Below are 57,671 nucleotides of genomic sequence, written 5' to 3'. Positions count from 1 at the left end.
CGCCAGCTCCTCGACAAGGGGCCCAGAACTGAATCTCCACGCTAACAACGCATGCGGCTCGGCACCGGTTGGAAGCCCTCGGCAGAGTGAATCAGGTGTCGTCCAGGCCAGCTCGGGAGCGCAGCAGCCGGCGCAGGGCTGCCAGGCGTTGCGGACTGCCCGCTTCCGCGGCGTAGGTGTCCAGGTAGCAGTCCGGGTCCTGGTCGCCGCCCAGGTGCCCGCAGTTGGGCGGGCACTCCTCGGCGGCTTCGGCGAAGCCTTCGAACACGGCGATCACGTCGTCCGGGGTGACGTGGGCCAGGCCGAAGGACCTGATCCCGGGGGTGTCCACCACCCAGCCGCCCTGCGGCAGCGGCAGCGCGACCGCGGAGGTGGAGGTGTGGCGGCCTTTGCCGATCGCGCTCACCTCGCCGATCTCCCGGTCCGCTTCCGGGACCAACCGGTTGACCAAAGTGGACTTCCCGACTCCGGAGTGGCCGATGAGCGCCGACACCCGGCCGGTCAACCACTCCCGCAGTTCGTCCGGTTCGGCGTCTAACCGGGTCACCGTGACCGGGAGGTCCAGCGAGGCGTACTCGTCCAGCCACTCCCCGGGGGCGGCCAGGTCGGCCTTGGTCAGGCACAGCAGTGGCGACAGGCCGCCCGCGTAGGCGGCCACCAGGCAGCGGTCGATGAACCCGGGGCGCGGCGGCGGGTCCGCCAACGCGGTCACGATCACCAGTTGTTCGGCGTTGGCCACCACCACCCGCTCGTACGGGTCGGTGTCGTCGGCGGTGCGGCGCAGCACGCTGGTGCGTTCGGCGACCCGGACGATGCGGGCCAGCGTGTCCGGGCGGCCGGACACGTCGCCGACCAGCCCCACCCGGTCGCCGACGACGATGGGGGTGCGGCCCAGTTCCTTGGCCCGCATCGCCACCACTCGCCGCTCGGGGTCGTCGCCCAACGCGCACGTCCAGCGGCCGCGGTCGACCGCGATCACCATCGCTTCGACCGCGTTCTCGTGCTTGGGGCGGCGTTTGCTGCGTGGTCGGCTGCCCCGGCGTCCTGGACGTACTCGCACATCCGATTCGTCAAGGTCGTGCCAGCCACGCCGGGCCATCAACGCACCTCCGCCAGCATGCCGTTCCACATCGCCGGGAAGTCGGGGAGCGTTTTCGACGTGGTCGCGATGTCCTCCACCTGCACCCCGGGCACGCGCAGGCCCAGGATCGCGCCCGCGGTCGCCATCCGGTGGTCGGCGTAGGAGTGCCACACCCCGCCGGTGAGCTCGCCCGGTTCGATCAGCAGCCCGTCCTCGGTCTGGCTGACCGCGGCGCCCAACCGGTTGAGCTCCCGCTCCAGCGCGGCCAGCCGGTCCGTTTCGTGGCCCCGCAGGTGCGCGATGCCGCGCAGCTGGGAGCGGCCGTCGGCCAGCGCCGCCAGCGCCGCCACGGTGGGGGTGAGTTCGCCGACCTCGTGCAGGTCCAAGTCGACCGGCAGCAGCCGGTCGGGGCCGGTCACGGTCAGGCCCACCTCGTCCAGCCGCACCTGGGCGCCCATCTCGGTGAGGATGTCGCGGATGGCGTCCCCGGCCTGCGTGGTCTGCCGGGGCCACCCGGGGATGGTGACGGTGCCGCCGGTGACCGCGGCCGCGGCCAGGAACGGGGTGGCGTTGGACAGGTCGGGTTCGACGTCGAGGTCGAGGGGGCGGATGCTGCCGGGTTCCACCCGCCACGTGTCCGGCTGGCCGTCGTCCACCTGCACCCCGGCGTCCCGCAGCATCGCCACGGTCATCGCGATGTGCGGTTGGGAAGGCACCGGTTTCCCGCTGTGCCGCACGGTGATCCCGCGCTCGAACCACGCCCCGGACAGCAGCAGCCCGGACACGAACTGCGAGGACGCGGAGGCGTCGATGGTGACTTCCCCACCGGGCAGACCACCGGTGCCGCGGACCTCGAACGGCAGCGCGTTGCCGGTGATGTCGGCTCCCAAGCCGCGCAAGGCGTCCAGCACCGCCCCCAGGGGCCGTTCCCTGGCCCGGGGGTCGCCGTCGAAGGACACCCGCCCCTTGCCCAGGGCCGCCACCGGCGGCACGAACCGCATCACCGTGCCGGCCAGCCCGCAGTCCACCTCCGCGGGCCCGCCCAGCGGGCCGGGGATGACCTGCCACGAGCCGTCCGAGCCGGTGGTGATGGCGCAGCCCAGGGCGCGCAGGGCAGCGGCCATCAGCTCGGTGTCCCTGCTGCGCAGTGGGCGGCGCAGCACCGAAGGACCATCGGCCAGCGCGGCGAGCACCAGCGCCCGGTTGGTGATCGACTTGGAGCCGGGCACGGTGACCGTCGCACGTACCGCGCCGGATGCCACAGGAGCGGGCCAGAGCTGAGTCATACTGCAATGATCCCGCATCCGCCCAGCTAGTTTCACCATTGGGGGCGCTGGGGGCTTTGCGGGTGGTGCGGGAGCTGGTCACCATGGAGCCACGGCTGCCCGGTTCTAGGGAAGGGGCGGGTATGTGCGGCAGGTACGCCCTGGGCAAAGGGGCCCGGGAAATCGCGGCTGAATTCGCCGCGCTGGACGCCACCGGTGGTGCGGCCGCCGGTGTGGACTTCAACATCGCGCCCACCAAACCGGTGCTCAGCGTGCTCTCCGAGGGCGAGCAGGAGGCGCAGCGGCAGGTCCGGGTGATGCGCTGGGGCCTGGTTCCGCACTGGGCGTCGGACCCGAAGATCGGCAGCCGCATGATCAACGCCAAAGCCGAGACGGTCACCGAGAAACCCGCGTTCCGCAGCGCGATCAAGCGCACCCGCTGCCTGCTGCCGGCCGACGGCTGGTACGAGTGGAAGCGCGAGGGCACCCGCAAGCAGCCGTGCTACATGAGCTTGCCCGGGGGGCGTTCGCTGGCGCTGGCCGGGATCTACAGCACGTGGCGCGACCCCGACGATCCGGAGGCCCCGCCGCTGGTCACCTGCTCGGTGCTGACCACCGCAGCGGTGGGGCGGTTGGCCGACATCCACCACCGGATGCCGCTGGTGCTGCCCGAGCAGGCCTGGGACGCCTGGCTGGATCCGGGCCTGGCCGAGGTGAGCGGGCTGTTGAGCCCCGATGCGGAACTGGTCGGCGCGCTGGAGGTGCGCCCGGTGTCCACCGCGGTCAACAGCGTCCGCAACAACGGCCCGCACCTGGTGGAGCCGCTGGCCGAGCAGGCCGGCAACTAGCGCCGGGCGCAGCCGTCGGTCGAGGTGTTAGCTTCGGTTCCCGGTCGTGGGCAGGAATCCCGGAAGTGGGGGCGTGATGTGCGGGCGCTATGTCGTCGCTTCGGAGCCGGTGCAGCTCGCCGAGCGGTTCGCCGCGGTTGATCGCACCGATGGCGCGGTTCGCGTCGACTACAACGTCACCCCGACCAAGACCGTGCCGATCGTGGTGGAGCGCGGTGGGCAGCGCACCATCCGCCCGGTGCGCTGGGGGTTGATCCCCACGTGGGCCAAGCAGGCCGACAGCGGTCCGCCGTTGATCAACGCTCGCGCCGAGACGCTCACCAGCAAGCCCTCCTTCGCCGAGTCCGCGGCCCGGCGCCGCTGCTTGATGCCCGCGACCGGTTGGTACGAGTGGCGGCCTGACGACTCCCGGAGGCAGCCTTTCCTGTGCACCCGGTCGGACGGTGCCGAGTTGGCCATGGCCGCGGTGTTCTCCGCCTGGTTGCCGCCCGGGGAGCGGCAGCCGCTGGTGACGTGCGCGGTGGTGACCACCGAGGCGTTCGGTGAACTGGCCGATGTGCACCCGCGGATGCCGCTGGTGCTGCCGGCCAGTCGCTGGGGGGAGTGGCTGGACCAGCAGCGCACCGAGGTCACCGGGCTGCTCGAGCCCGACCCGGCGGTGTACCGGGCGCTGGAAATCCGTCCCGTCTCCACCGAGGTGAACAACATGCGCAACAACCATCCGGGGCTGCTGGAGCGGGTGGAGCCGGCTCCGGAACCCGCTGAGCAGGCGGTGCTGTTCGGGTCATGACCAGGTACGAGATCGACACCCCGTTCGGCCCGGCGCGGGCCGAGGTGCACTTGGCGGACGAGGGGCGGGCCGCGCTGCTGCTGGGCCACGGGGCCGGTGGTGGTGTCACCGCGCCGGACCTGGTGGCGGCGGCCCGGATCGCGGCGGCCGAGGACGTGCACGTCGCGTTGATCGAGCAGCCCTACCGGGTGGCGGGGCGCCGGGCTCCCGCCCCGGCCCACCAGCTGGACGCGGCGTGGCTGGCGGTGGTCGAGGACCTGGGGGAGCGGTGGTTCCGGGACGTGCCGTTGATCTTCGGCGGCCGTTCTTCGGGGGCCCGGGTGGCGTGCCGGACCGCGGACGCGGGCGCTGCTTCGGCGGTGCTGTGCCTGGCGTTCCCGGTGCACCCGCCGGGCAAGCCGGAGAAGTCCCGGATGGGCGAGCTGGACGCGTTGGACATCCCGGTGCTGGTGGTGCAGGGGGAGCGGGACGCGTTCGGCCGACCGGATCCCACGCACAACCGGGAGGTCGTGCTGGTGCCCGGTGACCACTCGTTGAAGGCGGGGGTGGACGAGGTCGCGCGGGCGGTCGCCGACTGGTTGGACCGGGTGCTGCGGTTGATCGAGTGACTACTCGGCGGTGATGCGGGCGGTTTCGGCGCCCGCCACCTGGACCAGGTCGGCCGGGGCCAGTTCGATCTGCAGGCCGCGGCGGCCCGCGCTGCAGAACACGGTGCTGAAGTCGTGCACCGAGGTGTCGACGACCACGGGCAGGCGCTTCTTCAGCCCGAGCGGGGAGATGCCGCCGGTCACGTAGCCGGTGGCCCGTTCCGCGGTTGCCGGGTCGGCGAGCTTGGCCTTCTTGCCGCCGCGGGCGCTGGCCAGCGCCTTGAGGTCAAGTTGCGCGGACACCGGCAGCACGGCGACGGTGAGCTCGCCGTCCACCTCGGCCACCAGGGTTTTGAACACGCGTTGGGGTGGTTGCCCGAGCGCTTCCGCGGCTTCCAGCCCGTAGGACCCGGTGCTCGGATCGTGTTCGTAGGGGTGCAGTGCGTGAGCGATCCCACGTCTGGCGGCCAGCGCGGTCGCTGGCGTGCCCTTTCCTGCCACGTCACCGGAGTCTAACGGGGAATTCCGCGGTGGGGCTGGAATGAGCGGGCCGGTCGTCGCGTTGCACGGGTCGTGATGGAACCGACGAACACGTGCGTACTGGACCGCCCAGGCAATTCCCGGGCTGCTGAGCCCGGTGCGCGCAGCGCTACCCGGGTACCCTCGGAGCTGGGCCATGCGCAGGACCGCATGGGTTCGTCGCCTACCCTCTCCTCGAGGCGGCGGGAAAGGAGCCAGGTGCCTAGCACCTCAAAGCATTCTGGCAGTACCGCGCAAGCCGACCGCAGCAGCGAGCTCCCGCGGGACGCGGGCGGTTCGCCGCCGGACGACGGTGCTGTTCAGGAAACCGCCGAGGAACGGGCCGCCAGGTTCGAGCGCGACGCGATGCCCCTGTTGGACCAGCTCTACGGGGCGGCGTTGCGGATGACCCGCAATGCTCAGGACGCCGAAGACCTGGTGCAGGAGACCTACCTGAAGGCTTTCTCGGCGTTCAAGAGCTTCAAGCAGGGAACCAACCTCAAGGCTTGGCTGTACCGCATCCTCACCAACACCTACATCAACGGCTACCGCAAGCGGCAGCGGCAGCCCCAACAGCAGCCGACCGAGGAAATCGCGGACTGGCAGCTCGCCCAGGCCGAGAACCACACCTCCAGCGGGCTGCGCTCGGCTGAGGTGGAAGCCCTGGACCGGCTGCCGGACAGCGACGTCAAGCAGGCGTTGCAGCAGCTGGCCGAAGAATTCCGCATGGTCGTCTACCTGGCGGATGTGGAAGGATTCGCCTACAAGGAAATCGCCGAGATCATGGGCACGCCGATCGGCACCGTGATGTCGCGATTGCACCGCGGCCGTCGCCAGCTGCGGGAAATGCTTACCGATGTCGCCCGGGAGCGGGGGTTCTTGCGGGAGAACAAGCCGGAGGTGAGCGCGTCATGAGCCGTGAACATGACGACGCCTCTTGTGAGGACGTGCTCTCCGAGGTGTGGCTGTTCCTGGACAACGAGTGCGACCCGCAGCGGCGGGCAGCGGTCCAGCGGCACCTCGACGGGTGCGGGAGCTGTTTGGAGCGCTACGGCATCGAAGAGCACCTCAAAGCGCTGCTGCACCGCAAGTGCGGTGGGGAGCACGCCCCGGAGCAGTTGCGGGAGAGGCTGCGCGAGTCGATTCGTCGAGCGGTGCTGGAGAACACCGATCTTCCGGTGAACGCGGAGAAGACCGCCACCGACTGAACGTCAACGCAGAACGGCCCCGGGCTCGGAAGTTCCAGCCCGGGGCCGTTCTGCGGCTGAGCCCGGTTCAGGCACCGGGACGCTTGCCGTGGTTGGCCTTGTTCTTCCGGCGGTCCTTCTTCTTACGGGCCCGCTTACCCATGGCGTCTCCCTCTGGTTTGGCTTGTACGACCAGCGTCTTCGACCGAGGGTGGGGCATCCGCGCCGCCCGGTCAGGCTGGGATTTTTCAACTTCCCAGTCTGACATGCCCGGTACCCGGGGAGTGGGGGTGGTTGGGGTCGTGGTTTCCTTATCCAGGGCTTGCCGGCCGTGGACTGAGGAGGGAGCGGTATGGCCGAGGAGATCCGTGCCGAGATAGTCGCCAACGTGATGACGGTTTCGGTTGCCGAGGGAGACTCGGTCAGCGACGGTGACTCCCTGGTGATGCTGGAGTCCATGAAAATGGAGATTCCGGTGCTCTCCGAGGTCGCCGGCACAGTTCGCAAGGTAGCGGTCAAGCCGGGGGACGTGGTCCGGGAAGGTGACTTGATCGCGGTTGTGGAGTGAGTCCCGGGCCGTTAGGAGTGGACTTTGTCCACGCTGAGTGATCTGCTCGCCGAGCACACCAGGCTGTCCGACACCGAGGCGGACCACTTGCAGCTGGTGGTGGCGGAGTGGCAGCTGCTGTCGGACTTGTCGTTCGCGGATTTCCTGCTGTGGGTGCCGGTGGGGCCGGAGTCCTCTCCCGGGGACGAGTTCTTGTGCGTGGCCCAGGCGCGGCCGACGACCGCCCCGACGGCGCACCCGGAGGACGTGGTCGGCAGTGTGGTCACTCCGTGGGAGCACCCGCAACTGCGGCGGGCGATGGTGGACGGGCGGATCTGCCGCGAGGAGGACCCGCGCTGGCACCTGGGGGTTCCGGTGCGCCGGGAGACCATCCCGGTGCTGTTCAACGGGAAGATCATCGCGGTGCTCAGCCGGGACACCAACCTGGCGGTGCCGCGGGTGCCGAGTCCGCTGGAGATCTCCTACCTGGGCAGCGCGGCCGACCTGTGCCAGATGATCGCCGACGGCACGTTCCCCACGCCCGAGCCGGCTCCCGACGTGCACACCTCGCCCCGCGTGGGGGACGGGTTGATCCGGTTGGACAGCGCTGGGGCGGTGGTGTTCGCCAGCCCGAACGCCTTGTCGGCGTACCACCGGATGGGGCATTCGGCTGATCTGGTGGGGGCCCAGTTGGCTCCGCTGACCCGGTCCCTGTTGAACGACCCGTTCGACGCGGAGGAGGTGGCGCAGCGCATCCGCAGCGCGCTCAACGGGCAGCCGAGCATGCGGATCGAGGCGGATGCGCGGGGCGCGACCGTGCTGTTCCGGGCGTTGCCGCTGCGTCCGCGCGGGCAGGCGGCCGGTGCGCTGGTGCTGGTGCGGGACGTCACCGAGGTCAAGCGGCGGGACCGGGCGCTGCTGTCCAAGGACGCCACCATCCGGGAAATCCACCATCGGGTGAAGAACAACCTGCAGACGGTGGCGGCGTTGCTGCGGTTGCAGTCGCGGCGGACGCAGAACAGCGAGGCTCGGCTCGCGCTGGACGAGTCGGTTCGGCGGGTCACCTCGATCGCCTTGGTGCACGAGACGTTGTCGATGTCGGTGGACGAGCGGGTCGCCCTCGACGACGTGATCGATCGGGTGATCCCGATGATGAGCGATGTGGCGGCCGCGGAGACCGGGGTGAAGGTCCGGCGGGAGGGCCGGTTCGGGGTGGTGTCGGCCGAGCAGGCCACGCCGCTGGTGATGGTGCTCACCGAGCTGGTGCAGAACGCTTTCGAGCACGCCTTCCCCGAAGGCCAGGGCGGGGAAGTGGTGGTGCAGGCGGAGCGTTCGGTGCGCTGGCTCGACGTCGTCATCCGGGATGACGGTCGCGGCTTGCCCAAGGGTTTCTCCCTGGAGCGCACCGAACGCCTCGGCCTGCAGATCGTTCGGACTCTGGTGGAGTCCGAACTGCGAGGATCGTTGAGTTTGCGCAACCGCAGTCAGCAGCGCGGCACCGAGGCGGTGTTGCGGGTTCCACTGAAGTACCGGCGGTGACGCGGTAGCGCGGGTGCGTCGATGTCTCGTGGCACGCCTGAACGGGATGGCGTGCCGGCGGCCGGCCAGCCGGTTCCGGTGCCTGCAGCGCGGGGGTGAGGCTGTTCCGGTTCCGGCATCGACGCTGGCCGGCCGGGCGGGTTTTGGGGGTTTTCTCGGTCAGTTGCGAGAGCCGTTCGGCTTTTCACGCCAGAACGTTGGGGTGGGGCCGACCAGGACGGGGATCGTGGTCGGCCCGTCGTGCTGCGGTGGACCGGCTCAGATGCGAGCCCGGGTCCGGGCGGTGCGGCGCTTGAGCGCGCGCCGCTCGTCCTCGCTGAGGCCACCCCAGACGCCAGCGTCCTGACCGGTTTCCAGCGCCCAAGCCAGGCACTCGGAAGCTACCGGGCAGCGGTGGCAAACGGCTTTCGCCTCGGCGATCTGCAACAGCGCGGGACCGCTGTTTCCGACGGGGAAGAACAGTTCGGGGTCCTCGTCACGGCAAACCGCACGGTGGCGCCAGTCCATTGTTCCTTGCTCCTCGCTAGGCACGCTGAGCGTGCCGGTTGTTGTTTCGGGGTGTTTGTGAATGCTTTCACGGAGTCCGTGTCGCTTGTGAATGCTTTCACGAACTTCCGCGATGTCAAGAGGACGATCTACTGTCGTGAGCGAACTCACTCAAAAGATCGAAACCGCTTGACCGGGGGATTTAGGGGGTTGCTGCTGGAACAGGCGGGGTTGGCTTGTCAGCAGCGAAATGCATCCGTTACGGGAAGGTTATGCGGCGACGCGGAGAGCGGTCGGGACCGCGCGGAAGTGGATCTCCGAACGCTCGCCCAAGCAATCGCCGTCAACCTGCCAGCGCAACGGCCGCTGACAGATTACGCGTACGTGCCCCGCGTTCGCACGTCTAATTGACTTTGCGCCGCGCAATTTCGCACTTCCGCGTAACAGGTCGGCTACGTGTTGCAACATTACATGAGGTGTGAGGCTGCGCAGGGCGAGCAGACCCAAACCGTTGTCGAAACCGGTCTGCGGGCTCAACCGCACCGGGCGGGGCCCCAGATAGGTCCACGGATCGGTGTTGGCCACGAAAACGCTGTACAGGCCGTCGACCGCCGGCTCGCCGTCGATCTCCAGCGCCATCGGCGGGTCCTGGCGGGCGAACTGGAAGTAGCCCTGCAGCGCCGCTCGTGCGTACCGGGCGGACGTGGCGGAGCGCCCCGCGCGGCGCGCCTGCTCCACGCGAGCCACAGCCTCCGCGTCCAACCCGACACCGGCGTTGAAGGTGAACCACCTGTCGTCGGCCCGGCCCAACCCGACCCAGCGGAACCGGCGGTGCGTCACCGCCTGCAGCAACTGGTGGGTGGCCTCCACCGGGTCCTTGGACAGGCCGAGAGCGCGGGCGAAGACGTTGGCCAGCCCGCCGGGAACCACCCCGAGCGCCGGCATGTCCGGATCACCCGGGCGAGACGCCTCCAGCAGGCCGTTGACGACCTCGTTGACGGTGCCGTCCCCGCCGTGCGCGATCACCAGGTCCGCGCCGTCGGCCACCGCTGTTCTGGCCGCGTCCGCGGCGTGGCCGCGATAGCAGACCTCGACGACATCCAGCTTCAACTCGCTTGCCAGGGCATGCGCCAACACATCCCGGCCCGCGGCAGTCGTGGACGTCGCCTGCGGGTTGACCACCAGAACGGCACGCACACCCGCAGCCTAGGCCAGGATGCTTACCGGCCGGTAAAGGACCTGCTTCCGGCCGGGTCAGCACTATTCGGTTGTCGCTGCCCGCCGACCGCGCAACGCGCTCGGCCCACGGCAAGCAGTCGTCCGCCACCGGTGCGGACGGCCGGCTGAAACACCACCCGCGCGGTGCGCCGAGCCGCTGAACCAGCACCACCCGCCGACCGCACCCGGTGCGCAACCCCGGAACGCACCCGGCTGCCCGCGGTCGACGTCGGGCGGACAGTGGCGGTGGACACCCCGAAAATCCACCGATACCGGTTTACCAGCTGTTAAACGATCATGAACCCCGGCCCCCGGGCAAGGTATGCGGCGTTCGGGCGGTATTACCATCGAAGGCGTACACGCTCAGTGACCAAACCGGGTTGGGAAAGGCGTTGACGCCGTGACGACCGCAGCCACCCCGCGCAGTGTGCGCATCGCAGGGCTCATCACCACGCTCCAGGCCGTCGCGGGGCTGCTGTTCGTCACCGCGCTGCTGATCCGCGGAACCACCGGCGACCTCGGCGGGGTCGGCACCCTCAACCGCGCCAGCACCTTCGGCGAAGCCGGCTACTACGGGCTGCTGTCCGCCGGTGTGCTGGCCGCCGGGATCGGCCTGCTCAACGGCAAGCACTGGGCCCGCACCCCGTCGTTGCTGCTGCAGCTGCTGCTGCTGGGCACCGCCTGGTACGCCTTCGGGCCCTCCGGGCAGCCGCTGATCGCCCTGGTGCTGGCCGCGCCGGCGGTGGCCGTGCTGTACCTGCTGTTCAACCGGGAAGGCCGGCAGTGGGCGTTCGAAGCGGACCTGGCCCCCGACGCCGAGCCCGCGAACGAGCAGCAGCGCAAACCTAGGAGCTGAACTCCCGCAGCGCGTCCCCGGTGAGCCGCCACACCGTCCACTCGTCCATCGGCACCGCGCCCGCCGCCTTGTAGAAGCCGATGGCCGGCTCGTTCCAGTTCAGCACCGACCACTCCAGGCGCGCGTACCCGCGCTCGACGCACTCCCGCGCCAGCGCCTGCAACAGCGCCTTGCCGTGGCCGGCGCCGCGGTGCTCCGGCCGCACGAACAAGTCCTCCAAGTGGATGCCGTGCACGCCCTCCCACGTGGAGAAGTTCAGGAACCACAGGGCGAACCCCACCGGTTCCCCGGCGTGCTCGGCCACGTGGCCGAACAAGGCCGGTTGGGGCGCGAACAGCGCCCGGTGCAGCTGCTCCTCGGTGAGGTGGCAGCTGTCCGGTTCCTTCTCGTAGCGGGCCAGTTCGTGCACCATCTCCACCACGGCCGGCACATCGCTCTCCCGCACCCGGCGAATCATGCGAACACCTCCCGGAAGATCGTCGCGGGGAAAGTAAACCAGGCGGGAAGCGCTCACCCCTGCTGCCACGGGGCCACGTTGGCCCGCACGACCTGCGGCACCTGCCGTTCGTAGCCGAGCACCGCGATCGCGGCCGGCTCCAAGGCGAAGTGCACTCCCCGCTGCACCGGGAGCCCCAGCCAGCGGGCGATCAAGCACCGGCTGAAGTGCCCGTGCCCCACCAGCACCACGTCCCGGTCGGCCTCCCGAACCCGCTGCAGCACCTCGTCGGCCCGCTGCTGCACCTGCTCGGCGGACTCCCCGCCGGGGCAGGAGTGCGTCCACACCGTCCAGCCCGGTTGCTGCTGGCGGATCTGGTCGGTGGTCAGGCCCTCGTAGTCGCCGTAGTCCCACTCGGCCAGCAGCGGCTCGGTGGTGATGTCGTCCAGCCCGGCCAGTTCGGCGGTGCGCCGGGCGCGTTGGCGGGGACTGGTCAAGGTCAGCAGAGGGCCGCCGGAGCGCAAGCCGGTCAGGGTTTGGCCGGCTTGGCGGGCCCGCAGTTCTCCTTCAACGGTGAGCGGCACGTCGGTGCGGCTGGTGTGGCGGCCGCTGTTGGACCACTCGGTGGCGCCGTGCCGCAGCACGTAGACCCAATGCTCAGCCATTTTCCGAGAGTAATCGCTCGGCCGGATTTTTTCGGGCGCCAGCTGCCCCAGGTGCGGGCTAGGGTGGGGTATTCGCGAACTGGGGGCGAGGATGGCTGTGACCGGACGCCGATGGTCGAGCTGGCGGCGAATGCGGATCAGCGGTTCGTCGATGCGACCCGCGTTGCGGGACCGGGACGTGGTGCTGGTGCTGTTGGGCGGTCGCCCCCGCCCCGGTGATGTGGTGCTGGTGCGCTGGGCGCAGCTGCCGGGCCGGTTGTCGGTGAAGCGGGCCGTGCGCCCGCAGCGCCCGGGCTGGTACGTCACCGGGGACAACCCGGGCAGTTCCGCCGACTCGCGGGAGATGGGCCCGGCCGAGGTGCTGGGGGTGGTCCGGTGGCGGCTGTGGCCGCGGCCGGGCCCGATCGGCTACCCGGCCTGCTGGCGCAGTTCCTCGTAGCGCGCCAAGCACTGCTGGTAGTCCGGCAGCAAGCCGGCCTGCTGGGCTTCGGCCAGGCTGGGGGCGGTGCGGTCCTTCTCCGACAGCACCGGTTCACCGGTCAGGTGCTCCTGCCACGGCAGGCCCAACTGCGGGTCCAGCGGGTTGATGCCGTGCTCGGCGGGCGGGTTGTAGGGCGTGGAGCACAGGTAGGACATCACCGTGTCGTCGGTGAGGGCGATGAACGCGTGCCCGAGGCCTTCGGCCAAGTACACGGCCCGGTACTCGGTGTCGTCCAGGCGGATCGCCTCCCAGCGGCCGAACGTGGGGGAGCCGACCCGGATGTCGACGACCACGTCGAGCAGCGCGCCCTTCGGGCAGTAGACGTACTTCGCCTGCCCGGGCGGCACGTCGGCGAAGTGCACGCCGCGGATGACGTTGCGGGCCGAAACGCTGTGGTTGGTCTGCGCGACCCGCAGCGGGTGCCCGAGGGCCTCGGCGAACACCGGCTCCTGGAACGGGGCGGTGAACAGCCCGCGGGAGTCCGGGAAGGTCTTCGGGGTGAATTCAACAGCTCCGGTGATTTCCAGCTGACGTACTTGCACGGGCGAAAGCCTAGGCGGATGTTGGCCAGCGGGTCGCTGCGCCGGGCGGCCGACCGTTCGCCGTTGGGCGAAGCTGTCGGGAACTTCCACGGCCGGTTAAAAAACGCGAGTTGTTTGTGACCCCGGTTGCTGACAGGGCTTGTCGGGGCTGCAAGACTGGGCGAACCGCAGCGTCCGCCGGGCCGCTGTCCGAACCAGGGCGGTCGGCTCCGGGAACAGGCGCACCGGCTGATCCCGCACGCTCAGGCAGTCGGTGTCGTCGGGCGGCTAAGCCGCCCGGTCGCCTGGCCGGGGGACCTGCCCCCGTGCCGCAGGCACATTCATCTGGAGGGACGCCGTGACCACCCTGAAAGACACCGCTCAAGGAATCGGTGCCGAGCTGACCAACGAAGAGATCTTCGCGGCCCACGAAGGCGGCAAGCTGTCCGCCGAAGTGACCGCGCCCCTGTCCACCGCGCGGGACCTGTCCATCGCCTACACCCCTGGTGTGGCGCAGGTCAGCAGGGCGATCGCCAGTGACAGCAGCCTTGCCGACCGCTACACCTGGACCCAGCAGCTGGTGGTGGTCGTCAGCGACGGCACAGCGGTGCTCGGGTTGGGCGACATCGGGCCGCGTGCTGCGCTTCCGGTGATGGAGGGCAAGTCGGCCCTGTTCAAGAAGTTCGCTGGGCTGAACTCCATTCCGCTGGTGCTGGACACCACCGACGTGGACGAGATCGTGGAGACCCTGGTTCGGCTGCGCCCGTCCTTCGGCGCGGTGAACCTGGAGGACGTTTCCGCGCCGCGCTGCTTCGAGCTGGAGCGCCGGCTGATCGAGGCCCTGGACTGCCCGGTGATGCACGACGACCAGCACGGCACCGCGATCGTGGTGCTGGCCGCGCTGCGCAACGCGTGCCGGATGGTCGGCCGGGAGCTGGGGTCGCTGCGGGTGGTGATCTCCGGTGCCGGCGCCGCCGGGGTGGCTTGCGCGAAGATCCTGCACTCGGCCGGGGTCGGGGAGATCGTGATGCTCGACTCCCGCGGCATCATCCACTCCGGGCGGGACAACCTCACCCCGGTGAAGCAGGAGATGACCGGCTTCACCAATCCGCGTCAGCTCACCGGTGGCGTCGCGGAGGCGCTGCGCGGTGCGGACGTGCTGATCGGGGTGTCGGCCGGGCAGATCCCGGAAGAAGCGGTCGCGCAGATGGCTGATGACGCGATCGTGTTCGCTCTGTCCAACCCGGACCCCGAAATTCACCCGGATGTGGCGCGGCGGCACGCTGCCGTGGTGGCCACCGGGCGCAGCGACTTCCCGAACCAGATCAACAACGTGCTGGCGTTCCCGGGCATCTTCAAGGGTGCTTTGGAGGCCGGTGCGCCGCGGATCACCGACGAGATGAAGCTGGCGGCTGCGGAAGCGATCGCCTCGGTCGCCGCCGAGGACCTGACCGCCGACTACATCGTGCCGAGCCCGCTGGACCCGCGGGTGGCGCCGACGGTCAGCGAAGCGGTCGCCCGGGCCGCTCGAGCTGAGGCCAGGCCCCGCGGATGAGGTAAAGAATTGTTCACGGTCGGGAGAGGAACCTCTCCCGACCGTTTTCATGTGGGCACTCTGGTTCTCGGTTGCGCAACACGCACGCGGCGCTGGGCCATCGGAGGCAGTGAACCCGAGGGATTTCCGCCGTCCGGGAATGCACCGTCACGGTGGGTATGGCTACGGTAAAGTCGCAACCAGATCTAATGTGTTATGGATCACCTGAATGTGCGTGGGTGGGGAGGGGCATCCGCGTCGCCATAAGGAGTGCAGTTGAGCAAGCGGGACCACGGGGGGACGCGGGCCTGGCACGCCGGCACCGGCGACCCGGCCGCGGAATTTCCGCTGCCCGCTCTGCCAGCCATGCTGAGCACGGCAGACGGCACGGTGGTGCGCGTCACCGAACAACTGCTGCGCCTGGCCGGGCAGTCCTCCCCGGAAGCCTTCACCGGCCGCAAGCTCTCCCACCTGCTGGTCCGCAAGGGCAACATCGCCCAGCTGGTCACCCCCGGCGGTCGACTACCGGTGCGCCTGGTCAGCTGGCCGCACGCCTACGACGAGGACCTGAACATCACCGTGCTGGTCGACATCTCCGACCTCACCGGAGAACAGCACCACGAGCCGGTGCGCGAAACCGAGCACTACCAACTGCAGCGGCTCCTCGCCACCCAGCGGATGGCCAAACTGGGCAGCTGGGCCTACTACCCGGAGACCGGCGAGTTCTACCTCAGCGAAGTGACGAAGGAGTTCTTCGCCGCCGCCGGCTACGAGCAGCCCGAAGACCCGCGCGACGCGGCCAACGCCGTCCACCCCGCTGACCGCCCGCTGATCGAGAAGTTCCTCGCCCAGCTGCGCGAAGCCGACCCCGACACCCAGGTCGAGCAGGAAATCCGCAGCCTCGACGGCAGCCGCATCTACCAGTGCACCGCCCGGGTGGAACGGGACCGGGCCGGCAACATCATCCGCGTGTTCGGCACCACCCAGGACATCACCGAACACCGGCAGCTGCAGAACCAGCTGCTCAACGAGCGCCGCAAACTCGAAGAAGCCCAGCGCATCGCCCACCTGGGCACCTGGGAATGGGAGCCGCTGCGCAAAACCTTCCTGCTCTCGCCGATGCTGCGGGAAGTGCTCGGGGAGAACCGCAGCCGCATCAGCTTCAACGACTACCTCAACCAAGTGCACCCGGACGACCGGGACTACGTGCGCAAAGCCTGGCGACCACTGGCCCAGCACCGCCAGCCGGTCGAAGTCGAACACCGCTACCTGCTCGCCGACGGGAGCGTGCGGCTGCTGCGCGTGCACGGGCAAGCCGTCTCCCACGGCGGGCACTGGACCGTGGTCGGCACCGCCCAGGACGTCACCGAGCAGCGCGCGGTGATCGCCCGCTTGCAGCGCACCACCCAGCGGTTCTCCGACCTGGTGGCGATCACCCCGGTCGGCATCGGGCTGTTCGACGCCAGCGGAGAACGCCTTGTCGACGCCAACAAGGCCCTGTGCGACCTGCTCGGCTACCAGATCGAAGAACTGCGCGGGATGAGCATCGGCGAACTCACCCACCCCGCCGAGCTGGAGCAGCGACTGCCCCGACCACCGCGCCAAGACCAACCGCACCGGGTGCTGCAGCGCATCATGCTGCGCTCCGACGGCGAACCCGTCTACTGCGAACTGCACGTGACGTTGTCGGTGCAAGACGACGGAACCCAGTTCTGGCTGGTGGCCTTCCAAGACATCACCGAACGCCGCCGCACCGCCGAAGCGCTCCGCTACCAAGCCACCCACGACGACCTGACCGGGCTGCCCAACCGGTCAGCGGTCAAAGACCTGCTCCGCCGGCTGTGGCAGTGGGCCGACACCCACAGCATCGCGGTGCTGTACTGCGACATCGACAACTTCAAACGCATCAACGACTCCCTCGGCCACGACGCCGGCGACGAACTGCTGGTCGCCCTGGCCAACCGGCTGGAAGAAGGCCTCCCACCGGGCTGCATCCCCGCCCGCATCTCCGGCGACGAATTCGTCATCATCTGCCAAGACCTCGAACCGGCCGGGGGCATCGACGAGCTGATCAGCCAAGTCGCCGCCCTCCTGCGCACCCCGGTGCCGGTCGGCGGGCAACTGCTGCGGGTCACCGCCTCCATCGGGGCGGCGATGCCCAACGGCGCGACCCGCCACGGCGAAGACCTGCTCCGGTTCGCCGACGCCGCCATGTACGAGGCCAAACAACGCGGCTCCGGCAAGATCACCATCGCCAGCCCCGACCTCATCGCCAACGCCAACCACCAGATGCAGCTGGAAGGGGAACTGCGCGAAGCCCTGCACTGGGACGAACTCGTGCTGCACTACCAGCCGGTGGTGGACAGCGACGGCTGGACCATCAGCGCGGAAGCCCTGCTGCGCTGGCAACACCCCGAACGCGGCTTCATCGGCCCCAACGTGTTCATCCCGGTGGCCGAACAAGGCGACCTGCTGCCGGACCTGGACCGCTGGGTGCTGCGCACCGCGCTCGCCGAAGCCCGCACCTGGCCCGCGGTGAACGGGAAACCGGTGCGCATCGCGGTCAACCTGGCCGGCCTCGTGCCCGGCACCCCCGGTTTCGTGGAAGCCATCACCGACATCATCAACGAGAGCGGCATCGACCAGGACCGCGTGGTGCTGGAACTGGTGGAAACCACCGTGGTCGACCTGCCCGCCCGGCCCCGCCGCGAAATGCGGGAACTCGGCCGGCAAGGGGTCCGGTTCGCCGTCGACGACTTCGGCACCGGCTACTCGTCCCTGGCACGGCTCAAAGACCTGCCCGCCCAGATCATCAAGATCGACCGCCGGTTCATCGCCGGCGTGGGCGACAGCGGACCCGACTACGCGGTGGCCCGCGCCGTGGTGGACATGACCCGGGCCATGGGGCGGGAGTGCGTCGCCGAAGGCGTGGAAACCCCCACCCAATTCCGCCTGCTGGCCGAAGCAGGAGCGCACGCCCACCAGGGCTGGCTGTTCTCCCCAGCAGTCCCCGCCGAAGAGTTCCGGCACCTGATGCGGCAGAACTTCCTGCAAACGGTCAAAGCCTGACCTGCCCCAACGCCCGCAGCACGTCCCGAACGCGGTGCCGGGGCAGATCGATCAACCGCAGCGACAGGTCCCGCGGGTGCGGTGCCCGCGCGCGAACCCGCTCCACCGCCTCCCGCTTCGACAGCGCACCACCGGCCTGCTCGATCAACGCTTCCCGCCACACGTTGCGCAACTTGCCGTGCGCCCGGCGCAGCACGAAACCCGCCGCCGAACCCGGCTCGCGCTCCTCGGCCACCACGACCGCGTGCTTGCGGTCCGGGCTGCTGCGGTGGAACCGCAACGCGTACTTGTCCGCCACCAACTCGGCCAACGCCCGCTGCCCGGCCTCCCCGGTGATGTCCGGGTGGTTGTTGTCCACCAAGAACACCGCCCGCGGCGAATTGGTCGCCAACAGCATCCGCAACAACCACGGCCCCGGATCCGCCCGCAAGTCGAACACCCCGGCCCGGTCGCCGCGCACCGGGCGCGACCAGTCCGGCGCGCGCAACGACTCCACCCGGCAGCCAGCCCGCTCACCAACCCCCGCCAGCAGCTCCGCGGACACCTCGCCCCGAGCCGACTCCACCGAATGCGGCCCGTGCGTGTAAATCCCGGTGCCCTGCCGCAACACGGTCCTGCGGGCGTTCGCGGTCGGCTGGCACACGTACAAGTCACTGCTGCTGCCGATGGCCTGCGCCCCGAAATAGCGGTTGAACCCCGGCAGCACCGCCTCGAACACCAACCCCAGCCGCAACAACTCCTGCTGCACCTTGTGCCCCAGCGCGGGAGTGCGCGGACTGAACCCGTAGGCGATCACCACCCGGCCACCGCCGTCCGCCAAGCACTCCACCGCCCGACTGGCGAACAACCCGATCCCCTCCGGGGTGTACGGCGGGTCGGTGATCACCACGTCCGCCGACTCCGCCACCCCCGCGGGCAACCCGAACCGCAGATCAGCGTGCAACGTGCACAGCTCGAACCCCTGCTCGGCCGACACCCGGTCCAGGTGCTGCAGGATCCGCTCGTCCACGTCCACCACGGTCACCGACGCCGACGGCACCAGCAGCTTCACCGCCAGCGACGTCAAATCGTGATCCCCCAAGCACACCACGCGGGCACCGGCCAAGTCGTAGTGCGCGCTGAGCCACTCCGCCCGGCGCAACACCGTCTCCGGCGTGGCGGTCACGTGGTCCAACGCCGCGTCCGGGGCCGGCCCGGACGCCACGAACGAGCGCAACAGCTCCAGCTGCGCACCCGTCCCCACCGGGGCGTCGAGCCCGTCGAGCGCGAACCTCTCCACGTACCGCGACGCGGCCCGCTCCGACAACCGGAAACCACCCGCCGCGGCCTCCACGTCCCCCTGCGCCGCCGCCAACAGCAGCTCCACGTCCCGCCGCGGCACCCCGGTCGAACGCACCAGCTCGTCCAACGGCCGCGCCCCACCGGCGGCCAGCAAACCCAGCACCTCCCGCAACCGGCGGGCGAGCACACCCGCCTGCCGCAACTGGTCCGCTACCGCGTCAATGGGCTCACTCATACGGGCTGTTCCGGTGCGCTGGGCTGTGCTCATCAGGCAACCCAGCTTACGGTCCGCTCACCACCCGCCCGGCAGCAGCCTCAACCGCGGCCCCGCAACCGGCCGGCCAACTCCGCCGCCGCCCGGTGCGCCCGCTCCGCCAACTCCGGCCACGTCCGCCCGCACCCCTCCGGGCCAGCGCACTCGTGCCGGAACGCCACCCCCACCGCCGCCACCGGATACGACTCGTGGTCGAAAACCGGGCAAGCCACCGACGCGAACCCCTCCGTGATGAAGCCGTCCTCGACCGACCAACCCCGCCGCCGCTCCGCCGCCAACAACCGCCGCAACTGCGGCAAATCCCGCGGACCACGGCCAGTGCGCAACACGAACCGGTCACCCGACGGCAACAGCGCCCGCACCTGCGCGGCCGGCAGGTGCGCCAACATCGACCGCCCCGAAGCGGTCAACTGCGCCGGCAACCGAACCCCCACACCCGACACCAGCGTCTGCGGCCACACCGGCTGCTCCGCCACCAAGTACAGCAACTCGCCCCCGCGCAGCACCCCCAGGTGCGCGGGAAACCCCACCTCGTCCACCAGCCGCCGCAACACCGGGCCCGCCAAGCGCTCCAGCGGCTCGTGCCGCACGTAAGCCGCCCCCAGCTCGAGCACCACCGAGCCCAAACCGAACCGGTGCTCCTCCGGGAAACGCGTCACAAAACCCGCGTCGACCAGCTCCGACAGCAAGTGGTACGTCGTCGAACGCGGCAACCCCAACTCGCGGGCGATCACCTCGGCCGACACCGGACCGCTCCGCCGGCCCAACAACCGCAGGATCCCCAGGCCGCGCCGCAGCGCCGGAACACTACTGCTGCGCCCCACCCGCGCCTCCAGTCTGGAATACCAGACACTCTCACCCTAACCGGACTTAACCCCGCCCGCGCCCGCACGGTCAGATGGACACATGCAGGCCAACACCCACCAACTCGGCCCCACCCCGCTCACCCGCGCCCAACTGGTCGACATCGCCCGCCACCAGGGCCGCGTCGAACTCACCCCGCAAGCCATCAACAACATCACCACCGCCCGCAACCACATCGACAAACTCGCCACCGAAAACCGCCCCGTCTACGGCATCTCCACCGGGTTCGGGGCGCTCGCCGTCCGGCACATCCCCACCCACCGCCGCACCGACCTGCAACGCTCCTTCGTCCGCTCCCACGCCGCCGGCGCCGGGAACCCCGTCGAGGTCGAAGTGGTGCGGGCCGCCATGGCCCTGCGCCTGCGCACCATCGCCACCGGCCGCACCGGTGTGCGCCCCGAAACCGCCCACGCCCTCGCCGACCTGCTCAACACCGGCATCACCCCGGTCGTCGGCGAACACGGCTCACTGGGCTGCTCCGGAGACCTCGCCCCGCTCGCCACCATCGCCCTCGCCCTCACCGGAGAAGGTGAAGTCCTCACCCCCAGCGGGCAACGCCGCCCCGCCGCCGAAGCACTCGCCGAAGCCGGCCTCGAACCCGTCACCCTGGGCGAAAAAGAAGGCCTCGCCCTCACCAACGGCACCGAAGGCATGCTCGGCATGCTCGTCCTCGCCCTGCACGACCTGACCGCCCTGGTCGACATCGCCGACCTCACCGCCGCCATGAGCGTGGAAGCCCTCCTGGGCACCGACCGGGCGTTCGCCGCCGACCTGCAACACCTGCGCCCCCACCCGGGGCAAGCCGTCTCCGCCGCCCGGATGCGCGCCTTCCTCGCCGACTCCGCGATCATCGCCAGCCACCGCGGACCCGACTGCCCCCGCGTCCAAGACGCCTACTCGCTGCGCTGCGCACCCCAAGTGCACGGGGCCGCCCGCGACACCATCCGCCACGCCGAAACCACCGCCGACGCCGAACTCGCCGCCACCATCGACAACCCCGTGCTCCTCGACGACGGGCGCGTGGAATCCAACGGCAACTTCCACGGCGCCCCGCTCGCCTACGTGCTGGACTTCCTCGCCATCCCCGTCGCCGACATGGCCAGCATGGCCGAGCGCCGCACCGACCGGATGCTCGACGTCGCCCGCTCCCACGGGCTGCCCGCCTTCCTCGCCGACGACCCCGGAGTCGACTCCGGCTACATGATCGCCCACTACACGCAAGCCGCCATCACCGCAGAACTCAAACGCCTCGCCGTCCCCGCCTCAGTGGACTCCATCCCCACCAGCGCCATGCAAGAAGACCACGTGTCCATGGGCTGGGCCGCGGCCCGCAAACTCCGCGCCGCCATCAACTCCCTGACCACCGTGCTGGCCGTCGAACTGCTCACCGCCGCCCGAGCCCTCGACCTGCGCGCCCCGCTGCAACCAGCCCCCGCCACCGCAGCCGCCCGCGACCTGCTGCGCACCCGAGTCCCCGGCCCAGGACCGGACCGGCACACCAGCCCGGAAATCGCCGCCGCCGAACACCTCATCCGCAGCGGCGAACTCCACCACCTGATCACCACCCACCTCGGCCAGGAGCAACCATGACCAGCACCGAGCACCACATCCGCGCACCCCGCGGCACCACCCGGACCGCGCGCAGCTGGAGCACCGAAGCCGCCCTGCGCATGCTGCAGAACAACCTCGACCCCGAAGTGGCCGAACGCCCAGAAGACCTGGTGGTCTACGGCGGAACCGGCAAAGCCGCCCGCAACTGGGACTGCTACCAGGCCATCGTGCGCGAACTGATCTCCCTGCGCGACGACGAAACCCTCCTGGTGCAGTCCGGCAAACCGGTCGGGGTGCTCCCCACCCACGAATGGGCGCCCCGCGTGCTGATCGCCAACTCCAACCTCACCGGCCAATGGGCGACCTGGGACGAATTCCGGCGGCTCGACGAACTCGGCCTGATGATGTACGGCCAAATGACCGCCGGCTCCTGGATCTACATCGGAACCCAAGGAATCCTGCAAGGAACCTACGAAACCTTCGCCGCCATCGCCGACCAGCGCTTCGGCGGCACCCTCGCCGGCACCCTCACCGTCAGCGCCGGACTCGGCGGAATGGGCGGCGCCCAACCGCTCGCGATCACCCTCAACGGCGGGGCAGCACTGCTGGTGGAATGCGACCCGGACCGCGCCCGGCGCCGCCTGCACAACGGCTACCTCGACGAGGTCGCCGACGACCTCGACACGGCCGTCCGCGCCGCGGTCACCGCGAAGCACCAGCGGCGCGCGCACTCGGTGGCCGTCATCGGCAACGCCGCCGAAATCCTGCCCGAACTGCTGCGCCGCGGCGTCGAAGCCGACATCGTCACCGACCAGACCTCCGCCCACGACCCGCTGAGCTACCTGCCGATCGGGGTCACCGTGCCCGAATGGCCCCACTACGCGGCCGAAAAACCGGAGGAGTTCACCGCCCGCGCCCGCGAATCCATGGCCGCCCACGTGACCGCGATGGTCGGCTACCTGGACGCCGGCGCCGAAGTCTTCGACTACGGCAACTCGCTGCGCAGCGAAGCACAACTGGGCGGCTGCGAACGGGCCTTCGACTACCCCGGTTTCATCCCCGCCTACCTGCGGCCGCTGTTCTGCCAAGGCAAAGGACCGTTCCGGTGGGTCGCGCTGTCCGGCGACCCCGCCGACATCGCCCGCACCGACCGAGCGATCCTGCGGCTGTTCGGCGACGACGACCACCTGGCCCGGTGGATCGAACTGGCCGGGAGGAAAGTCCCCTTCCAAGGACTGCCGGCCCGCATCTGCTGGCTCGGCCACGGCGAACGCGACCGGGCCGGCCTGCTGTTCAACGACATGGTGGCCAGCGGCGAACTGCAGGCGCCCATCGTGCTCGGCCGCGACCACCTCGACTGCGGATCGGTCGCTTCCCCGCACCGGGAAACCGAGGACATGGCCGACACCTCGGACGCGGTCGCCGACTGGCCCCTGCTCAACGCCCTGGTCAACACCGCCTCCGGGGCCACCTGGGTGTCGGTGCACCAAGGCGGGGGAGTGGGCATGGGACGCTCCCTGCACGCCGGCCAGGTCACCGTGGCCGACGGAACCCCGATGGCCGCCCGCAAGCTCCAGCGGGTGCTGTCCAACGACCCCGCGACAGGCATCATCCGCCACGCCGACGCCGGCTACTCCCGAGCCCGCGACACCGCCACCGAACACGGCCTGCGCACCCCGCTCGTGCCATGACCCACCACCCGGCGCAGAACACGCGGCAAGGGAACTTTTCCGCCACCCCCGGGCAGAAAAGTTCCCTTCAACTCGCGGCGCACCACCCGGCGCGAGCGAAACCACCGGGCACCCCAGCGAACCGTCCACAACGAACCCGGAAGGGGAGCAACGCCCCACCGGAACCACCACTGTGGACTATCGGAACGGTGGAACACGACCCCAGGAGCGGCCGATGAGCACACTCTGGTGCCAGTGGGCATGGCTGGAGAACGGGCCCACCCCCGGCGTGCAACTGCACATCACCGACGGGACGATCACCAGCATCCAGCGCACCCGCACCCCGGACCCCGGTGCCGAAGAACTCCACGGACTCGTCCTGCCCGGGCTGGCCAACACCCACTCCCACGCCTTCCACCGGGCCCTGCGCGGCCGCACCACCAGCAGCGGCACCTTCTGGACCTGGCGGGAACACATGTACCGGGTCGCCGCCACCCTCGACCCCGACCAGTACTACCAACTGGCCCTCGGCACCTACGCCGAAATGGCCCTCGCCGGAATCACCTGCGTCGGGGAATTCCACTACCTGCACCACGACCCGAACGGCCACAGCTACCGCGACCCCAACGCCATGGGGCACGCCCTCACCCGAGCAGCAGCCGACGCCGGCATCCGGATCACCCTGCTCGACACCTGCTACCTCACCGGCGGCTTCACCACCCCCGTGCGCGGCGTCCAAATCCGCTTCAGCGACGGCGACATCGACAACTGGATGCACCGCGTGCAGCAATTCCACCCCGGCAACCAGCGAACCCGGCTCGGCGCCGCCATCCACTCGGTGCGCGCCGTCCCCGCCCGCCACATCCCGCACATCACCGCATGGGCCCGCCACACCACCGCCCCCGTGCACATCCACCTCTCCGAGCAGCGCGCCGAGAACGAAGCCTGCCTGGCCGCCCACGACCGAACCCCCACCCAGCTGCTCGACGAACGCGGCGCCCTCGGCCCCCACCTCACCGCGATCCACGCCACCCACCTGACCAACCAGGACATCGCGCTGCTGGGCAGCACCCGCACCGGGGTGTGCCTGTGCCCGAGCACCGAAGCCGACCTCGGAGACGGCATCGGACCAGCCGTCGAGCTCGCCGCCGCCGGATCACCGCTGTCGACCGGCAGCGACGGGCACAGCGAAATCGACCTCCTCGGCGAAACCCAAGCCGTCGAAGCCCACACCAGGCTGCGCACCGAAACCCGGGGGCACTTCACCAGCCCCCAACTGCTGGCCATGGCCACCAAGAACGGGCACCGATCCCTCGGCTGGCCCGACTGCGGACAGCTGGCCACCGGCTGCCAAGCCGACCTGATCGCGATCGACCTCAACACCCCGCGCTTGGCCGGCGTGCCAGTGGCCGAAGCACCCGCGGTAGCCCGCGCCAGCGACCTCACCGACGTCTTCGTGGCCGGGCAGCGCATCGTCCACCACGGACACCACCGGACCGTGGACGTGCCCGCCCAGCTGCGCAACGCGCTCCAAGCCCTGCAACAACCGTGAGGCACCCGTGAAAAGCACCCTCATCACCGGTATCGGCGAACTCACCACCAACGACCCGGAACTGGGCACCTTGCACGACGCGGCGGTCGTGATGACCGGCAACCGCATCAGCTGGGTCGGATCGGCGAACAACCCACCGGACGCCGACACCATGGTCGACGCCGAGGGGCGGGCGGCACTGCCCGGCTGGGTGGACAGCCACACCCACCTGGTGTTCGCCGGCGACCGCACCAGCGAATTCATCGCCCGAACAGCCGGAAAACCCTACACCGCGGGCGGGATCAACGAGACCGTGCGAGCCACCCGAGCCGCCAGCGACGAACAACTCCAGCACAACCTCATCAGGCACCTGGCGGAAGCCACCGCGCAAGGAACCACGTGCCTGGAAACGAAAACCGGCTACGGGCTCACCGTCCACGATGAACTGCGAGCGGCCAAGACCGCGGCACTGGTCGACGAAGTCACCTTCCTCGGCGCCCACGTGGTGCCCCCGGGCTGGGACGCCGACGACTACACGCACCACGTCTGCACCGACATGCTCGACGCCGTGGCAGCGCACGTCGACTGGTGCGACGTGTTCTGCGAACGCGGCGCGTTCGACGCCGACCAAACCACAGCCGTGCTGCGGGCAGCCCGCGAACGCGGACTCGGCCTGCGGGTCCACGGCAACCAGCTCGGCCCCGGGCCCGGCGTGCAGGTGGCCGTCGCCGAGCAAGCCGCCAGCGTCGACCACTGCACCCACCTCGACAGCGCCGACATCGACGCGCTCGCCAACTCCGACACCGTCGCAACCCTGCTGCCGGCCTGCGACGCGTGCACCCACCAGCCCCTGCCGAACGCCCGGGCGCTGCTCGACGCGGGAGCCACCGTCGCGTTGGCCACCAACTGCAACCCCGGCTCCTCCTACACCACCTCCATGGCCTACTGCGTGGCCACCGCGGTGCTGCAGATGGGGATGAGCGTTGCCGAAGCGGTGCGAGCAGCGACCTGGGGAGGAGCTCGAGCGCTGCGCCGAGAAACCGGCGACGGGGCAGTGGGGGTGGTGCGGCCCGGTGCCCGCGCCGACCTCCACCTGCTCGACGCCCCCAGCGCCGCCTGGCTCGCGTACCGGCCCGGCGTGCCGCTGACCTACGCGGTGTGGCGGGAAGGCCACGACCTCGTCCCACCACCCGGTGGGCGGCAAGACCGGTGAGCGAAGAGCCCCGCCGCAGGGCGGGGGAGGAGCGAGCCGCGCGTCAGCTCACTCGTCGCTGTCGTCCCGAGCCAGGAACGTGGCCAGCCGCTCGGTGGCGTCCTCGAACTCCGGGTTCAAGTCCACGAAAACACGCATCCGGTCCGCCACCCACGCCAGTGAGACCTGCTCTTCACCGCGACGTTCTTCCAGCTCCTCAATACCGCGGTCGGTGAAGTACACCGTCCCTCCCAAGCAATCTCCAGAAGCCGGCGAACCAGCAGTTCACCACACCAGACTGACACGGCGAGAGTAAGGGAACTCCCCTGCCGCCCGGGAGCGGGAAGTTCCCCGCCCTCAACTTACTCGGCATGGAAAAGCCGCTGGTCCGCGGTGGAACCAGCGGCTTTTCCTAGTTCAGCGATCAGGCGAAGGCGCTGTTGACCACTTCAGCCTGCTCCACCTCGTGGACCTTGGCCAAACCGGTGGCCGGCGCGGCCATCGCACGCCGCGAAACCCGCTTGATCTTGCCTTGCAGCTGCGGGAACAACTCCGGCAGCGCGAGGCCGAGGAACGGCCACGCACCCTGGTTGGCGGGCTCTTCCTGCACCCAGCGGATGTCGTCGGCGTTCGAGTACCGGTCGAAGATCCGGCCGAGCTTGCGGTGCGGCAGCGGGTACAGCTGCTCCAGCCGCACGATCGCGGTGTCGTCGAGACCGTGCTTCTTCTTGTGCGCCGCCAGCTCGTAGTAGATCTTGCCGGTGCACAGGATCAGCCGGCGCACCGAAGCCGGATCCGGCTGCGTCGGGTCGTCGATCACCGAGGTGAACTTGCCCTCCGTGAAGTCCTCGACCGCACTGGTCGCGGCCTTCAGGCGCAGCATCGACTTCGGCGTGAACACCACCAGCGGCCGGTGGATGCCGTCCAGGTTGTGCCGGCGCAGCAGGTGGAAGTAGTTCGCCGGGGTCGACGGCATCGCCACGGTCATGGAGCCCTCAGCGCACAGCTGCAGCCACCGCTCGATCCGGGCGGAGGTGTGGTCCGGGCCCTGACCCTCGTGGCCGTGCGGCAGCAGCAGCACCAGGTCGGAACGCTGCCCCCACTTGGCCTCACCGGAGGAGACGAACTCGTCGACGATCGACTGCGCCCCGTTGAAGAAGTCACCGAACTGGGCTTCCCACAGCACCAGGGCGTCCGGGTTGGCCACCGAGTAGCCGTACTCGAAGCCCATCGCCGCGAACTCGGACAGCGCCGAGTCGTACACCAGGAACTTCGCCTGGTCCTCCGACAGGTGCTGCAGCGGGGTGTACTCGGCGCCGGTCTTGCGGTCGATCAGCACCGAGTGCCGCTGGCCGAAGGTGCCGCGGCGGCTGTCCTGACCGGTCAACCGCACCGGGTGGCCTTCCATGACCAGCGAACCGAACGCCAGCAGCTCGGCGAACGCCCAGTCGATGCCGCCTTCCCGGCCCATCTTGGCGCGCCGCTCCAGCACCGGCTTGACCCGCGGGTGCGGGGTGAAGCCCTCCGGCAGCTCGATCTGCGAGTCGGCGATCCGCTCGATGACCTCCCGCGGCACCGCGGTGGACAGCCCCTTGGGGATCTGCTGGCTGCTCTCCACCGACTCGCTCGGGGCCGGCGGGTGCTTCTCCAGCTCGCGCACTTCGTTGAAGACGTGCTCCAACTGGGCCGCGTAGTCCTTGAGCGCCTTTTCGGCTTCTTCGAGCGTGATGTCACCCCGGCCGATCAGCGACTCGGTGTAGACCTTGCGGACGCTGCGCATCTTGTCGATCGCGTCGTACATCTTCGGCTGGGTCATCGACGGGTCGTCGCCCTCGTTGTGGCCGCGACGGCGGTAGCAGACCATGTCGATGACCACGTCCTTGCCGAAGGTCTGGCGGTATTCGACCGCCAGCCGCGCGACCCAGACGCAGGCCTCCGGGTCGTCACCGTTGACGTGGAACACCGGCGCGCCGATCATCTTCGCCACGTCGGTGCAGTACTTGCTGGACCGGGAGTGCTCCGGGGCGGTGGTGTAGCCGACCTGGTTGTTGACGATCACGTGGACCGTGCCGCCGGTGCGGTAGCCGCGCAGCAGCGACAGGTTCAGGGTTTCGGCGACCACGCCCTGGCCGGCGAACGCGGCGTCACCGTGCAGCAGCACCGGCAGCACCGTGAAGCCTTCCTGGCCCTTGTCCAGCATGTCCTGCTTGGCGCGGACGATGCCCTCCAGCACCGGGTCCACCGCTTCCAGGTGCGACGGGTTGGAGGTCAGCGACACCTTGACCTCGCCGTCCCCGAACATCCGGAAGTACTTGCCCTCGGCGCCCAGGTGGTACTTCACGTCACCGGAGCCGTGCGCCTGGCCCGGGTCGAGGTTGCCCTCGAACTCCCGGAAGATCTGGGCGATCGGCTTGCCCACGATGTTGGCCAGCACGTTGAGCCGGCCGCGGTGCGGCATGCCGATGACCACTTCGTCGAGCTCGTTGGCGGCCGCGCTGTCCAGCACCGCGTCCAGCAGCGGCACCACGGTCTCCGCGCCTTCCAGCGAGAACCGCTTCTGGCCGACGTACTTGGTCTGCAGGAAGGTCTCGAAGGCCTCGGCCGCGTTGAGCTTGGACAGGATGTACTTCTGCTCCGACGGGTCGGGCTTGCTGTGCGGCTTCTCGACCCGCTGCTGGATCCATTCCCGCTCGTCCGGCTCGAGGATGTGCATGTACTCGACGCCGACGGTGCGGCAGTAGGAGTCGCGCAGCACGCCGAGCACGTCGCGCAGCTTCATCTTCTCCTGGCCGGCGAACCCGCCGACGGCGAACTCGCGGTCCAGGTCCCACAGGGTGAGGTTGTGGGAGAGCACGTCGAGGTCTTCGTGCCGCCGCTGCCGGTAGTTCAGCGGGTCGATGTCGGCCATCAGGTGACCGCGGGTGCGGTAGGCGTCGATCAGCTCCAGCACCCGGGCGGTCTTGTCGACCGAGCCCTCCGGGATGTCCCGGTTCCAGCGGACCGGCTCGTAGGGGATGCGCAGCGAGGCGAAGATGTCGTCGTAGAAGCCGTCTTCGCCCAGCAGCAGCTGGTGCATGCGGCGCAGGAACTCGCCGGACTCGGCGCCCTGGATGACCCGGTGGTCGTAGGTGGACGTCAGCGTGACGATCTTGCTGATGCCCATTTCCACCAGGGTCTGCTCGCTGGCGCCCTGGAACTCGGCCGGGTAGTCCATGGAGCCGACGCCGATGATGGCGCTCTGGCCCCTGGTCAGCCGCGGCACCGAGTGGTTGGTCCCGGTGGGACCGGGGTTGGTCAGCGAAATCGTGGTGCCCGCGAAGTCCTCGGCGGTCAGCGAGTTGCTGCGGGCCTTGCGGATGATGTCCTCGTAGGCCTGCCAGAACTGGTAGAAGGTCATGTCCTCGCAGGCCTTGATGGAGGCGACCACGAGGTTGCGGCTGCCGTCCTTGCCGGGCAGGTCGATGGCCAAGCCCAGGTTGACGTGCTCGGGGGTGACGACCGCGGGCTTGCCCTTCTCGTCCACCGCGTAGTGGCGGTTCATGTTCGGGAAGTCCTTCAGGGCCCGGACCAGCGCGTAGCCGATCAGGTGGGTGAAGGAGACCTTCCCGCCCTTGTTCCGCTTGAGGTGGTTGTTGATGACGATGCGGTTGTCGAACAGCAGCTTGGCTGGAACCGCGCGCACGCTGGTGGCGGTGGGCACGGTCAGCGACTGGTCCATGTTCTTGGCGATCGCGGCCGCGGCGCCACGCAGCGGTTTGACGTCCTCGCCGGGCTTGGCCTCCGGGGCCGAGGGGGACTTGGCCGCCGGGGTCGGGGAAGGCTGCGGCTTGGGCGCCGGCTTGCTGGCTTGCGCAGCGGGGGCAGGGGTGACCTGGCCGTTGGTCCCGCTGGGCTTGATGGCGGTGGCCGTGCTCGACTGGGTCGTCGCTGCCGCGCCAGCTGCGGAGTTGGCTTGCTGGTTAGCTGGCTGGCCCGTCTTGTAGTCGGCGAAGAATTCGTGCCACGCCGAGTCTACGGATGAGGGATCTTGGAGGTACCGCTCATACATCTCCTCGATCAACCACTCATTGGGGCCGAACTGTGACGCAGGGGTGCTGGACACGGCTGGCGTTCGCCTCAATCTCTGCTCGTGATTTACAGACACTCGACTAACAGGCTAACGACCCGGCTGCCGAGATTGACACGCAGTACTGCGCTCTGGTGAGCGATGCCCACGACTGGCGCGCCGGGGAAAACTCCGTCCTCGGCGAGCGACTCTGGGGGCTGCACGGGGTCACTCACCACGCGTAACATGTCTCACTCGGTTGCGGGCAATCTGTTTGTACTCCATGTGGGTTGTCGCTCGTAAATAGTATGACGTTTCGTGTGGCGGGGATGTTCCCCTTGTCACTAAATCGAGCGAGCTGTTTTGGCGCTGAACAGCGGCCCTCGTCGAGGAGGTCCGCCCGCGCAAAGCGGGCAGAAAAGTTCCCGGAATTCAGCGGTGCGGTGAGCGAAGTTCCCTTGGGGCTGGAAAGCGGCAAGAAAATTCCCTTACTTTCCAGTACGCGGACCGCACCGCCGAATTTTTCCGGATGGCGGTAAAAAAATTTCTTTTTCGCCTCAGGCGATATTCGACGCGCCCTCGTCCAGCGGCTCCGCCCCACCCGACGACCGCCACAGCTGCGCGTAACGGCCATCGGCCGCCAACAACTCGGCGTGCGACCCCAGCTCCACGATGCGCCCCGCTTCCACCACCGCGATCCGGTCCGCCCGGGCCGCGGTGGCCAACCGGTGCGCCACCACGAACGTGGTGCGCTGCCGCGACACCCGATAGCTGGCGTCCACCACCATCGCCTCGGTGGCCGGGTCCAACGCCGCCGTCGCCTCGTCCAACAGCAAGATGTCCGGATCCACCAGCTCGGCCCGAGCCAGCGAAACCAGCTGCCGCTGCCCGGCCGACAACGACCGGCCCCGCTCACCGACCTCCTGCCGAAAACCGCGCGGCAACATCGCGATCCCCGGCAGCGCCCCCACCGAACGCGCCGCGGCCTCGATCTCCGCCGCGGTCGCCCCCGGCCGGGAGTAGCCGATGTTCGCGGCCACATCACCGGTGAACAAGTGCCCCTCCTGCGGCACCACCGCCATCCGGCTGCGCAGCGACCCCAAGTCGTAGTCGCGGACGTCCACCCCGTCGATGAGCACCGCGCCCTCGGTCACGTCGTAGAACCGGGCGAGGAGCTTGATCAACGTGGACTTGCCCGCACCGGTCGCGCCCACCAGCGCCACCGTCTCCCCGGGGCGCACCCGCAACGACACGTCCCGCAGCGCGAATGCCTCGGTCCCCGGGTACTTGAACGATACCGAACGCAGCTCGACCTCACCCCGCAGGCGCCCCCGAACCTCCACCGGCTTCCGCGCCGGCGGCACCGACGTCGGCGTCCGCAGCAGCTCGGCGATCCGCCGCAACCCCACGCTCGCCTGCTGGTACGAGTCGAAAACACTGGACAGCTGCTGCACCGGGGAGAAGAACAAGTTCAAGTACAGCAAGAACGCCACCAGCACCCCGGCCGTCAACCGGCCCTCGGCCACCCGGGCCGCGCCCACACCCACGACCGCGGCCAACGCCACCTCGGACAAGAACGCCACGAACGGGAAGTAGAGCGAGATGTACAACTGGGCCCGCAGCCGCGACCGCCGATAAGCATCACTGCGCTGCGCGAACCGGCGCGCGGCCAACCGCTCCCGACGGTGCGCCTGGGCCACCCGCAGCCCCGCCACGTTCTCCTGCAGATCGGCGTTGACCGTGCTGACCCGCTCCCGAGCCTCCGCATAAGCCCGCTTCGACACCCGCCGGAACACCACCGTCGCCACCACCAGCACCGGCAGCACCGACATCGCCACCAGCGCCAACGGCAGATCCGTGGCCAGCAGCGCCCCCGCGATCCCGACCAGCGTCAGCGAACTGACCACGAACGTCGCCAACCCCGTCTGCAGGAACGACGACAACGCGTCGACGTCAGTGGTCATCCGGGTCATGATCCGCCCGGACAACTCCCGCTCGAAGTAGTCCAACCCCAACCGCTGCAAATGCGCGTAACTGCGCAACCGCAACTGGTAGAGCAAGGTCTCCCCGGTCCGGGCAGCGACCACCGTCTGCGCCCGCACCACCAACCAACCCAACCCCACCAGCAGCCCAGCAGCCGCCGTCAACAACCACAACGTGCCCGGGTCACCAGCACCGACCCCGGCATCCACGCCGTAGCGCACCAGCGTCGGCAACACCACCGACACCAACGCGTCCCCGGCCACCAGCGCCACCGTCAGAGCAATGCCCCAACGGATCGAACCGAACAGCTTCGACAACCGGAAATCCGGATCGTCCGCGGTCGGATCGACCGGCCCCCGCCGCGGCTGATCGGTGGCCGGCGGAAGACTCCGCACCCCCTCCAGCAGCTCCGGGGTCGGCGGCATCGACGCCTTGCTGATCCCGTGCTTGCCCGGCACCGCCGCGGCCGGACCCGCAGCCACCGGATCCTCCGGCTCCGGCTCCGGCCACAACTCCGCGGTGACCCCCTGCCGGTCCGACGCCTCCGGAACGAACCGGCGATCGATGGACTCCCCAGAACCGGCCAGCAGCGCCCGGAACAACTCGCAGCGCTCCAGCAACTCCTCTTGGGTGCCCACATCGACCACCCGTCCCCGGTCGAGCACCGCGATCCGGTCCGCCAACGCCAACGTCGACCGCCGGTGCGCCACCAACAGCGTGGTGCGCTCCGCCGTCACCGACCGCAGCGTGCCGTGGATCGCGGCCTCGGTCGCCGCGTCCACCGCCGAAGTCGCGTCGTCGAGCACCAGCACCCGCGGATCCGACAGCAGCGCCCGCGCCAGCGCGATCCGCTGCCGCTGCCCACCCGACAACGTCAGCCCGCGCTCACCCACCAGCGTGTCGTAGCCGTCCGGCAGCGCGCTGATGAACTCGTGCGCCTCCGCGGCCTTCGCCGCAGCCACCACCTCCTCCTCGGAGGCGTCCGGCCGCCCGTAGGCGATGTTGCCGCGAATGGTGTCGGAGAACAGGAACGCCTCCTCGAACACCACGCCCACCGCCGAGCGCAGCGAATCGAGCTGCAAATCCCGCACGTCCAACCCCGGCTGCCCAGTCCGGCCCAGCGCGATCCGCCCCGAATGCACGTCGTAGAAGCGGGGCAGCAGCAGCGACACCGTGGACTTGCCGGACCCCGCCGGGCCCACCAGCGCCACCGTCTCCCCGGGGCGCACCCGCAGCGACACCTCCCGCAGCACCGGCTGGTCCCGGGTGTAGCCGAACGTGACGTCCTCCAGCTCCACCTGCAGCGGACCGTCCGGCAGCGGCACAGCACCGCTCTTCTCCCGCACCTCCGGCTGCGCGTCCAGCAGCTCGTGGATCCGCTCCACCCCAGCCCGAGCCAACTGGGCCTGCACCACCAGGCTGGAGAGCATCCGGGCCGGGGAGGCCAGCATCGCCACATACCCGGTGAACGCCACGAACGTGCCGATGCTCACCTGGCCCTGCAGCGCCATCCAGCCACCCAGGCCCAGCACACCGACCTGCCCGGCCAGCGGGAGCGACGACAAACTGGCCGCCGGCAGCGAACTGATCCGCGCCGAACGCATCCGCTCCGCGAACAACCGGCGGGCCCGGCCCTCCATCCGGGAAACCTCCCGGGACTCCTGGCCGAACCCCTTCACCACCCGAACCCCGGTCACGGTCTCCTCGACCTGCTGGGCGATGTCCGCCGCCCGCTGCTGCGCCGACCAGGTCGCCGGGAACAAGCGCTTCTTGCTGCGCGCCGAAACCACCCCGATCAGCGGCGCCACGATCAACGCCACCACGGTCAGCAGCGGGGACAACCACAGCATCGCCGCCAGCGCGAACACCGCCAGCACCGCGGTGCCGGCCGCCAGCGGGAACATCGACAACAGCGCGTTGATCAACTGCAGGTCGCTGATCGACCGGGACACCACCTGCCCGGTGCGCAACGCGTCCTGCTTGCCCCCGTCCAACCGCTGCACCGTGGCGAACACCGCGCGCCGCAGATCGTGCTGCACGTTGGCGGCCAACCGCCCCGCGCTGTAGCGGCGGACGAACGCGGCCGCGAACCGGAACACCCCCAGCCCCAGCAGCGCCAGCACGACCCACCACAGCTGGTCGGTGCGGCCCCGAACCGCATCGTCCACCGCCACCTTGGTCAACAGCGGGGCCAGCGCCTCCAGCCCCACCGCGGTGACCGAAGCCCCCACCGCCAGCAACAGCGCAGCGGGGTGCCGCCAACAAGCAGCGGCGAGACGACGGATCCAACCACCGGACACGGTCCGCGCACTACCGGAGTCGCTCACGACGCCAGGTTATGCCGCCACCAGCGAGCCGCAGGCGCCGCGACTTGGTGACGTTCATGACCGAAGGTGACGAACCCCACCGCACAACGGGGGAGCGGGTCAGGGAAGCGACCTCCACCGGCGGAGCCGGCAGAAAAGTCCCCTCGCCGTCAGGTGATGTCCCGCTGGCGGCTCACCGCCCAGCCGGCCAGCGCGAACCCCGCGGCGTAGGCCAGGAACACCAGCACGCTCAACCACCACCCCTGCCCGTAGCTGCCGCCGAAGAAGAAGTGCAGCAGCTCGAACACCTCACGGGGGATGAACGGCTCGTCCGGCCCGGCCACCGCCTCGACGAAGATCGGCACCGCCAAGTTGCCGACAACACCGTTGCCGGCCGCCCCCGGCAGGTATGCGGCCACCCCGCTGGCATCGGTGCCGGCCAAGAACGTCGAAATGATGAACTCGACGACGAACTTGTACAGCAGCGGCACCACCACCGCCAGCACCGCGTTGCCGATCAGGGCGCCGAAACCAACGCCCAGCACCGTCCACAGCACCATCGCCAACAGCCCGGCACCGCCGACGGCGAACCAGTCCAGCGGATCACCGAACCCGTCCAGACCGGCGCCCAGCAAGCCGCCCAAGCTCGCGCACACCACGTTGACCACCCCGTACAGCGCGCCCACGGCGCTGTAGGCGATCAGCTTCGCGCCGAACACCGCGCCCCGCGGGTTGCCGGTCAAATACGTGGTGGTGATGCTCTTGTTCCGGTGCTCCCCGGCGACGGCCAGCGCACCGAACAGCACGGCGAAGATCGTGGAGAAGTTCGTCGACATCGACACGGTCAACAACCCCAGCGGCAGCGGCCGCCCCAGCGACCGCTCCAGTTCGCTGATCGTGCCCACCGCGGTGCCGAACCACCCGGCGCCGAAGCTCAACAGGGCCACCGGGATGAGCAGCGCCCACCACAGGTTGACCGTGAAGATCTTGCGGAACTCCGAACGAACCAGCGCGGTGACCATCAGGCATACCCCCCGGGATTGCCCGGCTGGCCGGGCTGGTGGCCGGGCCCCCACTGCTGGGGCGGCACCTGCGGGCTTGCGCTGTGCTGTCCACTGGTCAACTGGAAAAACACCTGCTCGAGATCGACGTGTTCGTCCTGCATCGCGTACAGCGCGACCCCGGCCTCCAACGCCAGGTCGGCGACCGTGCGGGAGTCGGCGTTGTTGACGGCGAGCCTGCCATCGGCCAGGAACTCCACCTCCAGCCCGGCCTCCTGCAGCTTCTCCACCAACCGGTTCGGGTCGGAGGCTTGCACCAGCGCCCGCGAGCGCTGCGCCGCCCGCAGATCGTCCAACCGCCCGTCGTACACGCACTGGCCGCGGCTGATGATCACCACGCTGTCCACGGTGTGCTCCATCTCGCGCAGCAAGTGGCTGGAGACCAGCACGGTGCGGCCGTTGGCGGCGAAGGCGCGCAGGAAGTTGCGCAGCCACGCGATGCCCTCCGGGTCCAACCCGTTGGCCGGCTCGTCCAGCACCAGCACCTGCGGGTCTCCCAGCAGGGCGGTGGCCAGGGCGAGCCGCTGCCGCATGCCCAGCGAGAAACCGGACACCGGTCTGCTGCCCACGCTGGCCAGGCCGACCAGCTCCAACACCCGGTCCGCCTGCTCGTCGGGGAGGCCCATCGCCGCCGCGTAGCAGCGCAGGTGGTTGCGGGCGGTGCGCCCGGGGTGGAAGCTCTGCGCCTCCAGCACCGCGCCCACCACCGTGCCGGGGTTGGGCAGCTGGTGGAAGGGAACACCGTTGATCGTCGCCGTTCCGGCGGTGGGTTTCACCAACCCCAGGATCATCCGGAGCGTGGTCGTCTTGCCCGACCCGTTGGGGCCGAGGAAACCGGTCACCGTGCCGGGCTCCACCGTGAAGCTCAGGTCCTGCACCGCTTGCACCGGCCCGAAGCTCTTGCTCAGCCCTTGCACAACGATTCGGCCGCTGCCGTCGTGCACTCGCTCCTCCAACGTCGCCGTTCGCGCGAACCGGCCCCTATCCTGCCGGACACCGCGGGCGCGGTGGTCGGGAGCCGGGGGCAGCCGGCGAGCCGTGGGGAGCGGAACAGCGGAACTACCCGGGGTCACCGCAGAACAGACCACTTTCGCTCTTTCGGGCAATCCTCGGTCGAGCTGGCAAAACCTGGCCTGGAGTCCGCGCATTGCCGTCGGAAAACGCGAAAAGTGCCCTACACTGGAGTTGGCGGCCTGCTCCCGGTGCCCCCCAGGCCGGTTGAGCGGGCCGCCCCTTCTCGTGTTCAGCACGTGTCGATCACCGGGCCCACGGGTGACCCCGTTCAGCGGTCCGGTTCGTTCTCACCCGGCGTGCCGCCCCGATCACCTCAGGTGCCGGTGTTCGGCGGCCGAACGCGGGTTCTCCGCTGCGGATCGGGACGACCTTGACAGCACCGCTGGGATCCTTACTCTTTGGGGGCATTGAACAACCGCATACCGGCCGACGACCCCGGGCGGGAGAGACCTGCCGACCACCGGCAGGCGCCGAAGGAGCAAGACTCCCCGCAAACTCTCAGGCCCCGTGACCGCTCGGGAGAGGCGACTCTGGAAAGCGCGGGTCAGCGACGTCCCGCCACCCACGGTGCAAACCGCCAACCGCGGTGAAGCTCTCAGGTTCCGCAACAGAGTGGGGAGGCCCTGGAAACCACGGGCAGTCATGCCCTTCGACCACAGCGGAGCCTCCCTATGTCCGTACCGGAAAACCTGCAGTACACCGAAGAGCACGAGTGGGTTGAAGACAACGGCGAGCAGGTGCGGGTCGGCATCACCGAGCACGCCGCCGAAGCGCTCGGGGACATCGTCTTCGTGCAGCTGCCCGAAGTCGGCGAGCAGGTGGAAGCCGGGCAGGCCTGCGGGGAGCTGGAATCCACCAAGTCGGTCAGCGACCTCTTCTCCCCGGTCACCGGTGAGGTCACCGCGATCAACCAGGACGCGGTCGACGACCCGGCGCTGCTCAACTCCGACCCCTACGGCAAGGGGTGGCTGCTGGAAGTCCGGGTCACCAGCAAGGGCAAGCTGCTGTCCGCCCAGGAGTACTCCGAGCTCATCGGCGACTGAGGACACTCGCGCCGGCTTGCCGGGTCAGCGCGGCCCGGCAAGCCGGCGCGACCGGGTTCCCGGCGGCGTTCGTCGCCGGGCTCAGTGCAGCAGCACGTAGAGCAGTCCGGTGCAGCCGACCCCGACCGCCAAGGCGGTCACCGCCGCCGGAAGACCACCCCCGGGCAGGGGCGCGCTGGAGCGCAGACTGCGCCACCCGCGGATGTGCCGGCGCCAGGCGAGCCCGGTCACCGAAGCGGCCAGGGGCAGGGTGAGCGCCGCGCACGCCACCGCGGCCGCGGTGCTCACGTGCAGCACCAGCCGCAGCAGCACCAGCAGGACCGCGGTGAACGCCAGGGTGGTCCGCAGCCACGCCAGCGTGGTCCGCTCCAACTGCAGGCCGGGATCGACCGGTTCGGGTTCCTCCGGCACCTCAGATCCCCGTCACCAGCAACAGCACCAGCGCGGCCACCCCGACCAGAGCGAGCCCGCAGCCCAGCACCGGGGCCAGCTGGAACGGGGGCAGCGACACCCCGCGCCGCAGCGCCCGCTCGGTCCGGAACCACCGGGTGAAGGCCGTCACCGCCGCGAGCACCCCGCTCAGCAGCAGCACGACGGCCAGCACCGTGCGCAGCGGGGAAGGGGTGGCGACCGCGTTGAGCGATTCCACCCCCACGCCGGAGGCCATCAAGGCCAGCGAGGTCCGGATCCACGCGAGGAACGTGCGTTCGTTGGCGAGCGTGAACCTGGGGTCCGGGTCGCTGCCGACTCCGTAGAGCCGCCGCGGCCACCGCGGATCCCCTTCCCGCGGTCCGGTGACCATGCCGTCACGATAGTGCGGGCGCCACCGGGACGCCGGGCTGGTCAACTGCGGGCCGGTACCCGGGAGGGAGCTAGAAGGCGAACACCGAACCGGTGTAGGTCTGGGCGACGCACGCGTTGGCGTAGCGCTTCTCGAACTCCACCGACCGCTGGTTCCAAACACCTTCCGCGCTGACCGTGACCGGCCGGTACACCAGCGGGCACGGGGTGTTGGCGTGGGCGGCGGCCAGCGCGTCGAGATCACCGTCCACAGTGTCCAGATCGGCGCACGCCTCGGTGGCCTTCGGGTGGGTGCCGCCGGCCGGGTCGCAGATCAGCACCGCGGTGCGGGCCTCGTTGCGGGCGTCACTGCTGATCGACAGGCGCAAGACGCTGGGTTGCTGTGGTTGCTCGGCGGTGGCCAGCGCCGGGATCAGCGCGGTACCGGCCAGCGCTGCGGCGAGGAATATTCCGCGACTGGTCAGCCGGGATGCAGCCATCTCGTCCGGTCCTCCTGTGTGTCAGGTGTGGGATCTGCTTTTCTTTATCTCCGCTTCGCGGTGGTCTGCTGTCCCGGCAGCCGCAGACCACTGGAAAGTGGTTCACTCAACCGGTTGCCCTGACTGGCCGTCACGCTTTTGCCCGCTGCACCCGGGTGGTCCGGCCGCGCTGCGGAGCGCTCGGGCGCAGCGCTGTGGATCTTTCCCCGGTGTTCGCGCCCAGGACCGGTGGCAGGCCAGTGAGGACTGGCCGAAAACCCTTGCGGCAGAAGAACTTTCCGGCAGATCACCGGCGCGTTGATCAATTCCGTCCAGTGCGGACACCGGACGCGCGGGCGAGCCGGATCACTCGTCCGCGACGTGGCTGCGGATCACTTCGTTGACCGCCTGCTGGAAACCGTTCACCAGCACTTGAATGGTCAGCGGGCGCAACTGGTCGGCCATGCGCCGGACCCGCTCGCGCTCCTGCTCCGGCCGGCCCCGCTCCACGTAGGGCCGCAGCACGTTGGCGGCGAACAGCTCCCGCAGTTCCACCGCGATCTGCGCGGTGTGCTGGGAGACGATGTTCTTGGCCTCCAGCAGCATGTCCAGCGGCAGGTCCAGGGCCAAGATCTGCAGGCCCACGCCGAGCATCGCCGGGCTGGGCAGGCGCAGCCGGTCGGAGTCGGGCAGGCGTTGCAGGATGCCCAGGGCCACCAGTTTCTCGACGCGGTCGTCGTCGAGGTGCTGCCCGGCCCGCCGGTCCAGTTCGGCGCGGTCGATGTCTTCGCTGCGGTCCTCGGTCCACGGTGCGATCAACGCCCGCTGCAGCGCCAGTTCCTCGGGGGAGGCGTCGGCGGGAATGCGTTCCAGGTGCCGCTCGATCGCCGAGAGCGTGAAGCCCAACCCCTGCAGTTCCCGGATCAGCTCCAGCCGCGCGAGGTGGTCCCGGCCGTAGAGGCCGAGCCTGCCCCGCAGCCGCGGTGGGGGGAGCAGCCCACGCGAGGAGTAGAACCGGACAGTGCGCACCGTGACGCCGGCACGTGCCGCCAACTCGTCGATGGTGAGCTCTTCATCCGCGGTTGGGAGCATGCCGGAACGATACTCCCTGGCCGCTGTGACACCAACGCTGTCGCATGGCTGCTGTGCCGATGCCGGGCGGCGGCGGCCGGTGCCGCGCCGCGCTTCCCGGGGTTGGGAACGGGGAAGGGGCCGCTGGTCCTGGCGCCGCCCCGGGGCGAACCCCGAAAATGCTTGTGACCTGCGGTGATGCTCCCGCGCTGATCGTCCACCGCTCGAATGATCACGAGGAGGTCACGAATGCTTCACATGTGACACCAATGATGTGACGCTATTGCCGTCGAGTTCGTGTGGTGCTCGACACAGACGGCGGAGGGTGTGGCGTGACGGACAACCGCGGACCGCTGGCCGGGATCAAGGTGGTCGAGCTGGCCGGGATCGGCCCGGCCCCGTTCAGCGCAATGCTGCTGGCCGACCTGGGTGCGGATGTGGTGCGGGTGGACCGCCCGGGCGCCGGGGACGGCAAGCACGACCTGCTCAACCGGGGCAAACGATCGATCGTGGTCGACCTCAAGCACGCGCAGGGCGCCGAAGTCGTGCTCGAACTGGCCCGGCGAGCCGACGTGCTGATCGAAGGACTGCGCCCGGGAGTCACCGAACGCTTGGGCGTTGGCCCCGAGCAGTGCTGGGAAGTCAACCCGCAACTGGTCTACGGGCGGATGACCGGGTGGGGCCAGGACGGGCCGCTGGCCTCCACCGCCGGGCACGACATCGCCTACATCGCCCTGACCGGCATGCTGCACGCCATCGGCAGGCAGGGCGGACCACCCCAGGTGCCGATCAACCTGCTCGGGGACTTCGGCGGCGGCGGCATGTACCTGACCGTCGGGATCCTGGCCGCCCTGCTGGAAGCCCGCGGAAGCGGGCGCGGACAAGTGGTGGACGCGGCCATAGTGGACGGAACCGCCCACTTGGGCATGATGATCTACGGGATGCTCGCCGCCGGCGGCTGGAGCACCGAACGCGGCACCAACCTGCTCGACACCGGAGCCCCCTTCTACGACGTCTACGAAACCGCCGACGGAAAGCACATGGCGGTCGGGGCCCTGGAACCCCAGTTCTACGCCGAACTGCTGGACCGGCTCGGCCTGACCGGTGAAGCGCCGGACCGCGACGACCCGGAGAACTGGCCGCGCCTGCGCGAGCTGCTCGCCGAAACCTTCCGGCAGCGCACCCAACAGGAGTGGACCGAGGTCTTCTCCGGCTCGGACGCCTGCGTGGCCCCGGTGCTGTCGATGACCGAAGCCGAAGACCACCCGCACATCGCCGCCCGGCGAACCCTCACCCGCAGCAACGGCGTCCTGCAGCCGGGCCCGGCACCCCGCTTCAGCCGAACCACCACCAGCCCCGGAGGAGTGGCCAGCCCAGGAGCGCACACCACCGAGGTGTTCCGGGACTGGCAGCTGCCCACCGAACTGCTGGAGACCGGCGCCGTGCTGAGGGAGGAAGCGTGAGCCGCATGCGCAGGGAGCTGTTCGAGCCGGAACACGAAGCGTTCCGCGAAACCGCCCGCGAGTTCATCACCCGCGAACTGCAGCCCCACCAGCAGGAGTGGGAAGCAGCCGGCGTGGTCTCCCGGGAAGCCTGGCGGGCTGCGGGCAAACTCGGCCTGCTCGGCTTCGCCGTCGACGAGCAGTACGGGGGAGGCGGCACACCCGACTTCCGGTTCAACGTCGTGCTGGACGAAGAACTCGTCAAAGCCGGCATCTCCGGCTTCGGCGCCCCGCTGCACAACGACGTCATCGCCCCCTACCTGCTGCGGCTGGCCAACGAGGAGCAGAAGCAGCGCTGGCTGCCCGGCTTCTGCAGCGGAGAACTGATCACCGCCATCGCGATGACCGAACCCGGCGCCGGCAGCGACCTGCAGGGCATCCGCACCACCGCGGTCCGCGACGGCGACCACTACGTGCTCAACGGGCAGAAGACCTTCATCAGCAACGGCATCCTCGCCGACCTGGTGATCGTGGTCGCCCGCACCGACCCCGACGCCGGGCACCGGGGCATCAGCCTGCTGGTGGTCGAACGCGGCATGGAGGGCTTCGAACGCGGCCGCAACCTGGACAAGATCGGCCTGAAGTCCCAGGACACCGCGGAACTGTTCTTCAACGACGTGCGGGTGCCGGCGAGCAACCTGCTCGGCGAGGAAGGGCAGGGCTTCATCTACTTGATGCAGAACCTGCCGCAGGAGCGGCTGTCGATCGCCGTCAGCTCCGCCGCCGCGGCCGAACGCGTCCTGGAGGAGACCAAGGAGTACTGCCACAACCGCGAAGCGTTCGGCCGGCCGATCGGCAAGTTCCAGCACATCCGCTTCGAACTGGCCGAGATGGCCACCGAAGTGCAGGTCGGTCGCGTGTTCGTGGACCGCTGCGTGCGCGACCACGTGCGCGGCGAACTCGGCGCCGAACACGCGGCGATGGCCAAGTGGTGGCTCAGCGAGATGAACAAGCGGGTGGTGGACCGCTGCCTGCAGCTGCACGGCGGGTACGGCTACATGACCGAGTACCCGGTGGCGAAGGCCTACTTGGACGCCCGGATCCAAACCATCTATGGCGGCACCACCGAAATCATGAAAGAAATAATCGGCCGGTCGATGGGATTCTGAATCCCGGGAGGACGGATGGACTGGATCGTTTCGCCCGCAACTGACGGTCGCGGCCTGCCGGACGTCCTGCCCTCCCTGCTGGGCGCTCTGGGGGTTCCCGGGTTCACCGACACCATCGGTTTCGGCGAGTGCCGCTCAGCCATCGCCCTGCTGATCGACGGGCTCGGGTGGGAGCTGCTCCACGAGCACGCCTCGGACGCGCCCACCCTCACATCGCTGTCCGGGCGGTCGATCACCGCGGGCTTTCCCACCACCACCGTCACCAGCCTCACCTCGCTGGGCACCGGCCGGTGCTCGGGGGAGCACGGCATCGTCGGCTACACCTTCGCCTGGCCCACCGGGGAACTGCTGCACCCGCTGTCGTGGACGCTGCGCGCGGAGGGCCGCCGCGACGTGCTCGACGAGCTCCCGCCGGAGCAGGTGCAGCCGCTGCCGACGATGCTGCAGCGCGCCGCCGACGCCGGGGTGGAGGTGCGCACCGTGACCGCCGCGGAATTCGCCGGTACCGGCCTGACCCGGGCGGCGCTGCGCGGCGGGCACTTCCACGGGGTCCGGGCGCTGGGGGACCTGGCGGCCGGGTTGATCGAGGCGGCCAACGCCGGTGGGCCGGCCCTGTGCTACGGCTACCACGGCCACCTCGACCTGCTGGGCCACATCCACGGGCCGGGGTCCCTGCCGTGGCGGATGCAGCTGCGCCAGATCGACTCCCTGGTGGCGCTCATCGCCGAGCACCTGCCGCCCGGGGCGGTCATGGTGGTCGTCGCCGACCACGGGATGGTGGCCGTGGACCCGTCCGCGGCGCTGGACTTCGACAACGATCCGCGGCTGCGGCAGGGGGTGCGGCTGCTCGGCGGGGAGGTGCGGGCCCGCCACGTCTACACCCGCCCCGGTGCGACCGACGAGGTGCTCGCGGCGTGGCGGGAGGTCGTCGCGGACCGGGGGCTGGTGCTCACCGGGGAGCAGGCCGTGGAGGAGGGCTGGTTCGGCCCGGTGGTCGCCGATCCCGTGGGGCAGCGCATTGGTGATGTGATCGCGGTGATGCGGGAGTCCGGGGTCATCCGGTCGGTCGCGGAGCCGGGGGAGTCCTCGCTGCGCGGCCAGCACGGTTCGTTGACCTCGGCGGAGCAGTTGATCCCGGCTCTGGTGGTGACCGGCTAGCTGGTTTTCGGGTGCGCGGGCCCGGGTCGCGGTGCGGCTCGGGCCCGCGTGCTGTTGCGCCGGTTTTCGAGGCCGCTTTCCGGGGAGGGGTTCCCCGGTTTGTCCGAATAGCCGTTCAATGTGGCGCAGGGCACAATCGAAATTGGCAACGAGAGCTTGTCGGCCTCTTGTATCTATGTCGTCGATGAGTATGGTTTCCGATACCGGAACGCATATTCCGGCAACCGGAAAAACACGGGAGGCTGAGTATGCGGTCGACGATTCCCGAGGTCGAACGCCCACCCGCCGGCAACCTGGACCGCGCCGTGCACCGCCTGAACCAGGTGCTCCCGGCGAACGCGGTCATCACCGACCCGCAACAACTCCGCACCTACGAATGCGACGGGCTGGCCAGCTACCGGGTCACCCCCGCCGTCGTGGTGCTGCCCGAAACCGCCGAACAAGTCCAAGAGATCGTGCGCATCTGCGCCGAACACGAACTGCCCTTCGTCGCCCGCGGCTCCGGCACCGGGCTCTCCGGAGGAGCGCTCCCCAGCTCCGACGGCGTCCTGATCGTCACCGCCCGCATGCGGCGAATCCTCGAAATCGACCTGGCCAACGAACGCGCCGTCGTCGAACCAGGCGTCATCAACCTCGACGTCACCAAAGCCGTCGCCGCCGACGGCTACTACTTCGCCCCGGACCCCTCCAGCCAGCAGGTGTGCTCCGTCGGCGGGAACGTCGCGGAGAACTCCGGAGGCGCCCACTGCCTCAAATACGGCTTCACCACCCACCACATCCTCGGCCTCGAAGTCGTCACCGCCGACGGAGAAGTGGTCGAACTCGGCGGCCCGGCCCGCGAAGCCCCCGGCTACGACCTGCTCGGGGCCTTCATCGGCAGCGAAGGAACCCTCGGCGTCGTCACCAAGATCACGGTGCGCCTGATGCGCAAACCCGAATCCGTGCAAACCCTGCTCGCCGGATTCCCCTCCACGGACGACGCCGGCGCCGCGGTGTCAGCCATCATCGCCTCCGGCGTCACCCCCGCGGCCATCGAAATGATGGACGCGCTGTCCATCGAAGCCGCCGAACAAGCCGTCCAATGCGGATACCCCGACGGCGCCGGAGCCGTCCTCGTCGTCGAACTCGACGGGCCCGAAGCCGAAGTGGCCCACACCTTCACCGAAGTCGAACGCCACTGCCGAGAACACGGCGCCTTCGAAGTCCGAGTCGCCGCCGACGAAACCGAACGCGCCAACATCTGGAAAGGACGCAAATCCGCGTTCGCCGCAGTCGGCCGCATCAGCCCCGACTACATCGTCCAAGACGGCGTCATCCCGCGCACCGCACTGTCCGAAGTGCTCAGCCGCATCGCCCAGCTCTCCGCCGAAACCGGAGTCCGAGTCGCCAACGTCTTCCACGCCGGCGACGGCAACCTCCCCCCGCTGGTGCTGTTCGACGGCTCCCAACCCGGCGCCACCGAACAAGCCGAAGCCGTCTCCGGGCGCATCATGGAACTCTGCCTCGAACACGGCGGATCCATCACCGGTGAACACGGCGTGGGCGCCGACAAGGTCAAGTACATGGGGCGCATGTTCACCGAGGACGACCTCGACACCATGCAGCGCGTCCGCTGCGCCTTCGACCCGGCCGGCATCTGCAACCCCGGAAAAGTCTTCCCCACCCCCCGGCTGTGCGGGGAAGTCCCCGGCCGGCGACACGGAGTGCACCCACTGGTAGAAGCAGGATTGGCGGATCAATTCTGATGGTCACGGCATCCAGCACCGCCCGCGCAGCCCTGGAAGCTGCCGCGGGCAAGGAAAACCTGCGAGAAGCAACGGAAACCGACGCGATCGGCGGCGTCCAACCGAAGTGGTGCGCCCGAGCCAGCGACACCGAGCAAGTCGCCGCGGTGCTGCGCGCCGCCAGCGAACACGGCCTGCGCGTGGTCCCCAAGGGCTCCGGCAGCAAACTCCACTGGGGAACCCCACCCCGAGCGGTCGACCTGCTGCTGGACCTGTCGACCAGCAGCGGCGTCGTCGAACACGCCGCAGGCGACCTGGTGGTGCACGCCAAAGCCGGCACCCCGCTGGCCGAGATCAACCGCACCGTCGAAAAGACCGGGCAGCAACTGGCCATCAGCCAGCCATTCCCCACCGCCACCGTCGGCGGCGCCATCGCCACCGGCCTGTCCGGGCCGCAACGCCACCTCTTCGGCGGCGTCCGCGACCTGCTCATCGGCATCACCGTGGTGCGCGCCGACGGCACCATCACCAAATCCGGCGGAAAGGTCGTCAAGAACGTCGCCGGATACGACCTCGGCAAGATCTACACCGGATCCTTCGGCACCCTCGGCGTCATCACCGAAGCGGTCTTCCGGCTCCACCCCCTGTCCGCCGAATACCGCTGGATCACCGCCACCGCCGACACCACCGCCGAAGCAGCCGGCATCGCCGACGCCGTCCGCCGCTCGCAAGCCGTGCCGACCGGCATCGAAGTGCACGCCACCACCGACGGGCCCATCACCGTGTGCGCCCAACTCGAAGGCCGCCCCGAGGCCACCCACCAGCGGGCGACCGAACTGGCCAGCGCGCTCGGCAACAACACCGAAGTCACCCCTCAGCCCCCGGCCTGGTGGGCACAACTGCCCTTCCCCACCGGAACCGGCATGCGCATCGGCATCAAACCCGCCGACCTCGACCAACTGCTCACCACAGCTCGCCGAGCAGCCCAGGACAACGACCTGCAGCTGGAGCTCACCGGCGCCGCCGGACTCGGCGTGCTGCACGCCGGCCTGGCCCCCGACACCGAACCGACCGCAGCCGCCCGGTTCGTCGAAGCGATCCGCAACAACGCCGAATACGCCGTCGTCCTCCACGCCCCGCAACCGGTCCGCGACGCGATCGACCTGTGGGGACCGCTCGGCAGCGGCCAACTGAACCTGATGCGGCGCGTCAAGAACCAGTTCGACCCGGAAAACCGGCTCGCTCCCGGCCGGTTCGTGGGAGGTATCTGATGACCGAAGCCAAGGGCGCCTTCGACGCCCACAACCCCCCGCAACTGGACCTCATCAACGACTGCGTGCACTGCGGGTTCTGCCTGCCCTCCTGCCCCACCTACGAGCTGTGGGGCGAGGAGATGGACTCCCCGCGCGGCCGCATCTACCTGATGAAGAACGGCCTGGAAGGCGAACCGCTGACCGACACCATGGTCAGCCACTTCGACGCCTGCCTGGGCTGCATGGCCTGCGTCAGCGCCTGCCCCTCCGGGGTCCAGTACGGCACCCTGATCACCCAAACCCGCGCCCAGATCGAACGCAACCACCAGCGCGGGCGGTGGGAAAAACTGCTGCGCACCGCGATCTTCACGCTGTTCCCGTACCCGCGGCGGCTGAAAGCGCTGCGCCCGGCCCTGGCCCTCTACCAGCGGCTCGGCATCGGCAAACTGCTCAAGCGCACCGGGCTGATGCGCAAACTCCCGGAAAACCTGCAGGTGATGGAATCCCTCGCGCCACCCATCACCCGCGCGCCCGAACTCGGCCAGCGCATCCCCGCCCGCGGCGAACGACGCGCCGTGGTCGGCATGATCACCGGCTGCGTGCAGAGCGCCTTCTTCCCCGACGTCAACGCGGCGACCGCCCGCGTCCTCTCCGCCGAAGGCTGCGACGTCATCGTCCCGCCCAACCAGGGGTGCTGCGGGGCGCTCAGCGAGCACGCCGGACGCGAAGAAGAAGCGATCGCGTTCGCCCGCGCCCTGCTGGACACCTTCGAAGAAGCCAATGTGGACTACGTGGTGATCAACTCGGCGGGCTGCGGGTCCACGCTCAAGGAATACCCGCAACTGCTCAAGGACGACCCCGAGTACGCGGAGAAAGCCGAGCGGTTCTCCGCCCGAGTCCGCGACATCACCGAACTGCTGGCAGAACTCGGCCCGGTGGCGGAACGACACCCGCTGCCGGTGCAGATCGCCTACCACGACGCCTGCCACCTGGCCCACGGCCAGGGCATCCGCTCCCAGCCCAGGGAACTGCTGCGGTCCATCCCCGAGCTGGAACTGCGGGAGATCAACCGCGCCGAACTGTGCTGCGGATCGGCCGGCATCTACAACCTGCTGAACCCGCAAACCGCCCGCGAACTCGGCGACCGCAAGACCGAGAACATCCTCGCCACCGGGGCCCAACTGCTGGTCACGGCCAACCCCGGCTGCTCCATGCAGATCCGCACCTCCCTGGAACGCCGCGGGGAGAAGCTGCCGATGGCGCACACCGTCCAGGTCCTCGACGCCTCCATCCGCGGCCTGGGCGTGGACGCACTGCTCACCACCGGCTGAGCAGCGGCGACCGGTGAACAAGCAGGAAGGGAACTTTTCGGCGGAGAGCGCCGGAAAAGTTCCCTTCCTCGCATCCGGTGGTCGGGGAGCGGGGCGCGATCGCCGACCATTGACTGTGACAGTGCTGGTGTCACACTCTAAGTGGAGAACCTGCCGCAACGAGGAGGCGCGCCACACATGTCCGAGGCGTACGTCTACGACGCGATCCGCACCCCGCGCGGACGCGGGAAGAAGACCGGAGCGCTGCACGGGGTCAAACCGATCAGCCTCGTCACAGGCCTGATCCAGGAACTCCAACGGCGCCACCCCGAGCTCGACCCCCAGCTCATCGACGACATCGTCCTGGGCGTCGTGTCCCCCGTCGGAGACCAGGGCGCCGACATCGCCAAAACCGCGGCCCTGGCCGCCGGGCTCCCCGAAACCGTCAGCGGAGTGCAGCTCAACCGGTTCTGCGCCTCCGGGCTGGAGGCCGTCAACATCGCCGCCCAGAAGATCCGCTCCGGCTGGGAAGACGCGGTCCTGGCCGGCGGGGTGGAATCCATGTCCCGCGTGCCCATGGGCTCCGACGGCGGAGCGTGGGGCACCGACCCCGAAACCAACCTCGCCACCTCGTTCGTCCCCCAAGGCATCGGCGCGGACCTCATCGCCACCCTCGAAGGCTTCGACCGCGCCACGGTGGACGCGTACGCCGCAGAATCCCAAACCCGAGCCGCCAAGGCCTGGGCCGACGGCCGCTTCACCAAATCCGTCGTACCGGTCCACGACCGCAACGGAACGCTCGTGCTCGACCGCGACGAGCACATCCGCCCCGGCACCACCGTCGAAAGCCTCAGCCAGCTCAAGCCCTCGTTCGCCGGCATCGGGGAAGAAGGCGGCTTCGACGCCGTCGCCCTGCAGAAGTACCACTGGGTCGAGCGCATCAACCACGTGCACACCGCGGGCAACTCGTCCGGCATCGTCGACGGGGCAGCACTGGTCCTCATCGGCAGCGAAGCGCTCGGCGAGCGCACCGGGCTGCGCCCCCGCGCCCGCATCGTCTCCGCAGCGCTCAGCGGCGCCGATCCCACCATCATGCTCACCGGCCCCGGCCCGGCCGTGCGCAAAGCCCTGGGCAAAGCCGGCATGACGATCGACCAGATCGACCTGGTCGAGATCAACGAGGCGTTCGCCGCCGTCCCCCTGAAGTTCATGAAGGACTTCGACGTCCCGCACGAGAAGGTCAACGTCAACGGCGGCGCGATCGCCATGGGACACCCGCTGGGGGCCACCGGGGCCATGATCCTGGGCACCCTCATCGACGAACTCGACCGGCGCAACCAGCGCTACGGGCTGGCCACGCTGTGCGTGGGCGGTGGCATGGGAATCGCGACTGTCGTCGAACGGATCGGCTGAGGAAAAACACGATGAGCGAGCAGAACACCATCCGCTGGGAAACCGACGACGACGGCATCGTCGTGCTCACCCTGGACGACCCGCAGCAGCAGGCCAACACCATGAACGAGCGCTACCAGCGCTCCATGGAACAGGTCGTGCAGCGCCTGGAAGACGAGCGGGACAACATCACCGGCGTGGTCATCACCTCCGCGAAGAAGACCTTCTTCGCCGGCGGCGACCTGCGCGAACTCATCCGCACCCGCCCCGCGGACGCCGAGCAGGCCAGCGAAACCGTGGCCCAGGTCAAAGCCCAGTTGCGCCGGCTGGAAACCCTCGGCAAACCGGTCGTCGCCGCGCTCAACGGAACCGCCCTGGGCGGCGGCCTGGAAATCGCCCTCGCCTGCCACCACCGGATCGCCCTCAACGCCCCCGGCGTCCGGTTCGGACTCCCCGAAGTCACCCTGGGCCTGCTGCCCGGCGGCGGGGGAGTGGTGCGCACCGTGCGGCTGCTCGGGATCACCAACGCCCTGCTCAACCTGCTGCTGCAAGGCCAGCAGCTGCGCCCGGAGAAGGCCAAGGAGATCGGGATCGTCGACGAACTCGTCGACACCCCGGACGAACTGCTGACCCGGGCCAAGGAGTGGATCAAGCAGAACCCGGAAGCGACCCAGCCCTGGGACCGCCCCGGCTATAAGATCCCCGGCGGCACCCCGAGCAACCCGAAGTTCGCCGCCACCCTCCCGGCTTTCCCCGCCAACCTGCGCAAACAGCTCAAAGGCGCGCCGCTGCCCGCGCCCCGCAACATCATGTGCGCGGCGGTGGAGAGCGCCCAGGTCGACATCGACACCGCGTTCACCATCGAAGGCCGCTACTTCGTCGAGCTGCTGTGCGGGCAGACCTCGAAGAACATGAGCAAGGCGTTCTTCTTCGACCTGCAGCACGTCAACTCCGGAGGCAGTCGACCGGCCGACGTCCCCGCCTGGAAGGCCACCAAGGTGGCGGTGCTCGGCGGCGGCATGATGGGCGCCGGCATCGCCTACGCCTGCGCCAAGGCCGGCATGGACGTGGTCATCAAGGACATCACCGACGAGGCCGCCGAACGCGGCAAGTCCTACTCGGCCAAACTGATGGACAAGGCGGTCTCCCGCGGGCGGGCCACCCCCGAGCAGCGGGACGAACTGCTGGGCCGCATCACCGCCACCAGCCAGCTGGAGCCGCTGCGCGGCAGCGACCTGGTCATCGAGGCGGTCTTCGAGGACCCGGAGGTCAAGAAGAAGGTCTACGCCGAGGTGCAGGACATCGTGGACGGTGACGCGCTGATCGCGTCGAACACCTCCACCTTGCCGATCACCAGCCTCGCCGAGGGGGTGCGCCGGCAGGAGGACTTCATCGGCCTGCACTTCTTCTCCCCGGTGGACAAGATGCAGCTGGTCGAGATCATCTGCGGGGAGAAGACCAGCGAGCGCGCCCTGGCCCGCGCCGTCGACGTGGTCCGGCAGATCAAGAAGACCCCGATCGTCGTCAACGACAGCCGCGGCTTCTTCACCAGCCGGGTCATCGGCACGTTCCTCAACGAGGGCGTGGCGATGCTGGCGGAAGGGGTGCACCCGGCCTCGATCGAGCAGGCTTCCGCGCAGGCCGGGTTCCCGGCCCCGGTGCTGCAGCTGTTCGACGAGCTCACCCTGACGCTGCCGCTGAAGATCCGGGACGAGTCCAAGCGCGCGGTGGAAGCCGCGGGCGGCACCTGGACCCCGCACCCCGCCGAACAGGTCCTGGACCGCATGGTGGGGGAGTTCGGGCGCAAGGGGCGCTCCAGCGGGGCCGGCTTCTACGAGTACGTGGACGGCAAGCGCGCCGGGCTGTGGCCGGGCCTGACCGAGCACTTCCCGCCGCGCAACCCCGAAGAGGTCGACTTCACCGACCTCAAGGAGCGCCTGCTGTTCATCGAAGCCCTGGAAACCGTGAAGTGCTTCGACGAGGGCGTGCTGAAGTCCGTGCCCGACGCCAACGTCGGCTCGATCCTGGGCATCGGCTTCCCGGCCTGGACCGGTGGTGTCGTGCAGTACATGAACGGCTACCCGGGCGGTCTGGCCGGTTTCGTCGCCCGCGCCCGCGAGCTGGCCGAGCGGTACGGGGAGCGCTTCCAGCCGCCGGAGTCGCTGGTGCGCAAGGCCGAGGCCGGTGAGCTGTTCGACCAAGGCGAGCCCGACCAGGAGATCGTGCGGGCGGCCGCCGCGGCCTGACCGGTTCTCATGACCGCTGCCCGGCGGGGTGCCGGAACCTCCGGTGCCCCTGCCGGGCTTTTTCGCGCAGGTGCTCCGGGGCTCGACCGCGTCGCGGCCGGCGGCCACCGCTCGGTGCGAACCGCGGCTACAGGTCGCCGATCAGGCTGGGGCTCAGCAGCGCCATCAAATGATCGGTGGCGGCTTGCGGGGTGATCTCGGGGCGCTTCTCCCGCCACAGGGCGATCCGCTCGCTGGCGCCGATGATCGCTTCGGCGAACGCTTCTCGCCGCTGCGCGTCCAGGTCGGGGCGGGCGACGCTGATCAGTCCAGCGGTGAATTCCACCTGCTGCTGGCGGATGGCTTCCAGCTCGGAGTTCACCGGCAGGCTCTGCACCGCGGTCTCGTTGCGCAGCAGTGCCCAGCTCTGGGCGTGCTCTTCGCTGAACTGGAAGAAGGCGAGCAGGCAGTTGTGCAGCAGCTGCTCGGGGCTGGCGGATTCGGCAGCGGCGGCCGTGGTGGCTTCCAGCAGCTCCCGCTTGGCCCGTTCCAGACAGGCCAGCAGCAGTCCCTCCTTGGACCCGAAGTACTCGTAGAGCATGGGTTTGGACAGGCCCACCTGTTGGGCGATCTCGTCCATCGAAGCCGCCTGGTAGCCCTGGGTGGCGAACACGTGCTCGGCCACCGCCAGGATCTGCTGCTCCCGCTCGGCTCGGCTGAGCCGCTTGCGGCCCGTGGATTTGGTTCCGGCTGCCTGGTAGCTGCTCACGAATACACCCTACCGCAAGTAACTTACTGCTAGTAACCTACTTGTCGGTAAACAGAGAGCGGTGGCTCAGGGAGGGCCTCATGGTGAAGCAGAAGTCCGGCAGCCAGACCCGGCACCAAGCTTCGGTGATCATCGTCGGCACCGGGTTCTCCGGTCTGGGGATGGGGATCCGCCTCAAAAAAGCCGGCATCGACGACTTCATCATCCTGGAGAAGAACGACGACCTCGGCGGCACCTGGCGCGACAACACCTACCCGGGCTGCGCCTGCGACGTGCCCTCGCTGATGTACTCGTTCTCCTTCGAGCAGAACCCGAACTGGTCCCGCCTGTTCGCCGGCTGGAAAGAGATCTACGACTACCTGCAGCAGTGCGCTGACAAGTACGGGCTGCGCAAGCACATCCACTACGGAGTCGAATTCACCGGCGCCGAATTCGACGAAGACACCCACACCTGGACGGTGTTCACCGCCAGCGGCGCGGAATACACCGGCAAAGCCCTGGTCTCCGGCCTCGGAGCACTGCACATCCCCAGCTACCCGGAAATCCCCGGCATGGAGAAGTTCACCGGCGAGATCTTCCACTCCGCCGAGTGGAACCACGACTACGACCTGGAAGGGAAGCGGGTGGCGGTCATCGGCACCGGGGCCAGCGCCATCCAATTCGTTCCCCAAGTCGCGAAGAAAGCCGGCAAACTGCACCTCTTCCAGCGCACCCCGCCGTGGATCCAGCCCAAGCCCGACCGCCCCATCCCGGAGCGCCTGCAGCGCCTGTTCCGCCGCATCCCGCCGGTGCAGTGGCTCGCCCGCGCCGCCGTGTACTGGCTGCTCGAACTGCGCTACCTGTTCGTCTTCAAGCGGCGCACCGCGTGGCTGGCCGAATGGCTGTCCAAGCGCTACATCAGCAAAGTCATCAAGGACCCGGAGCTGCGCAAAGCCGTCACCCCCGACTACGCGATCGGCTGCAAGCGGATCCTGCTCTCCAGCGACTACTACCCGGCGCTCAACCGGCCCAACGTGGAGCTGGTCACCGACGGCATAGCCGAGATCACCGAGAACTCGATCATCACCAAGGACGGCGAAGAACGCGAAGTCGACGCCATCATCTTCGGCACCGGCTTCCACGTCACCGACGCCTTCGACCACCTCAACATCATCGGCCGCGACGGCCGCAAGCTCCAGGACGCCTGGCGCGAAGGCATGGAGGCCTACCTGGGCATCACCGTGTCCGGCTTCCCCAACCTGTTCTTCCTGCTGGGGCCCAACACCGGCCTCGGGCACAACTCGGTAGTGTTCATGATCGAATGCCAGCTCAACTACGTGATGAGCTGCCTGCGCCCGCTGCTGCGCGGCGACATCGGCTACCTCGACGTCCGGCAGTCGGTGCAGGACGAGTTCAACGCCGAACTGCAAAGCGAGCTCGGCGACGAAGTCTGGAGCGCCGGCGGCTGCCGCAGCTGGTACCTCGACCGCAACGGGGTCAACCGCACCACCTGGCCCGGTCTGACCGCCAAGTACTGGTACCGCACCCGCAAGGCCGACCCGGCCGACTACGAGGTGGCCGCGGCGAAACGCCGTTGAGCATTCGCACGACAGTTCGATAGAGTGGGATGGTCGTTGTCGAACGCGCCCAGCGCGAGCTGGGCGCCGCCCACCACCCAGGGGAGCAAATGCCTCCGCTGTCGCCCGAGGAGCTCAACGGCCTCAAAGAGGAACTGGCCGCAGGCACCACACCCACCGTGTGGTTCACCGCCGCAGCAGTGGGAGTGCCAGAAGGACGTTCCGGCAAAGTCATCGCCCTGGCGGACCCGGAAGAAGGCGACTTCATCCAGGTCCGCCCGGCCGGGTCGAAAGACGTCCTGTCGTTCTCGGTCGCCGAGGTGACCACCGTCCGCCCAGCGCGGAAACGCGCCGGCAAGACCACCGCGTCCGCCAAGGCCGGGTCCGGGGCGCCCACCAGCAGCGCCAGCGCGCCACGCTCCCGAGCAGCGGAGCCCGCCAAACCAGCGACCACGACCACCCCCAGCAAAACCAGCACCCCCAAGCAGCAGCCCAAGCAGTCCGCCGGCACCAAAACCACAGGCACAACTGGTCGGAAGACCAGGCGCCAACCCAGCGGAGCCACCGTCACCCTCACCGCGGACGGCGAAGGCCAGTGGACCGTGGAAGTCACCACCGGAAAGAAACGCGTGATGCGGCCCACTGCGGTGCCCGCCTCGGCCGTCGCCCGAGCCGCCAAAGAACTCCACACCGACGTGGCCGCCGCGGTCCAGCCGCTCATCGACTCCGCCCGCGAAAAACAGCGCGCCCGCGTCGAACAACTCCAAGCAGAACTCGCCGCCGCCCAACGCGTGCTCGACGAGCTCACCGAATGACCACCGACCACCCCAGCACACCGGGCGGCAAGGGAACCTTTCCCGCACAACCTGCAGAGAAGTTCCCTTGCCCGAACTCGCGGCGAACCATGCGGCAATCGCCGGCGCACAGCCGAACACCTAGAATCGAGTTGTGTTCCGCAGCCTGTTGACCCCTCGTTGGCTGCTTCTGCACGTGCTGTTCTTAGCTGCCGCGATCGCCAGCATCTTCCTGGCCGTCTGGCAGTGGGACCGAGCGCACGAGGCAGGAGGAAGCTTCCAGAACCTCGGCTACGCCCTGCAGTGGCCCGTGTTCGGAGCATTCGCCGTCTTCCTCTGGGTGAAGCTGATGCGGATGGAACTCACCGACACCGACACCCAGCCGCAGACCGACAGCGCGGAACCACCCGCCACCGCCAACGACGAACAAGAACAACAAGAACCCGAGCAAGCGGCGGAACCAGCCCCTCGGCCGAAGCGCAAGCGCCCCCTCGTGCCACCACCGGCACCACCGGTGGACGCCGACGAAGACCCCGAACTGGCGGCCTACAACGCCTACCTGGCCGAGCTCAACAAAGCCGACCAGCAGCACGACCGCCGCTGAACCCGCCACTGCTCCCCAGGGCGCAGCAGCCCCTGGTGGGCCCTGCCCCGACCCGTCGGAAGCCTGAGACATCGTGAGACGACTGAGCCCAGCGCGACGGGAGTGCACACCGGTAAGTGTGGTATCAACGAAGTAACCGACATCGAAAACGAGCAGTGTCGACTCCGCCCGTCAGGAAGAACACCGGCCGACTTGCCTGTCGGTGCGATTGCGAGCGGGGTGAGGCGGGCAAGACCGCCCGCAGCTGAGTCGAGTCTTACCGCACTTGACGATTGGGGCTGGCGTGCGCAGCGGCGTACTCATGAAAATGTTCGGGCTGTGCGTCCTGGCCGGCGTGCTGGTGGCTTGCTTGTTAATGCCAGCGGCCACCGCTGCCGGAGCAATGGTCAACCAAACAGCCGATGCCATGACCAGGATGTCGGCTTCGCTGGCCAAAAGAGAAATGCCGCTAGTGTCCACCGTCCTGGACAGAGACGGCGAACCAATCGCTTACTTCTTCAAGGACTACCGGGTCGAAACCTCCTCCGACCAGATCGCCGACACCATGAAGGCAGCCATCACGGCTGTCGAGGACAAGCGGTTCTGGGACCACGGGGGCGTGGACTGGCAAGGAACCCTCCGGGCCTTGGCCACCAACCTCACCACCGGTGCCACCGTGCAGGGCGCTTCCACGATCACCCAGCAGTACGTGAAGAACTACCTGGTGCACGTGGCCGCCCGCAACGAACTGGAGGCGGAGAAGGCCAAGGAAACCTCGATCGCCCGCAAGCTCCGGGAAGCCAAACTGGCCGTGGAGCTGGAGCGGACCATGACCAAGGAGGAAATCCTCACCGGATACCTCAACGTGGTCCCGTTCGGCAACCAGACCTTCGGAGTCGGGGCGGCCGCACAAACCTACTTCGGCACCACACCCGACAAGCTCACGATCGCCCAGTCCGCGCTGCTGGCCGCGATCGTCAACCAGCCGGGCAACCTCAACCCGGCCTCCAACCCCGAAGAAGCCCTGGAGCGGCGGAACCTGGTCATCGAGCTGATGACCGACCCGCACAACAACATGCGCATCACCCGAGAAGACGCCGAGGCGGCCAAGAAAGAACCACTCGGGATCATGACCCCACTGGGCCGCCCGCCGAACGGCTGCGTCGGACTCGGTGACGGCACCACCGACGGCTTCTTCTGCAACTACGTCCAGGACTACCTGGAAAACCTGGGGATCAGCAAAGAAGAGCTGCGCACCGGCGGCTACACCATCCACACCACGCTGGACCGCAAAGCCAGCGACGCCGCCAAACAAGCCGCGGAAGCCCAGGTGCCCACCCAAACCGAAGGCATCGCCAACGTGATGGCGGTGGTCGAACCCGGGCAGGACAAGCACCAAGTCCGAGCCCTGGTGGCCAACCGCGACTTCGGCAACGACCTCAGCAAGGGGCAACGCGCCTACGACATCGTCAGCAAAGTGCAGAAGTTCGGCGCCGGCTCGGTGTTCAAGATCTTCACCGCCGCCACCGCGATCGAACAGGGCATGAGCATCTACGACATGGTGGACGTGCCCCCCTCCTACACCTCCAAGGTGTACCGGAACGGCGTCTTGCCGTACACGGTCGGCAATGCCGAAGGCGTGGCACCCGGGCCGCGAACCCTGCAGGATGCGCTCGCCACCTCACCGAACACCACCTTCGTCGCCTTGCAGGAACGAGTGGGCCTGAACAACGTGGTGGACATGGCCTACAAGCTCGGCCTGCGCAACACGCTCACCAAGGTGGACGAAAGCGGCAACCCCATCGGAGACGATGAAGGCACGCCACCGCTCGGCGAAGTCATCAAGCAGAAGAAGATCGGCGCCTTCACCCTCGGCTACTCGCCGGTGAGCGTGCTGGAACTGGCCAACGCGTCGGCGACCATCATGAGCCACGGCATGTACTGCCCGCCCACACCGCTGGAAGGCGTCACGGACCGGTTCGGAAACCCGGTCCCGCTGGAAGAAGAACCCTGCGAACAGGTGGTGGCGCCCCAAGTCGCCGACGAACTCGCAGTGGGGATGAGCAAGGACGCCCTGCCGGGCGGCACAGCGCACGCGGCAGCCCAGGCCGCCGGGTGGAACCGCCCCATCATGGGCAAGACCGGAACCACCCAGAACCACTGGTCCGCGGCGTTCGTCGGCGCCACCCCGCAGATGGCCGGCGCGGTCCTGACCTTCACCGACGGCAACCGGCCGCAAGGGATCTGCGACGGCGGCGGCGACGCACCCCCGTACCTGTGCGGCGCCAACGGCGGAAACATCTACGGCGGCAAAGTCCCAGCCCGGACCTGGTTCAACGCCATGACGAAGATCCACGAAGGGCTTCCGGTGGCACCTCTACCGGAAGTCCCCAGATAGCGACACCCCGCCACTAAGCAGCAAGGGAACTTTTCTGCCATCCCCGGTAGAAAAGTTCCCTTGCTGTGCACAAGCCACCAGGTTGCTGCCTCACCCGGCATACCGCGGCACGAGCACCACACTG

General features: G+C 69.1%; 49 protein-coding genes and 2 riboswitches. Of the genes, 28 read left to right on the top strand and 21 right to left on the bottom strand.

The genetic code is table 11. From position 1 onward, the window contains the following. Positions 1-91 precede the first annotated feature (91 nt). A complete protein-coding gene (gene rsgA / locus SREC43747_RS0106540) occupies positions 92-1,099 on the bottom strand; it encodes a ribosome small subunit-dependent GTPase A (RefSeq protein WP_029720352.1) in 1,008 nt (335 codons plus the stop codon). After that, on the bottom strand, positions 1,099-2,367 hold the full coding sequence (aroA, locus tag SREC43747_RS0106535; RefSeq protein WP_029720351.1) for a 3-phosphoshikimate 1-carboxyvinyltransferase: 1,269 nt from the start codon (positions 2,365-2,367) through the stop codon (positions 1,099-1,101). Before aroA ends, rsgA begins: the two co-directional genes overlap by 1 nt. Positions 2,368-2,489: 122 nt before the next feature. On the opposite strand from aroA, the gene SREC43747_RS0106530 reads away from it, so the two are divergent. From SREC43747_RS0106530 to SREC43747_RS0106520, 3 genes are all read left to right on the top strand, one after another. Then, positions 2,490-3,194 (top strand): SOS response-associated peptidase, encoded by a 705-nt coding sequence (locus SREC43747_RS0106530; RefSeq protein WP_029720350.1) that lies wholly within the window; start codon positions 2,490-2,492, stop codon positions 3,192-3,194. Positions 3,195-3,270: 76 nt separating this feature from the next. Further along, complete coding sequence (locus SREC43747_RS0106525) at positions 3,271-3,984, top strand: SOS response-associated peptidase (RefSeq protein ID WP_029720349.1); 714 nt, start codon at positions 3,271-3,273, stop codon at positions 3,982-3,984. Continuing rightward, a complete protein-coding gene (locus SREC43747_RS0106520; RefSeq protein ID WP_029720348.1) occupies positions 3,981-4,592 on the top strand; it encodes an alpha/beta hydrolase family protein in 612 nt (203 codons plus the stop codon). Before SREC43747_RS0106525 ends, SREC43747_RS0106520 begins: the two co-directional genes overlap by 4 nt. Here SREC43747_RS0106520 and ybaK read toward each other — a convergent pair whose 3' ends face one another. After that, the gene (gene ybaK / locus SREC43747_RS0106515; protein WP_029720347.1) at positions 4,593-5,072 is read right to left on the bottom strand and encodes a Cys-tRNA(Pro) deacylase; all 480 of its coding nucleotides are present in this window, start codon (positions 5,070-5,072) and stop codon (positions 4,593-4,595) included. 237 nt (positions 5,073-5,309) lie between these two features. Between ybaK and SREC43747_RS0106510 the strand changes: the two genes are divergently transcribed. Beyond that, positions 5,310-6,005: a sigma-70 family RNA polymerase sigma factor gene (locus tag SREC43747_RS0106510; protein WP_029720346.1), complete on the top strand. Its 696-nt coding sequence runs from the start codon at positions 5,310-5,312 to the stop codon at positions 6,003-6,005. Beyond that, positions 6,002-6,298 carry a mycothiol system anti-sigma-R factor gene (gene rsrA / locus SREC43747_RS0106505; protein WP_029720345.1) on the top strand — a complete coding sequence of 99 codons (297 nt, stop codon included), beginning with the start codon at positions 6,002-6,004 and terminating at the stop codon, positions 6,296-6,298. The genes SREC43747_RS0106510 and rsrA overlap by 4 nt, the downstream gene beginning before the upstream one ends. Positions 6,299-6,365: 67 nt before the next feature. Here rsrA and SREC43747_RS22330 read toward each other — a convergent pair whose 3' ends face one another. Beyond that, entirely contained in the window at positions 6,366-6,440 is a 75-nt protein-coding gene (locus SREC43747_RS22330; RefSeq protein WP_380760052.1) for a 50S ribosomal protein bL37, read from the bottom strand. A gap of 189 nt (positions 6,441-6,629) precedes the next feature. On the opposite strand from SREC43747_RS22330, the gene SREC43747_RS0106500 reads away from it, so the two are divergent. Both SREC43747_RS0106500 and SREC43747_RS0106495 read left to right on the top strand, forming a co-directional pair. Then, positions 6,630-6,845, top strand: a complete 216-nt coding sequence (locus SREC43747_RS0106500) for a biotin/lipoyl-binding carrier protein (protein WP_029720344.1) — start codon at positions 6,630-6,632, stop codon at positions 6,843-6,845. Between the two features lie 24 nt (positions 6,846-6,869). Then, the gene (locus tag SREC43747_RS0106495; protein ID WP_029720343.1) at positions 6,870-8,363 is read left to right on the top strand and encodes a sensor histidine kinase; all 1,494 of its coding nucleotides are present in this window, start codon (positions 6,870-6,872) and stop codon (positions 8,361-8,363) included. 258 nt (positions 8,364-8,621) lie between these two features. On the opposite strand, the gene SREC43747_RS0106490 is transcribed toward SREC43747_RS0106495, so the two are convergent. Both SREC43747_RS0106490 and SREC43747_RS0106485 read right to left on the bottom strand, forming a co-directional pair. Beyond that, the gene (locus SREC43747_RS0106490; protein WP_029720342.1) at positions 8,622-8,870 is read right to left on the bottom strand and encodes a WhiB family transcriptional regulator; all 249 of its coding nucleotides are present in this window, start codon (positions 8,868-8,870) and stop codon (positions 8,622-8,624) included. A 249-nt stretch (positions 8,871-9,119) separates the two neighbouring features. Further along, entirely contained in the window at positions 9,120-10,046 is a 927-nt protein-coding gene (locus SREC43747_RS0106485; protein ID WP_029720341.1) for a diacylglycerol/lipid kinase family protein, read from the bottom strand. Positions 10,047-10,467: 421 nt separating this feature from the next. On the opposite strand from SREC43747_RS0106485, the gene SREC43747_RS0106480 reads away from it, so the two are divergent. Further along, the gene (locus SREC43747_RS0106480) at positions 10,468-10,923 is read left to right on the top strand and encodes a hypothetical protein (RefSeq protein ID WP_051387771.1); all 456 of its coding nucleotides are present in this window, start codon (positions 10,468-10,470) and stop codon (positions 10,921-10,923) included. On the opposite strand, the gene SREC43747_RS0106475 is transcribed toward SREC43747_RS0106480, so the two are convergent. Together SREC43747_RS0106475 and SREC43747_RS0106470 are read right to left on the bottom strand one after the other, a co-directional pair. Beyond that, complete coding sequence (locus SREC43747_RS0106475) at positions 10,913-11,380, bottom strand: GNAT family N-acetyltransferase (RefSeq protein WP_029720339.1); 468 nt, start codon at positions 11,378-11,380, stop codon at positions 10,913-10,915. The two genes, SREC43747_RS0106480 and SREC43747_RS0106475, sit on opposite strands and share 11 nt — an antisense overlap. A gap of 53 nt (positions 11,381-11,433) precedes the next feature. Further along, a complete protein-coding gene (locus tag SREC43747_RS0106470; protein ID WP_029720338.1) occupies positions 11,434-12,024 on the bottom strand; it encodes an acid phosphatase in 591 nt (196 codons plus the stop codon). Positions 12,025-12,115: 91 nt separating this feature from the next. Between SREC43747_RS0106470 and SREC43747_RS0106465 the strand changes: the two genes are divergently transcribed. Next, complete coding sequence (locus SREC43747_RS0106465) at positions 12,116-12,463, top strand: S26 family signal peptidase (protein ID WP_029720337.1); 348 nt, start codon at positions 12,116-12,118, stop codon at positions 12,461-12,463. Here the strand turns inward: SREC43747_RS0106465 and SREC43747_RS0106460 are convergent. Next, a complete protein-coding gene (locus SREC43747_RS0106460) occupies positions 12,433-13,047 on the bottom strand; it encodes a dTDP-4-dehydrorhamnose 3,5-epimerase family protein (RefSeq protein WP_029720336.1) in 615 nt (204 codons plus the stop codon). The genes SREC43747_RS0106465 and SREC43747_RS0106460 overlap by 31 nt on opposite strands. A gap of 337 nt (positions 13,048-13,384) precedes the next feature. Between SREC43747_RS0106460 and SREC43747_RS0106455 the strand changes: the two genes are divergently transcribed. Continuing rightward, entirely contained in the window at positions 13,385-14,581 is a 1,197-nt protein-coding gene (locus SREC43747_RS0106455) for an NAD(P)-dependent malic enzyme (RefSeq protein WP_037331473.1), read from the top strand. A gap of 255 nt (positions 14,582-14,836) precedes the next feature. Beyond that, positions 14,837-17,629, top strand: a complete 2,793-nt coding sequence (locus SREC43747_RS0106450; protein WP_236623057.1) for a bifunctional diguanylate cyclase/phosphodiesterase — start codon at positions 14,837-14,839, stop codon at positions 17,627-17,629. On the opposite strand, the gene SREC43747_RS0106445 is transcribed toward SREC43747_RS0106450, so the two are convergent. Further along, entirely contained in the window at positions 17,619-19,145 is a 1,527-nt protein-coding gene (locus SREC43747_RS0106445; protein ID WP_236623056.1) for a bis-aminopropyl spermidine synthase family protein, read from the bottom strand. The two genes, SREC43747_RS0106450 and SREC43747_RS0106445, sit on opposite strands and share 11 nt — an antisense overlap. A gap of 80 nt (positions 19,146-19,225) precedes the next feature. Next, positions 19,226-20,008 carry an IclR family transcriptional regulator gene (locus SREC43747_RS0106440; protein WP_029720332.1) on the bottom strand — a complete coding sequence of 261 codons (783 nt, stop codon included), beginning with the start codon at positions 20,006-20,008 and terminating at the stop codon, positions 19,226-19,228. Positions 20,009-20,090: 82 nt separating this feature from the next. Between SREC43747_RS0106440 and hutH the strand changes: the two genes are divergently transcribed. The 4 genes from hutH (at position 20,091) to hutI (ending at position 26,013) form a co-directional block, all read left to right on the top strand. Continuing rightward, on the top strand, positions 20,091-21,638 hold the full coding sequence (gene hutH, locus SREC43747_RS0106435; RefSeq protein ID WP_051387769.1) for a histidine ammonia-lyase: 1,548 nt from the start codon (positions 20,091-20,093) through the stop codon (positions 21,636-21,638). Next, a complete protein-coding gene (gene hutU, locus SREC43747_RS0106430; protein WP_029720330.1) occupies positions 21,635-23,290 on the top strand; it encodes a urocanate hydratase in 1,656 nt (551 codons plus the stop codon). The genes hutH and hutU overlap by 4 nt, the downstream gene beginning before the upstream one ends. A 214-nt stretch (positions 23,291-23,504) precedes the next feature. Continuing rightward, a complete protein-coding gene (locus SREC43747_RS0106425; protein WP_029720329.1) occupies positions 23,505-24,821 on the top strand; it encodes a formimidoylglutamate deiminase in 1,317 nt (438 codons plus the stop codon). Positions 24,822-24,828: 7 nt separating this feature from the next. Continuing rightward, on the top strand, positions 24,829-26,013 hold the full coding sequence (gene hutI / locus SREC43747_RS0106420; protein WP_029720328.1) for an imidazolonepropionase: 1,185 nt from the start codon (positions 24,829-24,831) through the stop codon (positions 26,011-26,013). A 48-nt stretch (positions 26,014-26,061) separates the two neighbouring features. Here the strand turns inward: hutI and SREC43747_RS21530 are convergent, their stop codons facing one another. The 5 genes from SREC43747_RS21530 to SREC43747_RS0106395 all read right to left on the bottom strand — a co-directional run bounded on the left by SREC43747_RS21530 (position 26,062) and on the right by SREC43747_RS0106395 (position 36,331). After that, positions 26,062-26,235, bottom strand: a complete 174-nt coding sequence (locus SREC43747_RS21530; protein WP_236623058.1) for a DUF6104 family protein — start codon at positions 26,233-26,235, stop codon at positions 26,062-26,064. 181 nt (positions 26,236-26,416) lie between these two features. Further along, on the bottom strand, positions 26,417-30,040 hold the full coding sequence (locus tag SREC43747_RS0106410) for a multifunctional oxoglutarate decarboxylase/oxoglutarate dehydrogenase thiamine pyrophosphate-binding subunit/dihydrolipoyllysine-residue succinyltransferase subunit (protein WP_037331471.1): 3,624 nt from the start codon (positions 30,038-30,040) through the stop codon (positions 26,417-26,419). 554 nt (positions 30,041-30,594) lie between these two features. After that, a complete protein-coding gene (locus tag SREC43747_RS0106405) occupies positions 30,595-34,347 on the bottom strand; it encodes an ABC transporter ATP-binding protein (protein ID WP_037331469.1) in 3,753 nt (1,250 codons plus the stop codon). Positions 34,348-34,496: 149 nt separating this feature from the next. Beyond that, a complete protein-coding gene (locus SREC43747_RS0106400) occupies positions 34,497-35,348 on the bottom strand; it encodes an ABC transporter permease (protein ID WP_029720325.1) in 852 nt (283 codons plus the stop codon). Further along, positions 35,348-36,331, bottom strand: a complete 984-nt coding sequence (locus tag SREC43747_RS0106395) for an ABC transporter ATP-binding protein (protein ID WP_051387768.1) — start codon at positions 36,329-36,331, stop codon at positions 35,348-35,350. Before SREC43747_RS0106395 ends, SREC43747_RS0106400 begins: the two co-directional genes overlap by 1 nt. A gap of 500 nt (positions 36,332-36,831) precedes the next feature. Next, positions 36,832-36,925, top strand: a riboswitch (glycine riboswitch). Beyond that, positions 36,926-37,022, top strand: a riboswitch (glycine riboswitch). A 50-nt stretch (positions 37,023-37,072) separates the two neighbouring features. Between SREC43747_RS0106395 and gcvH the strand changes: the two genes are divergently transcribed. Further along, on the top strand, positions 37,073-37,444 hold the full coding sequence (gene gcvH / locus SREC43747_RS0106390; RefSeq protein WP_029720323.1) for a glycine cleavage system protein GcvH: 372 nt from the start codon (positions 37,073-37,075) through the stop codon (positions 37,442-37,444). Positions 37,445-37,525: 81 nt separating this feature from the next. On the opposite strand, the gene SREC43747_RS0106385 is transcribed toward gcvH, so the two are convergent. The 4 genes from SREC43747_RS0106385 to SREC43747_RS0106370 form a co-directional block, all read right to left on the bottom strand. Further along, positions 37,526-37,855 carry a DUF202 domain-containing protein gene (locus SREC43747_RS0106385; protein WP_029720322.1) on the bottom strand — a complete coding sequence of 110 codons (330 nt, stop codon included), beginning with the start codon at positions 37,853-37,855 and terminating at the stop codon, positions 37,526-37,528. Between the two features lies 1 nt (position 37,856). Continuing rightward, a complete protein-coding gene (locus tag SREC43747_RS0106380; RefSeq protein WP_029720321.1) occupies positions 37,857-38,246 on the bottom strand; it encodes a YidH family protein in 390 nt (129 codons plus the stop codon). A gap of 70 nt (positions 38,247-38,316) precedes the next feature. Next, positions 38,317-38,724 (bottom strand): SSI family serine proteinase inhibitor, encoded by a 408-nt coding sequence (locus SREC43747_RS0106375; RefSeq protein WP_029720320.1) that lies wholly within the window; start codon positions 38,722-38,724, stop codon positions 38,317-38,319. Positions 38,725-39,069: 345 nt separating this feature from the next. After that, positions 39,070-39,795, bottom strand: coding sequence for a MerR family transcriptional regulator (locus SREC43747_RS0106370; RefSeq protein ID WP_029720319.1), 726 nt, complete (start codon positions 39,793-39,795; stop codon positions 39,070-39,072). A gap of 311 nt (positions 39,796-40,106) precedes the next feature. Between SREC43747_RS0106370 and SREC43747_RS0106365 the strand changes: the two genes are divergently transcribed. The 8 genes from SREC43747_RS0106365 (at position 40,107) to SREC43747_RS0106330 (ending at position 51,468) form a co-directional block, all read left to right on the top strand. Further along, positions 40,107-41,237, top strand: a complete 1,131-nt coding sequence (locus tag SREC43747_RS0106365; RefSeq protein ID WP_029720318.1) for a CaiB/BaiF CoA transferase family protein — start codon at positions 40,107-40,109, stop codon at positions 41,235-41,237. Positions 41,238-41,242: 5 nt separating this feature from the next. Then, positions 41,243-42,385, top strand: a complete 1,143-nt coding sequence (locus SREC43747_RS0106360; RefSeq protein WP_029720317.1) for an acyl-CoA dehydrogenase family protein — start codon at positions 41,243-41,245, stop codon at positions 42,383-42,385. A 15-nt stretch (positions 42,386-42,400) separates the two neighbouring features. Then, on the top strand, positions 42,401-43,543 hold the full coding sequence (locus tag SREC43747_RS0106355; RefSeq protein WP_029720316.1) for an alkaline phosphatase family protein: 1,143 nt from the start codon (positions 42,401-42,403) through the stop codon (positions 43,541-43,543). Between the two features lie 248 nt (positions 43,544-43,791). Continuing rightward, the gene (locus SREC43747_RS0106350; protein WP_037331468.1) at positions 43,792-45,288 is read left to right on the top strand and encodes an FAD-linked oxidase C-terminal domain-containing protein; all 1,497 of its coding nucleotides are present in this window, start codon (positions 43,792-43,794) and stop codon (positions 45,286-45,288) included. Beyond that, positions 45,288-46,538 carry an FAD-binding oxidoreductase gene (locus SREC43747_RS0106345; protein WP_029720314.1) on the top strand — a complete coding sequence of 417 codons (1,251 nt, stop codon included), beginning with the start codon at positions 45,288-45,290 and terminating at the stop codon, positions 46,536-46,538. Before SREC43747_RS0106350 ends, SREC43747_RS0106345 begins: the two co-directional genes overlap by 1 nt. Continuing rightward, positions 46,538-47,851 carry a glycolate oxidase subunit GlcF gene (gene glcF, locus SREC43747_RS0106340; protein ID WP_029720313.1) on the top strand — a complete coding sequence of 438 codons (1,314 nt, stop codon included), beginning with the start codon at positions 46,538-46,540 and terminating at the stop codon, positions 47,849-47,851. The genes SREC43747_RS0106345 and glcF overlap by 1 nt, the downstream gene beginning before the upstream one ends. Positions 47,852-48,028: 177 nt before the next feature. After that, positions 48,029-49,243: an acetyl-CoA C-acetyltransferase gene (locus SREC43747_RS0106335; protein WP_029720312.1), complete on the top strand. Its 1,215-nt coding sequence runs from the start codon at positions 48,029-48,031 to the stop codon at positions 49,241-49,243. An 11-nt stretch (positions 49,244-49,254) separates the two neighbouring features. Next, a complete protein-coding gene (locus SREC43747_RS0106330; RefSeq protein ID WP_029720311.1) occupies positions 49,255-51,468 on the top strand; it encodes a 3-hydroxyacyl-CoA dehydrogenase NAD-binding domain-containing protein in 2,214 nt (737 codons plus the stop codon). A 127-nt stretch (positions 51,469-51,595) separates the two neighbouring features. On the opposite strand, the gene SREC43747_RS0106325 is transcribed toward SREC43747_RS0106330, so the two are convergent. Beyond that, positions 51,596-52,216: a TetR/AcrR family transcriptional regulator gene (locus SREC43747_RS0106325; protein ID WP_029720310.1), complete on the bottom strand. Its 621-nt coding sequence runs from the start codon at positions 52,214-52,216 to the stop codon at positions 51,596-51,598. A gap of 80 nt (positions 52,217-52,296) precedes the next feature. On the opposite strand from SREC43747_RS0106325, the gene SREC43747_RS0106320 reads away from it, so the two are divergent. The 4 genes from SREC43747_RS0106320 to SREC43747_RS0106305 all read left to right on the top strand — a co-directional run bounded on the left by SREC43747_RS0106320 (position 52,297) and on the right by SREC43747_RS0106305 (position 57,547). Next, on the top strand, positions 52,297-53,793 hold the full coding sequence (locus SREC43747_RS0106320; RefSeq protein WP_029720309.1) for a flavin-containing monooxygenase: 1,497 nt from the start codon (positions 52,297-52,299) through the stop codon (positions 53,791-53,793). Between the two features lie 29 nt (positions 53,794-53,822). Continuing rightward, positions 53,823-54,587 carry a DUF6319 family protein gene (locus tag SREC43747_RS0106315; protein WP_236623055.1) on the top strand — a complete coding sequence of 255 codons (765 nt, stop codon included), beginning with the start codon at positions 53,823-53,825 and terminating at the stop codon, positions 54,585-54,587. A 133-nt stretch (positions 54,588-54,720) separates the two neighbouring features. Next, on the top strand, positions 54,721-55,170 hold the full coding sequence (locus SREC43747_RS0106310) for a hypothetical protein (RefSeq protein ID WP_029720307.1): 450 nt from the start codon (positions 54,721-54,723) through the stop codon (positions 55,168-55,170). Positions 55,171-55,477: 307 nt separating this feature from the next. Beyond that, entirely contained in the window at positions 55,478-57,547 is a 2,070-nt protein-coding gene (locus SREC43747_RS0106305; RefSeq protein WP_029720306.1) for a transglycosylase domain-containing protein, read from the top strand. Positions 57,548-57,671: the final 124 nt, after the last annotated feature.

Source organism: Saccharopolyspora rectivirgula DSM 43747, from assembly GCF_000497205.1.
Lineage (GTDB): Bacteria > Actinomycetota > Actinomycetes > Mycobacteriales > Pseudonocardiaceae > Saccharopolyspora > Saccharopolyspora rectivirgula.
Note: the sequence above shows the minus strand (reverse complement) of the source record. Positions and strands in the feature narration are given on the sequence as shown.

Bases quoted from the DNA above. Each gene is read 5' to 3' on its own strand.
- SREC43747_RS0106380 (WP_029720321.1), bottom strand. From the start codon at position 38,246: ATGGTCACCGGACCGCGGGAAGGGGATCCGCGGTGGCCGCGGCGGCTC.
- SREC43747_RS0106350 (WP_037331468.1), top strand. From the start codon at position 43,792: ATGCGGTCGACGATTCCCGAGGTCGAACGCCCACCCGCCGGCAACCTG.
- SREC43747_RS0106355 (WP_029720316.1), top strand. From the start codon at position 42,401: ATGGACTGGATCGTTTCGCCCGCAACTGACGGTCGCGGCCTGCCGGAC.
- hutU (WP_029720330.1), top strand. From the start codon at position 21,635: ATGACCAGCACCGAGCACCACATCCGCGCACCCCGCGGCACCACCCGG.
- SREC43747_RS0106370 (WP_029720319.1), bottom strand. From the start codon at position 39,795: ATGCTCCCAACCGCGGATGAAGAGCTCACCATCGACGAGTTGGCGGCA.
- SREC43747_RS0106330 (WP_029720311.1), top strand. From the start codon at position 49,255: ATGAGCGAGCAGAACACCATCCGCTGGGAAACCGACGACGACGGCATC.
- SREC43747_RS0106345 (WP_029720314.1), top strand. From the start codon at position 45,288: ATGGTCACGGCATCCAGCACCGCCCGCGCAGCCCTGGAAGCTGCCGCG.
- SREC43747_RS0106530 (WP_029720350.1), top strand. From the start codon at position 2,490: ATGTGCGGCAGGTACGCCCTGGGCAAAGGGGCCCGGGAAATCGCGGCT.
- rsrA (WP_029720345.1), top strand. From the start codon at position 6,002: ATGAGCCGTGAACATGACGACGCCTCTTGTGAGGACGTGCTCTCCGAG.
- SREC43747_RS0106360 (WP_029720317.1), top strand. From the start codon at position 41,243: ATGCGCAGGGAGCTGTTCGAGCCGGAACACGAAGCGTTCCGCGAAACC.
- rsgA (WP_029720352.1), bottom strand. From the start codon at position 1,099: ATGGCCCGGCGTGGCTGGCACGACCTTGACGAATCGGATGTGCGAGTA.
- SREC43747_RS0106335 (WP_029720312.1), top strand. From the start codon at position 48,029: ATGTCCGAGGCGTACGTCTACGACGCGATCCGCACCCCGCGCGGACGC.
- SREC43747_RS0106400 (WP_029720325.1), bottom strand. From the start codon at position 35,348: ATGGTCACCGCGCTGGTTCGTTCGGAGTTCCGCAAGATCTTCACGGTC.
- SREC43747_RS0106320 (WP_029720309.1), top strand. From the start codon at position 52,297: ATGGTGAAGCAGAAGTCCGGCAGCCAGACCCGGCACCAAGCTTCGGTG.
- hutH (WP_051387769.1), top strand. From the start codon at position 20,091: ATGCAGGCCAACACCCACCAACTCGGCCCCACCCCGCTCACCCGCGCC.
- SREC43747_RS0106475 (WP_029720339.1), bottom strand. From the start codon at position 11,380: ATGATTCGCCGGGTGCGGGAGAGCGATGTGCCGGCCGTGGTGGAGATG.
- SREC43747_RS0106520 (WP_029720348.1), top strand. From the start codon at position 3,981: ATGACCAGGTACGAGATCGACACCCCGTTCGGCCCGGCGCGGGCCGAG.
- aroA (WP_029720351.1), bottom strand. From the start codon at position 2,367: ATGACTCAGCTCTGGCCCGCTCCTGTGGCATCCGGCGCGGTACGTGCG.
- SREC43747_RS0106425 (WP_029720329.1), top strand. From the start codon at position 23,505: ATGAGCACACTCTGGTGCCAGTGGGCATGGCTGGAGAACGGGCCCACC.
- SREC43747_RS0106315 (WP_236623055.1), top strand. From the start codon at position 53,823: ATGGTCGTTGTCGAACGCGCCCAGCGCGAGCTGGGCGCCGCCCACCAC.
- SREC43747_RS0106305 (WP_029720306.1), top strand. From the start codon at position 55,478: ATGTTCGGGCTGTGCGTCCTGGCCGGCGTGCTGGTGGCTTGCTTGTTA.
- gcvH (WP_029720323.1), top strand. From the start codon at position 37,073: ATGTCCGTACCGGAAAACCTGCAGTACACCGAAGAGCACGAGTGGGTT.
- SREC43747_RS0106375 (WP_029720320.1), bottom strand. From the start codon at position 38,724: ATGGCTGCATCCCGGCTGACCAGTCGCGGAATATTCCTCGCCGCAGCG.
- SREC43747_RS0106445 (WP_236623056.1), bottom strand. From the start codon at position 19,145: ATGAGTGAGCCCATTGACGCGGTAGCGGACCAGTTGCGGCAGGCGGGT.
- glcF (WP_029720313.1), top strand. From the start codon at position 46,538: ATGACCGAAGCCAAGGGCGCCTTCGACGCCCACAACCCCCCGCAACTG.
- SREC43747_RS0106465 (WP_029720337.1), top strand. From the start codon at position 12,116: ATGGCTGTGACCGGACGCCGATGGTCGAGCTGGCGGCGAATGCGGATC.
- SREC43747_RS0106490 (WP_029720342.1), bottom strand. From the start codon at position 8,870: ATGGACTGGCGCCACCGTGCGGTTTGCCGTGACGAGGACCCCGAACTG.
- SREC43747_RS0106410 (WP_037331471.1), bottom strand. From the start codon at position 30,040: ATGTATGAGCGGTACCTCCAAGATCCCTCATCCGTAGACTCGGCGTGG.
- SREC43747_RS0106500 (WP_029720344.1), top strand. From the start codon at position 6,630: ATGGCCGAGGAGATCCGTGCCGAGATAGTCGCCAACGTGATGACGGTT.
- SREC43747_RS0106525 (WP_029720349.1), top strand. From the start codon at position 3,271: ATGTGCGGGCGCTATGTCGTCGCTTCGGAGCCGGTGCAGCTCGCCGAG.
- SREC43747_RS0106470 (WP_029720338.1), bottom strand. From the start codon at position 12,024: ATGGCTGAGCATTGGGTCTACGTGCTGCGGCACGGCGCCACCGAGTGG.